General features: G+C 61.2%; 48 protein-coding genes (1 of these 48 running past the window's edge). 13 read left to right on the top strand and 35 right to left on the bottom strand.

What is annotated here, in order from left to right:
- The 3 genes in view from LOL23_RS17695 to LOL23_RS17685 are tightly spaced (at most 50 nt apart) and all read right to left on the bottom strand, a layout consistent with a single transcriptional unit that may run on beyond the window.
- Nucleotides 1-298, bottom strand: partial view of a TrbM/KikA/MpfK family conjugal transfer protein gene (locus tag LOL23_RS17695; RefSeq protein ID WP_160979428.1) — the beginning only. It extends 374 nt beyond the left edge of the window; 298 of the gene's 672 nt are visible here — the first part of the coding sequence; its start codon is at nucleotides 296-298; the stop codon falls past the left edge of the window.
- Between the two features lie 50 nt (nucleotides 299-348).
- The gene (locus LOL23_RS17690) at nucleotides 349-639 is read right to left on the bottom strand and encodes a plasmid mobilization protein (RefSeq protein ID WP_160979430.1); all 291 of its coding nucleotides are present in this window, start codon (nucleotides 637-639) and stop codon (nucleotides 349-351) included.
- 13 nt (nucleotides 640-652) lie between these two features.
- Nucleotides 653-1654, bottom strand: a complete 1002-nt coding sequence (locus LOL23_RS17685) for a virulence RhuM family protein/type II toxin-antitoxin system death-on-curing family toxin (protein ID WP_160979432.1) — start codon at nucleotides 1652-1654, stop codon at nucleotides 653-655.
- A 670-nt stretch (nucleotides 1655-2324) separates the two neighbouring features.
- Here LOL23_RS17685 and LOL23_RS17680 point away from each other — a divergent pair.
- From LOL23_RS17680 to LOL23_RS17655, 6 genes are all read left to right on the top strand, one after another.
- Nucleotides 2325-3248 (top strand): LysR family transcriptional regulator, encoded by a 924-nt coding sequence (locus tag LOL23_RS17680; protein WP_237174006.1) that lies wholly within the window; start codon nucleotides 2325-2327, stop codon nucleotides 3246-3248.
- Nucleotides 3249-3643: 395 nt separating this feature from the next.
- On the top strand, nucleotides 3644-4834 hold the full coding sequence (locus LOL23_RS17675; protein WP_160979436.1) for a CaiB/BaiF CoA transferase family protein: 1191 nt from the start codon (nucleotides 3644-3646) through the stop codon (nucleotides 4832-4834).
- Complete coding sequence (locus LOL23_RS17670) at nucleotides 4834-5838, top strand: hydroxymethylglutaryl-CoA lyase (protein ID WP_237174005.1); 1005 nt, start codon at nucleotides 4834-4836, stop codon at nucleotides 5836-5838. The genes LOL23_RS17675 and LOL23_RS17670 overlap by 1 nt, the downstream gene beginning before the upstream one ends.
- Nucleotides 5839-5926: 88 nt before the next feature.
- Nucleotides 5927-6892, top strand: coding sequence for a Bug family tripartite tricarboxylate transporter substrate binding protein (locus tag LOL23_RS17665; protein WP_160979440.1), 966 nt, complete (start codon nucleotides 5927-5929; stop codon nucleotides 6890-6892).
- 35 nt (nucleotides 6893-6927) lie between these two features.
- Nucleotides 6928-7578, top strand: a complete 651-nt coding sequence (locus LOL23_RS17660) for a class I SAM-dependent methyltransferase (protein ID WP_160979442.1) — start codon at nucleotides 6928-6930, stop codon at nucleotides 7576-7578.
- A 132-nt stretch (nucleotides 7579-7710) separates the two neighbouring features.
- On the top strand, nucleotides 7711-8598 hold the full coding sequence (locus tag LOL23_RS17655) for a DMT family transporter (RefSeq protein ID WP_160979444.1): 888 nt from the start codon (nucleotides 7711-7713) through the stop codon (nucleotides 8596-8598).
- 156 nt (nucleotides 8599-8754) lie between these two features.
- Here the strand turns inward: LOL23_RS17655 and LOL23_RS17650 are convergent, their stop codons facing one another.
- Both LOL23_RS17650 and LOL23_RS17645 read right to left on the bottom strand, forming a co-directional pair.
- A complete protein-coding gene (locus tag LOL23_RS17650; protein ID WP_160979446.1) occupies nucleotides 8755-9735 on the bottom strand; it encodes a Bug family tripartite tricarboxylate transporter substrate binding protein in 981 nt (326 codons plus the stop codon).
- Nucleotides 9736-9766: 31 nt separating this feature from the next.
- Nucleotides 9767-10876, bottom strand: coding sequence for a 4-oxalomesaconate tautomerase (locus LOL23_RS17645; RefSeq protein ID WP_160979448.1), 1110 nt, complete (start codon nucleotides 10874-10876; stop codon nucleotides 9767-9769).
- Nucleotides 10877-10936: 60 nt separating this feature from the next.
- Between LOL23_RS17645 and LOL23_RS17640 the strand changes: the two genes are divergently transcribed.
- Complete coding sequence (locus tag LOL23_RS17640; RefSeq protein ID WP_237174004.1) at nucleotides 10937-11839, top strand: LysR family transcriptional regulator; 903 nt, start codon at nucleotides 10937-10939, stop codon at nucleotides 11837-11839.
- A 307-nt stretch (nucleotides 11840-12146) separates the two neighbouring features.
- Here LOL23_RS17640 and LOL23_RS17635 read toward each other — a convergent pair whose 3' ends face one another.
- Nucleotides 12147-13112, bottom strand: a complete 966-nt coding sequence (locus tag LOL23_RS17635) for a Smr/MutS family protein (protein ID WP_237174003.1) — start codon at nucleotides 13110-13112, stop codon at nucleotides 12147-12149.
- Nucleotides 13099-14058, bottom strand: a complete 960-nt coding sequence (gene trxB / locus LOL23_RS17630) for a thioredoxin-disulfide reductase (RefSeq protein WP_160979452.1) — start codon at nucleotides 14056-14058, stop codon at nucleotides 13099-13101. Before trxB ends, LOL23_RS17635 begins: the two co-directional genes overlap by 14 nt.
- A 45-nt stretch (nucleotides 14059-14103) precedes the next feature.
- Here trxB and LOL23_RS17625 point away from each other — a divergent pair, with 45 nt between their 5' ends.
- The 4 genes from LOL23_RS17625 to serS all read left to right on the top strand — a co-directional run bounded on the left by LOL23_RS17625 (nucleotide 14104) and on the right by serS (nucleotide 20041).
- Nucleotides 14104-16458, top strand: a complete 2355-nt coding sequence (locus LOL23_RS17625; RefSeq protein ID WP_160979454.1) for a DNA translocase FtsK — start codon at nucleotides 14104-14106, stop codon at nucleotides 16456-16458.
- Nucleotides 16448-17074 (top strand): outer membrane lipoprotein chaperone LolA, encoded by a 627-nt coding sequence (gene lolA, locus LOL23_RS17620; protein ID WP_160979456.1) that lies wholly within the window; start codon nucleotides 16448-16450, stop codon nucleotides 17072-17074. The genes LOL23_RS17625 and lolA overlap by 11 nt, the downstream gene beginning before the upstream one ends.
- A 6-nt stretch (nucleotides 17075-17080) precedes the next feature.
- Complete coding sequence (locus LOL23_RS17615; protein ID WP_237174002.1) at nucleotides 17081-18637, top strand: replication-associated recombination protein A; 1557 nt, start codon at nucleotides 17081-17083, stop codon at nucleotides 18635-18637.
- Nucleotides 18638-18703: 66 nt separating this feature from the next.
- Complete coding sequence (serS, locus tag LOL23_RS17610) at nucleotides 18704-20041, top strand: serine--tRNA ligase (protein ID WP_237174001.1); 1338 nt, start codon at nucleotides 18704-18706, stop codon at nucleotides 20039-20041.
- Nucleotides 20042-20140: 99 nt separating this feature from the next.
- Here serS and LOL23_RS17605 read toward each other — a convergent pair whose 3' ends face one another.
- The 28 genes from LOL23_RS17605 to LOL23_RS17470 all read right to left on the bottom strand — a co-directional run bounded on the left by LOL23_RS17605 (nucleotide 20141) and on the right by LOL23_RS17470 (nucleotide 55206).
- Nucleotides 20141-20620, bottom strand: coding sequence for a hypothetical protein (locus tag LOL23_RS17605; protein WP_160979460.1), 480 nt, complete (start codon nucleotides 20618-20620; stop codon nucleotides 20141-20143).
- Nucleotides 20621-20783: 163 nt separating this feature from the next.
- Nucleotides 20784-22163, bottom strand: coding sequence for an MFS transporter (locus LOL23_RS17600; RefSeq protein ID WP_202411716.1), 1380 nt, complete (start codon nucleotides 22161-22163; stop codon nucleotides 20784-20786).
- A gap of 35 nt (nucleotides 22164-22198) precedes the next feature.
- The gene (locus tag LOL23_RS17595; RefSeq protein ID WP_160979462.1) at nucleotides 22199-23077 is read right to left on the bottom strand and encodes a hypothetical protein; all 879 of its coding nucleotides are present in this window, start codon (nucleotides 23075-23077) and stop codon (nucleotides 22199-22201) included.
- 83 nt (nucleotides 23078-23160) lie between these two features.
- The gene (locus tag LOL23_RS17590) at nucleotides 23161-24579 is read right to left on the bottom strand and encodes an aminopeptidase P family protein (RefSeq protein ID WP_237174000.1); all 1419 of its coding nucleotides are present in this window, start codon (nucleotides 24577-24579) and stop codon (nucleotides 23161-23163) included.
- A complete protein-coding gene (locus tag LOL23_RS17585; RefSeq protein ID WP_160979466.1) occupies nucleotides 24576-26330 on the bottom strand; it encodes a hydantoinase B/oxoprolinase family protein in 1755 nt (584 codons plus the stop codon). Before LOL23_RS17585 ends, LOL23_RS17590 begins: the two co-directional genes overlap by 4 nt.
- A complete protein-coding gene (locus LOL23_RS17580) occupies nucleotides 26327-28423 on the bottom strand; it encodes a hydantoinase/oxoprolinase family protein (RefSeq protein ID WP_160979468.1) in 2097 nt (698 codons plus the stop codon). Before LOL23_RS17580 ends, LOL23_RS17585 begins: the two co-directional genes overlap by 4 nt.
- Nucleotides 28424-28425: 2 nt before the next feature.
- A complete protein-coding gene (locus LOL23_RS17575) occupies nucleotides 28426-28872 on the bottom strand; it encodes a hypothetical protein (RefSeq protein ID WP_160979470.1) in 447 nt (148 codons plus the stop codon).
- A gap of 423 nt (nucleotides 28873-29295) precedes the next feature.
- A complete protein-coding gene (locus tag LOL23_RS17570; RefSeq protein ID WP_237173999.1) occupies nucleotides 29296-29817 on the bottom strand; it encodes a hypothetical protein in 522 nt (173 codons plus the stop codon).
- Between the two features lie 97 nt (nucleotides 29818-29914).
- The gene (locus LOL23_RS17565) at nucleotides 29915-31972 is read right to left on the bottom strand and encodes a polysaccharide biosynthesis protein (RefSeq protein ID WP_160979474.1); all 2058 of its coding nucleotides are present in this window, start codon (nucleotides 31970-31972) and stop codon (nucleotides 29915-29917) included.
- Nucleotide 31973: 1 nt separating this feature from the next.
- A complete protein-coding gene (locus tag LOL23_RS17560; protein WP_160979476.1) occupies nucleotides 31974-32714 on the bottom strand; it encodes an acetyltransferase in 741 nt (246 codons plus the stop codon).
- Nucleotides 32715-32724: 10 nt separating this feature from the next.
- Nucleotides 32725-33978 (bottom strand): DegT/DnrJ/EryC1/StrS family aminotransferase, encoded by a 1254-nt coding sequence (locus tag LOL23_RS17555; protein ID WP_237173998.1) that lies wholly within the window; start codon nucleotides 33976-33978, stop codon nucleotides 32725-32727.
- 96 nt (nucleotides 33979-34074) lie between these two features.
- Nucleotides 34075-34824 (bottom strand): sugar transferase, encoded by a 750-nt coding sequence (locus LOL23_RS17550; protein ID WP_160979480.1) that lies wholly within the window; start codon nucleotides 34822-34824, stop codon nucleotides 34075-34077.
- Nucleotides 34821-36026, bottom strand: coding sequence for a glycosyltransferase family 4 protein (locus tag LOL23_RS17545; RefSeq protein ID WP_160979482.1), 1206 nt, complete (start codon nucleotides 36024-36026; stop codon nucleotides 34821-34823). The genes LOL23_RS17550 and LOL23_RS17545 overlap by 4 nt, the downstream gene beginning before the upstream one ends.
- The gene (locus LOL23_RS17540; RefSeq protein ID WP_160979484.1) at nucleotides 36023-37189 is read right to left on the bottom strand and encodes a hypothetical protein; all 1167 of its coding nucleotides are present in this window, start codon (nucleotides 37187-37189) and stop codon (nucleotides 36023-36025) included. The genes LOL23_RS17545 and LOL23_RS17540 overlap by 4 nt, the downstream gene beginning before the upstream one ends.
- Before the next feature lie 10 nt (nucleotides 37190-37199).
- Nucleotides 37200-38363 carry a glycosyltransferase family 4 protein gene (locus tag LOL23_RS17535; protein ID WP_160979486.1) on the bottom strand — a complete coding sequence of 388 codons (1164 nt, stop codon included), beginning with the start codon at nucleotides 38361-38363 and terminating at the stop codon, nucleotides 37200-37202.
- A complete protein-coding gene (gene asnB / locus LOL23_RS17530) occupies nucleotides 38360-40342 on the bottom strand; it encodes an asparagine synthase (glutamine-hydrolyzing) (protein ID WP_160979488.1) in 1983 nt (660 codons plus the stop codon). The genes LOL23_RS17535 and asnB overlap by 4 nt, the downstream gene beginning before the upstream one ends.
- Before the next feature lie 23 nt (nucleotides 40343-40365).
- Nucleotides 40366-41427: a glycosyltransferase family 4 protein gene (locus LOL23_RS17525; protein WP_160979490.1), complete on the bottom strand. Its 1062-nt coding sequence runs from the start codon at nucleotides 41425-41427 to the stop codon at nucleotides 40366-40368.
- Nucleotides 41428-41579: 152 nt separating this feature from the next.
- Nucleotides 41580-43055 (bottom strand): polysaccharide deacetylase family protein, encoded by a 1476-nt coding sequence (locus LOL23_RS17520; protein WP_237173997.1) that lies wholly within the window; start codon nucleotides 43053-43055, stop codon nucleotides 41580-41582.
- A 4-nt stretch (nucleotides 43056-43059) separates the two neighbouring features.
- A complete protein-coding gene (locus LOL23_RS17515; protein ID WP_160979492.1) occupies nucleotides 43060-44151 on the bottom strand; it encodes a GNAT family N-acetyltransferase in 1092 nt (363 codons plus the stop codon).
- 18 nt (nucleotides 44152-44169) lie between these two features.
- Nucleotides 44170-45615, bottom strand: a complete 1446-nt coding sequence (locus tag LOL23_RS17510) for a lipopolysaccharide biosynthesis protein (protein WP_237173996.1) — start codon at nucleotides 45613-45615, stop codon at nucleotides 44170-44172.
- Nucleotides 45612-46703: a DegT/DnrJ/EryC1/StrS family aminotransferase gene (locus LOL23_RS17505; protein ID WP_160979496.1), complete on the bottom strand. Its 1092-nt coding sequence runs from the start codon at nucleotides 46701-46703 to the stop codon at nucleotides 45612-45614. The genes LOL23_RS17510 and LOL23_RS17505 overlap by 4 nt, the downstream gene beginning before the upstream one ends.
- On the bottom strand, nucleotides 46700-47299 hold the full coding sequence (locus LOL23_RS17500; RefSeq protein ID WP_237173995.1) for an acyltransferase: 600 nt from the start codon (nucleotides 47297-47299) through the stop codon (nucleotides 46700-46702). The genes LOL23_RS17505 and LOL23_RS17500 overlap by 4 nt, the downstream gene beginning before the upstream one ends.
- On the bottom strand, nucleotides 47280-48239 hold the full coding sequence (locus LOL23_RS17495; protein ID WP_160979500.1) for a Gfo/Idh/MocA family oxidoreductase: 960 nt from the start codon (nucleotides 48237-48239) through the stop codon (nucleotides 47280-47282). Before LOL23_RS17495 ends, LOL23_RS17500 begins: the two co-directional genes overlap by 20 nt.
- A gap of 27 nt (nucleotides 48240-48266) precedes the next feature.
- Nucleotides 48267-50519: a GNVR domain-containing protein gene (locus LOL23_RS17490; protein ID WP_237173994.1), complete on the bottom strand. Its 2253-nt coding sequence runs from the start codon at nucleotides 50517-50519 to the stop codon at nucleotides 48267-48269.
- Nucleotides 50520-50527: 8 nt separating this feature from the next.
- Complete coding sequence (locus LOL23_RS17485) at nucleotides 50528-51685, bottom strand: polysaccharide biosynthesis/export family protein (RefSeq protein WP_160979504.1); 1158 nt, start codon at nucleotides 51683-51685, stop codon at nucleotides 50528-50530.
- Nucleotides 51686-51990: 305 nt separating this feature from the next.
- Nucleotides 51991-52575 (bottom strand): transcription termination/antitermination protein NusG, encoded by a 585-nt coding sequence (gene nusG, locus LOL23_RS17480; RefSeq protein WP_160979506.1) that lies wholly within the window; start codon nucleotides 52573-52575, stop codon nucleotides 51991-51993.
- Between the two features lie 479 nt (nucleotides 52576-53054).
- Nucleotides 53055-54167, bottom strand: coding sequence for a PLP-dependent cysteine synthase family protein (locus LOL23_RS17475; protein WP_160979508.1), 1113 nt, complete (start codon nucleotides 54165-54167; stop codon nucleotides 53055-53057).
- Nucleotides 54168-54300: 133 nt separating this feature from the next.
- A complete protein-coding gene (locus LOL23_RS17470; protein WP_160979510.1) occupies nucleotides 54301-55206 on the bottom strand; it encodes a LysR family transcriptional regulator in 906 nt (301 codons plus the stop codon).
- Between the two features lie 154 nt (nucleotides 55207-55360).
- On the opposite strand from LOL23_RS17470, the gene LOL23_RS17465 reads away from it, so the two are divergent.
- On the top strand, nucleotides 55361-56371 hold the full coding sequence (locus tag LOL23_RS17465) for a uroporphyrinogen decarboxylase family protein (RefSeq protein WP_160979512.1): 1011 nt from the start codon (nucleotides 55361-55363) through the stop codon (nucleotides 56369-56371).
- Nucleotides 56372-56433: 62 nt separating this feature from the next.
- A complete protein-coding gene (locus LOL23_RS17460; RefSeq protein ID WP_202411718.1) occupies nucleotides 56434-57420 on the top strand; it encodes a Bug family tripartite tricarboxylate transporter substrate binding protein in 987 nt (328 codons plus the stop codon).
- Nucleotides 57421-57497: the final 77 nt, after the last annotated feature.

The following is a 57497-nucleotide window of genomic DNA, read 5'->3' as shown; positions in this document are numbered from 1 at the left end:
TGCGCTGCGCCATGCCATTTTCACGGGAAGCCGGACACTCTGACAGGAAAGCCCGTCTGGCCGCTACCGTCGCAGACCAGTCCAGGCCGCGCTTGTTGTACTTCTTTATGTCGAAATAATGATTCAGCGACGGGCTGCATTCGCCAGGGCGCAGGCTGGATGACAGGCATAGCGTCGCTTCGCAGGCTAGGCGGGGAATGCCTGTCAGCAGCTCAATGGTGCCGTTCGCGTGGGCAACAGGAGCCAGGACGCAGGCAAGCGCCAGCGCCCCAGCCCTCAGGGCGGGAAGGGTGTGCATGGGGAGTCTCCGGGAGTAGGGTGGAGCGTGCGGCCAGTTGGCCTGGGTTATCAGCGCTGCTGCAGCGTCTGTTGTGCGATGGCGAGATGTTCAGGCTTGGCCATGGCCCGCAGTAGGTGGGCGCTTTCAATAGCAGCCAGGCGGGTATCGCGCAGCTGGCCCAGATCGGCGACGACCTTGCGTAGTAGCGTAAGTTCTTCTTGCAGCGTGTCGTCGGCGGAAAGCCGTCGCCTTATATAGTTAGAGAGGGATAGCCCGGACAGGGCGGCGGCTTCGCCTAGGCGCGCAGCATGGGACGAGGTCACCCGGATACGGATGACCTCGGAAAGAGGTTCGTTCATGGGTGCTCCCTTGCTATGGGTTTGTTCTGATCTGGGTGGGTGCCAGCATGTTTTCAATCAGGCGGATCATCACTTCTTTTGACTTCGGATCGGACTCCGCCACCAGCAAGGCCAGAGCAGCCAGGCCGACATCATTGATGACGGGTTCGCCGTCCCGCAGCAGACGGTCGTTGCGGGCCAGGAAGTCCACGAACAGATAGGAGCCGATGCGTTTGTTGCCGTCTGAGAATGGGTGATTCTTGATGACAAAGTACAGCAGGTGGGCGGCCTTGGATTCCACGGTGGGGTAGGCAGGTTCGCCGAACACGGATTGATCAAGGTTACCCAGGACGGCAGCCAAGCCACCTTCGCGTTCGTTGCCGAACAGGGCCGTGGCTTCCTTGCGGGCCATGAGATCGGCCTTCAGCCGCGCAATGCCGTTGCGGGCCTCGTCAGTAGATGGAAGCGTCCCGCCAGGGCTGCCCAGTGGCTCGGCCAGCAGACCTTCGTCATAGCGCTGCAGCCACAGAAAGGTGTGGGTGTAGCGGGCAATGACATCCAGCAGGCCGCGTCCTTGGTCGGTGGTTAGGGCGTCGCCGGCTGCGGCTTTCTTCACCAGAGTCAGGGCGGCTTCCAGTTCGGCGGCGTTCTGTTCGAAGCGCTGGCGATTCAGGGTGTAGCCTTGGGTCAGGTGTTCTCGTAGAACGGTGGTAGCCCATTGGCGGAACCGGGTGGCGCGGGTGGAGTTGACCCGATAGCCTACGGAAATGATGGCGTCCAGACTATAGTGCTTCAGGCTGCGTTTAACCTGGCGCTTGCCTTCCGTTCGAACTACTAAGAAATCCTTAGTAGTTGCCGGTTCGGAGAGTTCTTCAGCATCGTAAATGTTCTTCAGGTGCATCAGCACGTTTTCTGGAGAGGTGTCGAATAGCTCGGACATCTGTCTTTGGGTCAGCCAGATAGTCTCACCTTCCAGCCGCACTTCCACCTGTCCGGCTTCTCCTTCAAAAATGACCAATTGCTGTGTGTCGTCCATTCGTGTTCCGATGTGCGATGTGTAGGTTCATTATCGTCCAGGGTGGTACATTTGCTATGATTTCAATCTATCTGGGTCAAGCATTTTTCACCATTTCGAATGGGGCCATATTTGGGGCCATGTGAACTCTGTGTATTAAGAACAGAGTTGATTTGTAAAGATAAAAATCAAAAATACATGTTTTGATCGACAACATGTAATCAGTGCTGAACTGATACAATAGCGTTCTGAAAAGCCCCGTCCTCATAATAGAGGATGGGGCTTTTTGCTGTCAGAGGTCTGTAGCCACACTCGGTTTATGGGGACGGGCGTACGCGCCCACCCTGAATATTAGTTAATCTGAGGAGATAATCGATTATGAAGAGACTCGTTACGGCCTTTGGACTTTCGCTGGCCTACGCCGCGTCCACGCGTTGCAATCCGATCCATCATCTATGCCAAAAGTTTCCGCATCCTCTCCGCGATAAATACCTGAAGTAAACTCAAGCGACCGTTCTTCGCTTCAACCGATCGTTCACTGTGATGGCCGTTCTTTACGCCACATGAAGGCGCTGGCGGTGCCTGGCCGCGACGTGTTCAATGAATGGCGTAGCAGTCCAGCAAAAAGCACCCAGCAAGGAGCGCCAGAACGCACTGCAGGGAAATTGCAATCGCAAAGCAGCCCGGCGCAATGAAATACGACATTCAGACACTCAAGATATTTGTCAGTGTGGCCCAGGAAGGGTCGATTGCCGCGGCGGCGGAGAAGGCGCATACCGTGGCGTCGGCGGTCAGCAAGCGGGTGTCGGATCTGGAGCGCGCCATTGGTGCAGAGCTGTTCTTCCGGCACCGGCGCGGTGTAACGCTGACGCAGGCAGGTGCGGAGCTGCTTCAGCATGCCGGCAAGGTGCTCGCCGAATTGGCAGCGTTGGACGGAGCGATGAGCAACTATGCCAACGGTGTCAAAGGGCAGGTGCGTCTGGTGGCCAACACGTCGGCCATCGTGCAGTTTTTGCCCGAGGATCTGTCCGCCTTTCTTCTTATGCATCCTACGGTCAAGATCGATCTGGAGGAGCACGTGAGCGAGGATGTACACAAGCTGGTGGCAAGCGGTGCGGCGGACCTGGGGATATTGGTGCCGCAGCGGCCACTCGATGGCCTGGACGGCTGGCTGTATCGCACAGATGAGTTGATGCTGATGATGCCGCCGGGGCATCCGCTGGCTGCGCGGGAAAGCGTGCGTTTTGTCGATACGCTGCAATATGACTATGTTGGCCTGCCTCGAGGCACTTCGCTGTGCGACATGCTGGTGGCGGCAGCGGCTGGCTTGGGGATGCCGCTCAGGCTGCGTATGCAAGCCACCAGTTTCGACGGTTTGCGTCGCATGGTGGCGCACAACCTCGGTATTGGTATTCTGCCCAGGGGTAGTGTGGAGTCGTTTCTGCACGCCGAGGGGCTGGTGGCGCGGCCGCTGGCCGAGCCCTGGGCACGCCGCAATCTGATGCTGATCGGTCGGCCGGCGGCTGCGCTGCCGTTGATCGCGCGCCTGCTGCGCGAGCATCTGGCGCATGGCGAGCAACTGGCCCATGGCGGGGCGGAACTCGCCGTCCGTTGATTGTTGTGCGGCTCCATATGTCTATGGCTTGCGATGGGGGAAAGGCGGCGATGCCGGTAGCCGTGCACCGCGCGGTATACGCCTGCTGTTCCTTGAGGGCACGTCAAAAACAGGGAATGGTTTCGCACTTACTAGGGAAATCCCCAATTAAAGACGTTTTTACCATCTTGATATGAGATGGCTGTGCTTCCAAATGATTGCTTCACAGGATTCGTCCTGCTTCTTATGATGCTTTTGTTGCGCGACGTTCGTGCGCAAGGTGCAAGGCCGCACCGTGTTGCGTTGCGCAGCGTCGATTTGCGCAGCGCGGGCTTGTGCTACCGCCTTCTGCGGCCACTCTGATCGCAGCACATCACACTATTTCACTTCACATCAAGCGCGTAGGAAATCGCAGCATGAATCAAAGACCTCTGGATGGCATTCGTGTCGTCGAAATGGGCAGCCTCATTGCGGGGCCCTTTGCCGGCAAAACGCTGGGCGACTTTGGCGCCGATGTCATCAAAATCGAGCCGCCAGGGCAGGGCGACCCGCTGCGTTCCTGGCGTACGGACGAGGGCACCACCTCAATGTGGTGGCATGTGCAGGCACGCAATAAAAAGTCTGTCGCACTCGATCTGCGCAAGGCGGAGGGGCAGGCCGTTGCGCGCTCGCTGATTCTGCAGGCGGACGTGGTGATCGAGAACTTTCGCCCTGGAACGATGGAGAAATGGGGCCTGGATTATGCGTCGCTTGCCAATGAAAACCCCGGCCTGATCATGCTGCGCATCTCGGGCTACGGCCAGACCGGGCCGATGCGGGATCTGACGGGTTATGGCGTGGTGGCCGAGGCGATGGGCGGCCTGCGCTACATTACGGGCGAGCCGGGCAAGGCGCCGGTGCGGCCGGGCATCAGCATTGGCGATTCGCTGTCGGCGCTGCACGGCGTTATCGGCATCATGATGGCGCTGTATCATCGCGATGCGCGGGGAGGCTCGGGGCAAGTTATTGATGTGGCGCTGTACGAGTCTGTCTTCAACATGATGGAAGGCGCGGTGCCCGAGTTCGACCGTTACGGCGTGCTGCGCGAACCCGCCGGTGGGGCGATACAGGGTATTGCACCGACCAATGCCTACCCGGCGAAAGACGGCTATTTTCTGATTGCGGGCAACGGCGACAGTATCTTCCAGCGGCTCATGTCACTGGTCGGCCGCGACGATATGGCCAACGATCCGGTGCTTGCGCGCAATCCAGGGCGGGTGGCCAATATGGCAGGCATCGACGCCGCCATCGCCGCGTGGACCAGTGAGCGCACCATCGACGAAGCCTTGGAGGCGCTGGGGAAGGCGGGTGTGCCGTCGGGGCGTATCTTTACCATCAAGGATATCATCGGCAATGCGCAATACCGGGCGCGTGAGATGATTTGCGACATCGCGCTCGAAGACGGCTCCTCGCTTAAGGTGCCAGGCGTGGTGCCTAAATTGAGCGCAACCCCGGGTGCTTTCGACGGCGGTGGGCCACGCTTGGGGCAGCATACAGAACAAGTACTGCGCGAGGCGGGGTTCGATGACGATCAGATCGCCCGGCTCAAACAGTTGGAGGTGATCTGATGGATGCCGGCAATCACACGGGCGAGGGCAGTTCATGGCTGGCGGGGGCGCCGCGCCGCGTTTACGTCAATGACGTATCGATGCGGGATGGGCTGCAGATTGAGCCAGTGTTCGTGCCCACCGACGAAAAGATCGCATTGATCAATGCATTGAGCCGTACCGGCCTGGCCAAGATCGAAGCAACGTCCTTTACCTCCCCCAAGGCGATTCCCGCCCTGCGCGACGCGGAAGCGGTGATGCGTGGTATCGAGCGCATGCCCGGTGTTGCCTATGTGGCGCTGGTGCCCAATATGCGTGGCGCTGAGCGTGCCCAGGAATGCGGGGTGGACGAAATCAACCTGGTGATGTCCGCCAGTGAAACCCATAACCTGGCCAATCTGCGCATGACGCGCAAGCAATCGGCCACGGTGCTGGGGCACATCGTTGACCGGATGGCTGGTCAGACGGCTGTGAATGTTTCTATTTCGACGGCCTTCGGCTGCCCAATGGAAGGTGATGTGCCACCCGAGGAGGTTCTTCGCCTGGGGGATTATTTCGCTGACCGCGGCGCCCAGGGTATTACCCTCTGCGATACCACCGGCATGGCCAACCCTGCGCAGGTTGACGCCCTCTGCCGAGGCTTGGCGCAACGCTGGAAGGGCCTGGCACTAACCCTGCATTTTCACAACACCCGTGGCATGGGGCTGGCCAACGTCATCGCCGGCCTGGCTGCTGGTATCGACCGTTATGATGCTTCGTTGGCAGGGCTAGGCGGTTGCCCTTATGCGCCGGGCGCGACGGGCAACATATGCACCGAAGATCTCGTACATATGCTGGCCTGCATGGCGCTGCAAACTGGCGTAGACCTAGACCGGCTGGTCGCCTGTGCGCGCCAGATGGCCGACATGGTTGGGCACGACGTGCCCGGGCAGGTCATGAAGGCGGGCAAATCTGGCAAGCGTTTCCCGCCGCCTCCCGATCTTGCGCAAATTCGCGAGCGAGCGTTGGCGAGGGAGGAAGGCTGATCCCGTGCGGTATATGCTCGTCTGGTGTCGTAAGTTTTGTTGTTCCTGTAGTACCAACTCCATGATAAAGAAAGGGAGAGTAGGAGACATGATCAAAAACAAGATTGCCATTACGCTGGCTGCTGCCATGCTGGCGACCGCCGGCGCTGCGGCGCACGCGGCCTATCCCGACAAACCGGTCACCATGATCGTGGGTTTCAGCCCCGGGGGTTTCACCGACGTTGTTGCGCGGTTGATCTCGAGGCATTTGGAAGCGCGTCTGGGCCAGACTTTCGTGGTAGAGAACAAGCCCGGCGCCGCCGGCACGATTGCGGCTGACCTGGTGGTGCGCGCCAAGCCCGACGGCTATACGCTGCTCATGGGGCACTCGAATTCCAACGCGACGGCGCCAGCCCTTTATAAGAATCTGCCTTACGATGTAAACAAAGACTTCACACCGATTGCCATGGTTGCCAGCACACCGTTGATCCTGACGGTCACGCCCAAACTGGGGGTGAAGAATATGGATGAGTTCATGGCGCTGGCCAGGAAGGGTGGTTTGCGCTATGCCTCTTCGGGTGTGGGCAGTTCCCAGCATCTGGCAGCGGCGCAATTTGCCAAGGCTGCCGATGTAAAGTTGCTGCATATCCCCTACAAGGGCAGCGCACAAGCATTGAACGACCTGCTGTCCGGCGAGGTTGACATGAATGTCGATTCACCGCCGCTTATGGTGCCCAATATCAAGGCCAGTAAACTCATTGGCATTGCTGTGGTCAGCCCCTCACGCATCCCCCTGCTGCCCGATGTGCCCACCATGAAGGAGGTTGGCTATCCGGCAGTGACCATGGGGCAGTGGTTCGGGGTTCTGGGGCCGGCTGGGATGCCCGCGGAAGTGACCACACAGTTGAACAAAGAGATCAATGAGATCCTCAAACTGCCCGAAGTTGAGAAAGTGCTGGCAGACAAGGGCGCTGCGGCGGGCGGCGGCTCGGCATCCGCCTTTGCCACGCAGATCCGCGAGGATACCGTGGCGATCCAGAAAGTCGTGGATGAGGCCGGCATCAAGATCGAGTAAGCTTGGGGAGTCGACGGCTTCCATATTGCATGCCCATGACACTCGATGAAGAAACCCTGCGCCGGATCACCGCGTTGACGATTGCGCATTACAACGACAATGCGCAATCGTTTCGCGCCGGTACGCAGGATCATGATGTCAGCCAGAATATTGCAGCGTTGCTGCGTCATATCGAAGGCCCTCCGCCCTACACACTGCTAGACCTGGGGTGTGGGCCGGGGCGCGACCTGAAAACCTTCAGTGCGCTCGGGCACCGCGCCATCGGGCTGGATGGCGCCGAGCACTTCGTTGAGATGGCGCGTGCCAGCTCCGGCTGTGAAGTTTTGCAGCAAAACCTGCTCGATCTGGCCTTGCCCGACAGCTACTTTGACGGCATATTCGCGAATGCCGTGCTGTTCCATGTACCCGTGCAGGAGCTGCCGCGCGTGCTGCGGCAATTGCGGGCGTCGCTCAAGCCGCGCGGCGTGTTGTTCAGCTCCAACCCGCATGGGCAGAATCAAGAAGGCTGGAACGGCCCGCGCTACGGGTCTTACCATGATCTGTCCTCTTGGCAGGCATTGCTCGCGGCGGCTGGCTTCGATGAGCTTGAACATTACTACCGGCCTGCCGGGCTGCCGCGCGCGCAACAGCCGTGGCTGGCCAGTGTCTGGCGCCGGCGTGAAGACGAAGGGGTTGCCCCCGCCTGATTGGCTCGGGTATCCGTGCGCCCGGTGGCGTAGCGCGGGCAAGGTGAGCTGCTAAAATCGACATCCATGGCTGATCATGCATATGTGCTCGCATGAATGTAAAACCAAAAATCGGCCACATCGGGAGACAGCATGCTGGCCAAGCAGAACGATGCAGATCAGGACGGGCGCTGTACCGCATTGAGGCTGAGCGCACTGGTTTGTGTGGCCATGCTTTGTTTTGCGGGTAATTCAATTCTCTGCAGGCTGGCGCTCAAGGGCGCGCATATCGACCCGGCCAGCTTCACCTTGCTCCGCATGAGCAGCGGGGCGGCCATGCTGTATATCCTGCTTGGTGTCACTGGCGCAGGTGCACCCGTGCGAGGCAGCTGGCGCGGTGCTTTTGCGTTAATCCTCTACGCCATCACGTTTTCCTTTGCTTATGTCCGGATGGAAGCGGGTACAGGCGCGCTGCTATTGTTTGGCGCGGTGCAGCTCAGCATGATTCTGTATGGCATGCTCAAGGGAGAACGGCTGTCGCTGGCTGGCACAGCGGGTTTGCTGCTGGGTATTTCCGGTTTAGTGTATCTACTGCTGCCAGGTGGCAGCGCACCGCCGCTGGGCAGTGCGGCGCTAATGATCGTGGCCGGGGCGAGCTGGGGGTGGTATTCGATATTGGGTAAGGGCGTCGCAGATCCGCTTGCGGAAACCACTGGTAATTTTCTGCGCGCAGTGCCGTTTGCTCTAGCCTGTGCGTTACCATTTTTGGCTGTGCTGAACACCGATCTGGAAGGCGCTATGTATGCCGTGTTGTCGGGGGCGGTGGCATCGGGTATGGGCTATGCGCTGTGGTATGGCGCCATGCGCGAACTATCGGTGTTGAAAGCCAGTACGGTGCAGTTGAGTGTGCCGGTAATCAGTGTGCTGGCCGGCATCGCTCTGCTGGATGAAATACTGACGCTGCGCATCGTCGCGGCGTGCGCCCTGGTACTGGGCGGCATTGCGATAGTGCTTGTGAGTCGGCAGCGGCGGGCCGCTTGAACGCAGCCTGCACGTTGCGCCCCTCAATGGCATTAGCCAGTTGAAGTCGGGCGCATTCGGGCAGCTGCGGGCCGGGGTGCTACTTTGTCCGTGTAGACAAAGCGCGTGAACCGGCCTGATTGGTCGGTTCACGCGCGGCCTGAACGAGGCGCTCTCTCAGTTGACCTGCATGCCCGTCTGCGCGACCACCTTCTTCCATTTGATGAGGTCGGAAGAAACCAGTTGCGCCAGCGCATCGGGCGTGCCTGGCCGCACTGTCGCCCCCTGTGCGATGAACTTGCGTTTGACTTCCGGGTCGTTCAGCGCGGTGTTCAATGCCTGATTAAGGCGTTGAACGACAGGGGCGGGCGTGCCGGCGGGCGCAAACATGGCGTACCACTGATCCACGGCTACATCCACGCCCAGTTCCTTGAGAGTGGGCAAGTCCGGAAACACGGGCGATCGTTCCTCGCCAGCTACGGCCAGTGCCCGTACTGCACCGTTCTTGATGTGGGGTTCGGCGCTGAACAGGCTGGGGAACATGACCTGCGTGGTGCCGCCTATCGTATCCATCATGGCTGGGTTGGAACCCTTGTACGGGATGTCCTGCATCTGTGTGCCGGTGGCCAGATTGAACAAGGCGCCTGCGGCATGCGGTGCGGTGCCGGTGCCCGCGGATGCATAGTTGATATTGGCGCCGGGCTTGCGTGCCAGCGCGATCAGTTCTTGAACGTTGGCAGCAGGCAGATCCTTGTTGACGATCAGCAGAGTAGGAGAGGTGGCTACTTCGCCGATCGTAGCAAAATCTTTGATCGGATCGTAACGCAGCTTTTGTATCGCCGGGTTGATGGCGTGGGTGGCGATATAGCCGAACAGAATGCTGTAGCCGTCTGGCTTCTCTCGTGCCACATATTGCGAGGCGATGGCGCCGTTGGCGCCGGGTTTGTTTTCGACGATGACGGGCTGGCCAAGATTAGCGCTCATCTTTTCGGCCAGTATGCGCGCCATAGCATCGTTGCCACCGCCTGGCGCGGTCGGCACCACAATGGTGATTGTGCGGGAGGGGTAGGTGTCGGCGCGTGCCTGGTCGGTGGGCAAAAGTGCCGCCGCAGTGGTGGTCAAGGCGAGTATTGCGCCCGCGATCAGTGTATGCCTCATGGCAGTCTCCGTAATATTTATTGCCGCGTGCTCAGGCAGCGGCGGGCTCTACGTGTTTGCTGCAAGCGGCAGCGTGGTCATCGGAAACGAATACCGTTCCCTTCATGATCTTTCTGGCGGTGCGGATCACGCCTGCGCGAGCGATACGCACATTGTCATCCTTAATGCAAATATCCAGTGCAATCTCAAGGCACCCCGCAGGATGCAGCACGGCAACGCGGCGGTCGTCGTCGTGTATGTCGCACATGCGATGTGTGACAGTGCCTGGAATGGCGAAGCTGCTTGCGACCGCGATGGCCCCGGTGACCGCATGTGCCTTGTGACAGCGGTGTGGCGTTAAATATCGCGACTGCACCGCGCGAGGGCCGGCGGGGCTGGCGATAATCAGTTTGGGGACGACGCTTTCCGAGACATCCCCAAGGCCCATGCGAAGACCCGCTTCGCGCCTCAACGCCTCCAGGCGCGCCAGTAGCGGCCGGTCGGCATCCAGCGCCTCGGGGGCTTCGTTGCCGCGCAGGCCAAAGGACGCAGCATCGACGATCGCTACAGGCATAGCCGCGTCGATGCATGTTACGGCGACACCGTCGATGACATCTATGCGGGCCCCGGTTGGAAACAGCGCGCCGGTTATGCCGCCCTGTACGTCCAGGAAGTTCAGTACGATCGCCGCGCCGGTGCCGGGCACCCCGTCGATACGTGTGTCACCTTCATAATTCACGCGGCCATGTGGCGTCGGTACGGCTGCCTCGACCAGTGTGTTAGTGTTTACATTGAAGATGCGCACGGATGTGATGCCATCGCAAGCCGGCACGAGGCCTTCTTCGATGGCATAAGGCCCCACGCCCGACAGCAGGTTGCCGCAATTGGGGCGTGTGTCCACGGTTTCCTGTTCAATGGCCACTTGGGCGAATAAATAGTCGACATCGCAGCCAGGCCTTTGCGAACGCGACACGATCGCCACTTTGCTGGTCAGCGAGTTGCCGCCACCCAGGCCGTTTACCTGGAGCACATGTGGCGATCCCATGACCTGCAGCAATATGCGATCGCGTTGCGCCGGGTCGGCGGGCAGATCTTCGGCGCGAAAGTAGGGACCCCTGGAGGTGCCGCCGCGCATCATTACACAAGGTATTTCGAGTTCCATGGGCGTATCATGCGACAGTCACACTGATCAGTGAATTGCAACTTTATTAAGGATAATTGCATGGCACGCATCAAATTTGACCTTCAGGAACTGCAGGCCTTTGTGGCTGTCGCGGAATCCCTTTCGTTTCGTGCAGCTGCCGATGCGTTGAGTATCTCGCCGCCGGCGCTTAGCCGGCGCATCGAAAAGCTGGAGGGTTTGCTGGGTGTGCGCCTCTTCGAGCGCAGCACACGTCATGTGCAGCTCACCAACGTGGGGCGTGTCTTTCTGGAACGTGCGCGAAGTGCGCTGGATGAACTGGAGAGCGCGATGCTGGGGATCGAAGATCTGGCCGCCCACCGCACAGGTGTGGTGTCGGTGGCGTGTGTGCCGTCAGCGGCCTATTACTTTCTGCCTAGCGTGATCACCACCTTTACCCGGCATTACCCCAATATCCGTGTGCGAATCCTGGACGAGGGTGCCAATACGGTGCTCAACGATGTGCTGAATCGACGGGCGGATTTCGGTATCAATTTTGTGGGGACACAGGAAATGGATATCCATTTCGAACCCATTTTCACCGAACGCTTTGTGCTGGCAGTGCACAGCGGCCACCGCTTGGCGCGGCGACGCAAGGTGCGCTGGGAGGAGTTGGGCGACGAGCGCTTCATTGCGGTGGGCAAGAGTAGCGGCAATCGGGTGTTGCTGGATTCCGCCTTGGCGCAGACTGCGCGTCGCCCTACCGGTTTTTACGAAGTGGCGCACGTGTCATCGTTGCTTGGCCTGGTGGAGGTCGGCCTGGGTGTTGCAGCGGTGCCCAAGCTAGCCTTGCCCGCAAATAACCACTCCACGCTTAAGGGTATTTCGCTGGTCGAGCCTGAGGTGTCCAGGACATTGGGCCTTCTGCACCGGAAGAACAACCCGCTATCGCCCGTGGCGCGTGTGCTGTACGACTTGATCAAGAAAGAGGCGTTGCGGCGTTAGGCACGCTAGATGCGTTAGGCGCGTTGCAGCGTTTGGGTGGCGGGAGGATCAGAGCAATCTAGGGCATTCCCTAATATAGTGCATACCCTAAGTGTCATAACGAACAATATCCGTCAGAATGCTGCACATGCAGGTGAGGAGACATGCCCTGCATGGGCACCGCCAGAATAAGGCGACACAATACCAAAGCTGGTCCCATAAAAAATATAAAAGCGAAAAGGTTGGCAACACGATAGCGTTGCCAACCTTTTTGTATTTTTACGGCTCTTATCCGCCAAGCGCGCCAACCGGCCGCTGCCAAGCTCGGTCAATCAAGCAGCACATGCACGGCGCCGGCGCCGCCGTCTTCTTCATTGCATTGCGCATAGGCCTGTACCGTGGCCAGCTGCGTCAGCCAGCGGCGCAGGGCTGACCGAAGAACAGGCTGCCCATCGCGCGAGCCATAGCCCTTGCCATGAATGATGCGTACGCACCGTATATTGTGCGCCAGGCAGGACGCCAGAAAGCGGTCGAGCCGTTCGCGGGCTTGCTCCAGCGTGTCGCCATGCAGGTCCAGCACGGCCTGCGGCGCCCAACGCCCGCGCTCGAGGTCTTTGATCAGCCCGGCACTGTCGGCGTTACGCAGGTATCGCGTGTCGTCGTCATGCTGCGAAGCTGGAGTGAAGGCGTCGGACACTGGCGGCATGGGGCGGTGCGGTTCGCCGGCGGCGCTTTCGCGCCGCTGGCGCAGGATGTCGGGGCTGTCTTGAGCGACATGCGGCAAGATAGCGCGGCGCGTATCTTTGATGGGTGCCACGGATGCCACAGCGCGCCGGAACAGTGCTGCGTCGGCGGGGCTGATGGCCGGGGAGGGCGCCGGTGGCGTTTGCTGGGTGCCTGCAGGCTGTACGCCCCGTTTTGGTGCGCGCTCGCTATTAGACGCTGTAGGGCTATAGGTAGTGCGGTACTCCCCACGGTTGCCAGCGTTGTCGTCCCCGCCGCCACTGCCGCCGCCAGCGTTGCGCTGGCCGCTGCGGGCATTGGGAACGCGGCCGTGCCCGATGCGGGTATCTTGCGAACGCGCTTGCGATGCTGCCTGGCCGATGGATGCAGTGACGGGCACGCGCCGCGGCGCCGTTGCGGGCGGCAGCATTTTCTGGCGTTTTTTGCTGACAGGCTTGGTTTCGGCGGCGGGAGAAGGCGCGCTGCCGCCATCGGTGCTGTTGCGCAGGCGCTTCAGGCTTTCGAGGCCGTGGCCCAGAACGCCTTTGCGCCCGCTGTTAGTCGGCGGCATTCTCCAGCCAACGCTGTGCATCAAGGGCAGCCATGCAGCCGGTGCCGGCGCTGGTGATGGCCTGGCGGTATACGTGATCTTGCACGTCGCCGGCGGCAAACACCCCCGGCACGGAGGTCATTGTCGCCAGGCCCTGCAGGCCGCTGCGGGTAACAATGTAGCCGTTTTCCATATCGAGCTGGCCTTCGAAGATGCCAGTGTTGGGTTTGTGCCCGATGGCAATGAAGACGCCGGTGACGGACAGCTCTTCGGTTTCGTTGGTCTGGTTATTGCGCAGGCGCGCCCCGGTGACGCCGGTTGGGTCGCCCAGCACTTCTTCGAGCTCGTAGAACAGCTTGAGGCGCATATTGCCGTTGCTAACCTTGTCCATCAGCTTGTCGGTAAGAATGGGCTCGGCGCGGAATTTGTCGCGCCTGTGCACCAGCGTGACGGTGCGGCAGATATTGGACAGGTACAGGGCTTCTTCGACTGCGGTATTGCCGCCCCCAACAACGATAACATCTTGATTTTTATAAAAGAAACCGTCGCAGGTGGCGCAGCCAGACACCCCGCGGCCCATGAATTCCTGCTCGGAGGGCAGGCCCAGGTACTGGGCGGAGGCGCCGGTGGCGATGATGAGCGCATCGCAGGTGTATTGGGCGCCGGTGTCTCCGGTGAGGGTGAATGGGCGCTTGGAGAGGTCGACCGATGTGATATGGTCGAAGATCATTTCTGTATTGAAGCGCTCGGCGTGCGCCTGGAAGCGCTGCATGAGATCGGGACCCTGCACCCCCTGGGCGTCTGCCGGCCAGTTGTCCACATCTGTGGTGGTCATCAGTTGACCGCCCTGTTCCAGGCCTGTGACCAGCACCGGGTTCAGGTTGGCGCGCGCAGCGTAGACCGCCGCGCTGTACCCTGCGGGGCCCGAACCAAGAATCAGTACTTTGGCGTGTTTGGGAGTTGTCATTACAGAAAATCCGAAAACAGTTGAACGGCCAATTATAATGAGTCCATGGCAAGATTACCCGCGACTTCCCCCCGCTCGTCGCGCAACGTGCGCAACGGCCCGTCTCCCCTTCAATCCCGGCTCTCAGGGCTGCTGCGCGAAGCCCGCTGGATTCTCTTCGCGGCGCTAGCAGCATGGCTGGGGTTGGTGCTCGCCACCTGGGATCCCGCCGACCCTGCTTGGTCGCATTCTGTGCAGTCCGCAGTCACGCACAACCGCGGCGGCACTGCCGGCGCCTATATCGCTGATTTTCTTCTGTTTCTGTTCGGTTACTCGGCATGGCTCTGGGTGGTGCTGCTGGCTCAGCGTGTCCTGACAGGCTTCTATCGGCTCACCAATGCGCTACGGCCTGATAAAGAGCAGCCCTTGCCCCGTGTGCACTGGGAAGTGGGGATCGGGTTTTTCCTGCTTTTTGTCGGGGTCATGGGCCTTGAGGCGCTGCAATTCAGGCAGTTCGGCGAGCATCTGCCCGCTGGCGCGGGCGGGCAACTGGGGTTGTTGCTGTCGCAGGGCATGTCGCTGGCCATGGGGTCGGCGGGTTGCACGCTGCTTCTGCTGGTATTCACCGCTGTGGGTGCCAGCCTGTTCTTTGGCTTTTCCTGGCTGCACCTGGCCGAACGCGTTGGCGCAGGCATCGAGCTTGGCATCCGCCGCGCACTGGCCTTGCGCGAAGCCCGGCTTGATCGCAAGGTGGGCCAGGTCAAAAAGGCTGAACGCAACGAAAGCGTAGTTGTGAAGCAAGAGCAACTGGTGCACGAGCAGCCAGTGCGCATCGAACCCGCCATTACGTCAGTGCCGCGCTCCGATCGGGCTGAAAAAGAAAAGCAGAAAACATTGTTCACGGCGCCGCGTGATAGCGGCGTTTCGGGCGATCTTCCGCCCATCAGCCTGCTCGACATGCCGGTCGAAAGCGCCGAAACTGTTTCACCCGAAACCATCGAGTACACCTCGCGCCTCATCGAAAAGAAGCTCTCCGATTTTGGCGTGAAGGTCGTGGTGGTGGCGGCGCAGGCCGGCCCGGTCATCACCCGCTACGAAATCGAACCCGCCACAGGCGTCAAAGGCAGCCAGATCGTCAATCTGGCCAAGGATCTCGCCCGCGCGCTCAGCCTGGTAAGCATACGCGTGGTCGAAACCATCCCCGGCAAGAACCTGATGGGGCTGGAGCTACCCAATCCCAAGCGGCAGATGGTCAAGCTGTCGGAAATCATCGGCTCGCAAACCTATCACGCCAGCAGTTCGGTGCTTACCATGGCGCTGGGCAAGGATATCGCCGGCAACCCGGTGGTGGCCGACCTGGCCAAGATGCCCCACCTGCTGGTGGCGGGCACCACGGGTTCGGGCAAGTCGGTGGGTATCAACGCCATGATCCTGTCGCTGTTGTATAAGGCAGACGCCAGTCAGGTGCGGCTTATTCTGATCGATCCAAAAATGCTCGAAATGAGCGTCTACGAGGGCATCCCCCACCTGCTGGCACCGGTAGTCACCGACATGCGCCATGCTGCCAACGCCCTGAACTGGTGCGTGGGCGAAATGGAAAAGCGCTACCGCTTGATGAGCAAGATGGGCGTGCGCAACCTAGCCGGCTTCAATAACAAGATCCGCGAGGCCGCCAAGCGCGACGAAACCATCCCCAATCCCTTTTCACTCACGCCCGATGCGCCCGAGCCGCTGGCCACGATGCCCACCATTGTGGTGGTCATCGACGAGCTGGCCGACCTGATGATGGTGGTGGGCAAGAAGATCGAGGAACTGATCGCTCGCCTGGCCCAGAAAGCGCGGGCGGCGGGCATACACCTGATCCTGGCCACTCAGCGGCCCAGCGTGGATGTCATTACCGGCTTAATCAAGGCCAATATCCCCACGCGCATCGCGTTCCAGGTATCGTCCAAGATCGATTCGCGCACCATTCTCGACCAGATGGGCGCCGAAACCCTGCTGGGCCAAGGGGATATGCTGTATCTGCCGCCGGGTAGCGGCCTGCCCGCTCGTGTCCATGGCGCGTTCGTGCACGACGACGAAGTTCACCGCGTGGTTGACTCACTCAAGGAACAAGGTGAGCCCAATTATGTCGAAGGCTTGTTGGAGGGCGCGCTGGAAGGTGAAACCGGCGATGGTGTGGGCGGCGTAACGGGTTTTGCCGACGCTGAATCCGATCCGCTGTACGATCAGGCGGTGCAGGTGGTACTCAAAAACCGTCGTGCGTCGATCTCGTCGGTGCAGCGGCACCTGCGTATCGGTTACAACCGCGCAGCCCGTCTGCTCGAACAAATGGAGCAGGCCGGCATGGTGTCCGCCATGCAGTCCAACGGTAATCGCGAAATTCTGGTTCCTGCGGGGAATGCATCGAATGAAGATTAAAACTTTGCTGATGGCGGCCGTGCTGGCTGCGGCGCCTGTAGCGGCATGGTCTGCAGATGCGGCGGCGCAACTGCGCAAGTTCATCGCCGACGTGCCGGCCGCCACTGGCCAGTTCACGCAACAACGCCTGTCCAAAGAGGGCGGGGCGGCGCAATCGCCGCAGTCGGGCGATTTCGCCTTCCGACGGCCAGGCAAGTTCCGCTGGGCGGTTTCCAAACCGTACGAACAGCTGGTTGTCTCCGATGGCAAGCGGGTATATCAGTACGACCCCGACTTGCAGCAGGTCACCGAGCGCAATGTAGACAAATCCATCGGTGCGTCTCCGGCGGCGATTCTGTTCGGTTCGGGCTCTCTCGACGACAGCTTCACGCTGCAGAACCTTTCCGCGCGCGGTGGCCTTGATTGGCTGCGCGCCACCCCGCGCTCGGCCGACGCGGGCTTTACTCACGTCGACATCGGTTTTCGCCGCGGCATGCCGGCGCGTCTCGAGCTGCTGGATTCTTTCGGCCAGACGACGCGCATCGAACTGAACAACATCGCAGTCAATCCCAAGCTCGACGCCGGCGTCTTCTCCTTTAGTCCGCCAGCAGGGGTTGATGTCGTGAAGATGCAGTAGGGCAGCATGGCAAGTTCGGGCGATCTCTTCGCCGGTGCTTCCGGCCGGTCCCCCCACGCGCCGCTGGCTGAGCGCATGCGGCCGCGCACGCTGGGCGATGTCGTGGGCCAGTCTCATCTTTTGGGGCCGGGTAAGCCTTTGCGGGTGGCATTCGAGTCTGGTCGCCCGCACTCCATGATCTTCTGGGGGCCGCCCGGCGTTGGCAAAACAACCCTGGCGCGCCTGATGGCCGATGGTTTCGATGCGCAGTTCATCGCCATCTCCGCCGTACTCGGTGGCGTGAAGGATATTCGTGACGCGGTCGCCGCCGCCCAGGTTGCGCAGGGGCAGGGCCGGCGCACCATTTTATTCGTCGACGAGGTGCATCGTTTCAACAAGGCGCAACAGGATGCTTTCCTGCCTTATGTCGAAAGCGGGCTGTTCACCTTTATCGGCGCTACCACCGAAAACCCTTCGTTCGAAGTCAATTCGGCGCTGCTTTCTCGTGCACGCGTGTATGTGCTGCACTCGCTCACGGTCGAAGAGCTGCAGCAATTGATCGATCGCGCGCTTGTGCTCCTTAACGGCGATATCCAGGGGGATGCGGTGGCGCATCGTTCGGGGGCTGGCGCGGATGTGGTATTGCGCAGCATGCCTGCCGCGAGCGCTGCCGCGGCGCCGGAAGGCGAGCGCGGCGATGCAGGGGAAGGCGACGAGGGCGAAGGTGGAGGCGACAAAGGCGAAGGTGAAGGCGACAAAGGCAACGAGGGCGAACCTGGAGGCGGCGAAGGCGATGAGCGGCTGGCCCAGCCTCAGCTGTGTTTCGACGCCGCCGCCCGTGAGCAGCTTGCTCGCTGGGCCGACGGCGATGCGCGGCGGCTGATCAATGCCATCGAGGTGGTGGCCGAATCGGCGCTGGGTGCGGGCCGTCATCTGGTCGACAGCGCGTGGTTGGAAACCTCCCTGTCGCAGAGCTTGCGGCGCTTCGACAAGGGGGGCGATGCATTCTACGACCAGATCAGCGCATTGCATAAAGCCGTGCGTGGGTCGGATCCGGATGCTTCTTTGTACTGGTTTGCCCGCATGCTCGATGGCGGGGCCGACCCGCGCTACCTGGCGCGACGCATTGTGCGCATGGCAATCGAAGATATCGGCCTGGCTGATCCGCGCGCGACCGAGCTTGCCCTGCAGGGGGCCGATATCTTCGAGCGCCTGGGCTCGCCCGAAGGGGAGCTGGCACTGGCGCAAGCAGTGGTGTACATGGCCTGTGCCGCCAAGTCCAACGCCGTGTATATGGCGTATAAACAGGCACGCCGCTTTGCCGAAGAACACGGCAGTGCACCGGTCCCTATGCATCTGCGCAACGCGCCCACCAAACTCATGAAAGCGTTGGGCCACGGCAAGGCCTACCGCTATGCCCACGACGAGCCGCATGGCTACGCCGCCGGCGAGCAGTACTTCCCCGACGGCCTGGGCGCACGCTTCTATCAGCCGACCGACCGCGGGCTTGAAGGTAAAATTTCCGAAAAGCTCGCCTTCCTGCGCCAGCTCGACAGGCAAAGCAAGGGGCAGGGCAAATCCTGATCCATTTCGAGGCCGGCACCATGCCGGCACGTTCAACCCATTCTTCACTGTCCGGTTAATACACTTATGCTAGACCCCAATCAGTTGCGCAAAGACCTGCCCACCGTCACCCAGGCGCTGGCCTTGCGTGGCATCGGCTTCGACACTGAGCGCTTCAATCAGCTTGAAGCCCGCCGAAAGGCGGTGCAGATCGAGACCGAAGCCTTGCAGGCGCGCCGCAATGCTGTATCCAAGCTTATCGGGCAGCTGAAGTCCAAAGGGGAAGACGCCAGCAAAGAGATGGCCGAATCGCAGCAAATCCCCGCACGGCTCAAAGAGCTGGAGCAGGACTTGGCCCAGGTGCAGGGTGAGCTGAATGCCTGGTTGATGACGCTGCCCAACCTGCCGCATGCCAGCGTACCCGCCGGCAAAGACAGTGATGACAATGTCGAGCAGCGCCGCTGGATGCCCGAAGGCATGAAGGCCGATGCGCAGGGCAACCCGCAGGTGCTGGCCTTCGAGCCGCGCGATCACGTTGCCGTGGGCGAGCCGCTGGGGCTCGATTTCGATACCGCCCGCAAATTGTCGGGTGCGCGCTTCATGATGCTGCGCGGCCAAATCGCACGGCTGCATCGCGCGCTGGCGCAATTTATGCTCGATACACAAACCAGCGAGCATGGCTACACCGAATGCTATACGCCTTACATCGTGAATAGCTCCACCCTGTTCGGCACAGGCCAACTGCCCAAGTTCAAGGACGATATGTTCTGGGTGACCAAGGGCGGCGAGGGCCAGGATCCTGAAGATGAAGCGGGCGCCGAAGACCTTTACCTGATCTCCACGTCCGAAATCACGCTGGCCGGCTCGGTGCGCGACACCATCGTGCCACAGGCGGAGCTGCCGCTCAAGCTCACGGCGCATACGCCGTGTTTTCGCTCCGAGGCTGGCAGCGGCGGGCGGGATGTGCGCGGTATGATACGCCAGCACCAGTTCGACAAGGTCGAGATGGTGCAGGTGGTGCACCCCGATGCCTCTTACGACGCGCTTGAAGAAATGGTGGGACATGCCGAGCACGTGCTGCAGCGCCTGGGCCTGCCTTACCGCGTGGTGCTGCTGTGCGGTGGTGACATGGGTTTCGGCGCCGCCAAAACCTATGACCTTGAAGTCTGGCTGCCGGCGCAGGGCACATACCGGGAGATTTCGTCCGTATCCAACTGCGAAGCGTTCCAGGCTCGCCGCATGCAGGCGCGCTACCGGCCCGAGAAAGGCAAGCCTGAGTATCTGCACACCTTGAACGGTTCAGGCTTGGCTGTGGGGCGCACCCTGGTGGCGGTACTGGAAAACTGCCAGCAAGAAGACGGCAGCGTAGTGATTCCCGAGGTGCTACGGCCTTATATGGGAGGCCAGGCGCGCCTTGCGCCTTGAAGCGCGCCATGTTTTTTGGGGCCGTGTGATTGCCGCATCGGCCCGCTTGCTATTGGTGAGCCGTGTGCGCTCGGTGTTGTGGCGGCCAGAGCCCGCCGTTTATCGCGACCGGCGGCCGCTGTCTCCGGGATGGTGATGGCGCCGCCGCTTGGCGGTGGTATTGTGGGCCGCATATGCGGGCCGGCTGACGGGCAGGAAGGTATGCTGCTTTGGCGTTCGCCCCCAAGCCGAAGGCTGCGACGCGAAAGTAGGGCCGAGACGGCCCCAGCGTTTGCCTTTTTGGCCTTGCACTGGTGCGGCTTCTTCGGATGAAGAGATTGTCATCAGCGCGAACAGCAACCCCGCCCAGAACAACAGGGACAGCACCAATGCGAGCAGGCCGTTGAAGCTGCCGTAGCCGGTGGCGGGGGATGCGTTGATGCCCAGCCACCCTGACACATAGGGGATGTGCCCCAGGCCTTCCACCACCAAGTTGCCAGGAACCCGCACGATCTGCCGGAGCAGATCCCAGATTTCCCACAGGCTGTACGAACCATCGCCGTTGATATCGGCAACTAAATTCAAAGACTTGATATACATGGCGGCTCCTGTTGCGGCCGGCCGGCGACGGATGCTGCATGCGCAGGCCGGAAACCGGGGTATCCCAAATCAACGTACCTGACATCTGTTATTACTATATCGCCAAGCTGCTTGCGGGGCAATGCCGCTCAGTGCGTTGCCCCGCAAGCGATCCCAGGCGGGGTCAGGCCAGTTGCTTGCCTTCGGTTTCGGGCAGCAGCAATGCCAGCAACACCGTGGCAACCAGGAACATATTGATCAATGTCGTCGTCAGGTTGAACGACCAATTCAGCGCAACGAGCAGGCCGATGGTGCTGGGGGCGATGATATTAGCAAGGCGCTGCGACAGTACCGCCCATCCATAGCCGTCGGTGCGCACCTCGCTGGGGTAGAGCTCGGCAATCCATGCATCCCACACGCCCCAAGCACCCAGGGTGAAAAAGACGAGTATGAAATTGCTGATGTACAGCGAAGGCATGTCCCATGCATTGGCGAAGGCGTAACCTGCTATTGCGCCGCATGCCACAAAACCGACCACCACTTTCTTGCGGCCCAGCCGGCCCGTCAGGATGGATGACGCCACATATCCGGGGATCATGGCCAGCGTTGACAGGGCGATGAACCCGAATGACTGCGGCAGGCTCAGCCCTTTTTGCTGAAGCAGTGTGGGAAGCCAAGTCTGTAAGCCCCAGTACCCCCATGCGAATGTGAAGTTGATCAGGATCTGCAGTATCGAGATGGGCAGAAGTGGGCCGCGAAACAAGGAGACGACTGCCCCGGTGCCGCTGCTTTCCATGCGCAATTGCGTGCTGGCGGGGATTTGCACGGTGCCACGGCTCAAGGTGCTGATGATGCCGCGGGCGTCAGACTGCCGATTTTTGCTGACCAGCCAGTAGGGGGATTCGGGAACCCAGGCGGCGACGGCGAACAGAAAGAGCGCCGGCAATGAGCTGACGCCAATAATCCAGCGCCAGCCATAGGGGGCGAGCAGCACCGTGACGCCGACCGCAAGCAGCATGCCGATGGGCCACCCCGCAGCAAGGTAGACCGTCAGCCTGCCGCGGTCCCGCACCGGCAGCATCTCTTCGAAGAGCGGAAAGCAGATCACGAACATACCTGCTGCAGGAATGCCCGACAGCAGCCGCAAGGCATACAGCCACGTGTAATCGGGCGCGAAAGCGCTGGCGCCCGAAAGCACGCCATAGAGGGCAAGGCTGGCGATGATGCTGGTTTTCCTGCCTATGTGGTTGGCCACACGCCCCCAGAACAGCGAGCCGATGGCCATGCCCACGAAGATTGCGCCGATAAGATGGCCCATATTGGCTGGATTAATGGACATCTCGGCGGATATATAAGGTGCTGTGTAGACAATGATCATCATGGCCCAGGCATCTATCGCGAACACCAGGAACAGTACGATGCACGCTTTGAGATGCTCGCGCGTCAGCGGCATATTGGCGAAGGCGGCGCCCACGGTCATTGAGGCGAAGTTGGCGGCAGGCGAGCCCTGCTCCCCAGATGCCGGCACGTTGCCGGCCTGGTCGGCTGCGGATGAAATACTCATACAAATTTCCTATAGATAAATGAAGCATCAGGGAACTAGAAGCTCTTGGTGATGACCGCGGCCAGCGAGGTGGAGCGGGGCGTGCCCTGCGTGGCGTAATAGGTGAAGTTGAGATTGGCAGCGAAGAAAATGCCGTGGCGCAGCCAGCCCGTGTAGGAAAAGGCGGGCCCCAGCTTGCCCTCTCGCACCGTGGGCGTGCTGGCGTGGCGCGCGCCGTAGATGTGATAGCTATGGTGCAGCCCGACGAACAGGTCGGGCCGAGCCTGATAGCCGGCAGCCATATCCATCAGGGTGAGGCTCAGGCCGCTGCGATGGCGCGACGTTACCCCCGCAGCGTCGGTCACGTGATGCCGCTCGGGGCTAGCGTAGTACACGAAAAGCGGGTTGACCGTCATGCCCAGCCGGCCAACTTGCAGGTAGTTGGCGACTGTCAGACCAAGGCCATAGTGGTTGCTGCCAGCGCCATATCCGCTGGCCTGGGTGCGGCCATTGGGGAAGTTCACCAGTGCCATGGGGCTGAACCAGTAGCTGAGATAGCCATCGGCGCCCGGCTCGGATTCGCTGCGTACGGCATGGTGGTAATACATGAGGCCCAGTTGAGGGGCGGCAACGCCCCAGCCGCCGCGCCCATGCTGGCTGGCGTGCCCCGCGGACAGGCCGGCCCATACTTCGAATTGGTCGCCTTGGGTACCGGGCAGGCCTTTCTCACTGAACCAGGCCAGCACATTGTGCGCGCCAGCGGAGCGATACCCCGCCTGGTTCCGGGAAAAATAGGGGTAGGTCTGGAAGGCCCAGCCTGGCTGGCCCGCTTGGGCGAAGCCGATGAACTGATCGGCGTTGGCACCGCCCGACGCACCCAGCAGCAACAGCAAGAGCGGGATGCGAGACATGTAGTGCCGGATTGCTGACATCATGATGCTTCTCCTGTGATTGCCGGGGCAGGCAAACCCCGGCGTGGTGACAAGGAAGATGCGGGGCGGCGTGGCGACCCGCGGACTTAGCCGGTGCGCATGATCTCGAGTACCTCGTTGGGGTGCTTGGGGATGGCTGGGCCGAGTACACAGGCACTGCTGTCGGTGACCAGCACGACATCCTCCAGCCGGATGCCGCCCAATCCCACAAAGGATTGCAGGCGCTGATAGTCGATGAGCTGGCTGTGGCGCTGTTCGGCCTGCCACTGCCGGATCAGGTGCTCGGGGAAATACACCCCCGGCTCGACGGTGACCACCATATTGCGCTGCAAGGGCTTGCCCAGCCGCAGACGGGTAGCGCCGGGCTGTTGGCTCCGTATATGTCGAGCGTCGTAGCCCACGCGGTCTTCGCCCAGAGATTCCATGTCGTGCACGTCCAGGCCGAGCTGATGCCCCACGCCATGCGGAAAGCAGATTGCATACGCGCCGGTCTCGACGATCTCGTCGGCATTGCCGCGGAAAATGCCGAGGCTGGCCAGGCCGGTGGCGATGCGGTGTGCCGCAAGGCGGTGGATGTTTGCATAGACCACGCCGGGTGCCATGGCTTGTATGCAGGCTGCCTGGGCATCCAGGACGATGTCGTAGAGCTCCCGCTGGCGCGTGTCGAAGCGGCCGCTTGCTGGAAAGCAGCGCGTGACGTCGCTGGCATAACCCATTGCTGTAGCGGCGCCGGCATCATTGAGCACAATGTCGCCGGCTTTGAGCTGGCCGCCGTAATCGTTGTTGTGCAGAATGTCGCCCCGCCGCGTGGTGATGCATGCGTAGGCTTCGTGCATGCCCGCCCGGCACAGGACGCGCCGCATCTCGGCAACCAGATCGGCTTCGCGTATGCCTGGCCGGGCAGCCTGCATTGCAGCAATGTGCATTTTGCGGGCGACAGAGAGGGCGTCGCAAATCTGGTTGATCTCGGAATCTTCTTTAATTTCGCGCAGGGCCACCACAGCCTGAATAAGCGGTTCGGAGGCATGATGGGCGATCTGGTGTGCCGGCAGATCCAGAAGCCCGGCAAGCAGCAGCGCGGTATGCGCCCGGCAGGGCGGCACGAAATGGACGGTATGGCCTTGCGTTTGCCGGGACGCAAGGTAGTCAGCCAGCGTGCTGAAGGCGCGCACACCCTCGCAGCCCGCTTGTTGCGCCAGCTCGGCAATGGGCGGCGCCTCGCCGTGCCAGAGCTTTTGCTCGGGTGTGTCGTCTTCGCCGAACAGGAGGGTATGGCCGGTTTCGGTGTCGATGACGGCAGCCAGGCCTGCGCCCGCAGGGCGATTGATGCCTATGAAATACAGGAAGGTGGAGTCTTGACGGAAGGGATAGGGGTTGGCTGTGAAATTCATGGGCGAATCGGCGTGCCCAGGCAAGAGAATCAAGCCTGTGCGCACGCGTTCGCACAGGGCGCACCGGCGGGCGCTGTAGACATGCGGTGCGAACATGCGCAGCGCCGCATTCATGACGTGGCACCGGCTGCAGGGTTGGCACCACTGCGCGCACCTCTCGGCACAGTGCACAGTGTGGCGCCCGAGCCCTCGCTCGACGTATCGTCGATAACTGTGCAGCCATATATATCGGATGCCTCGGCGGCGCTGATATAGCCATTGCGCACGTCGCTGCGTACAGCATCAGGGGTGCGCAGTGCAGGGTCGCCATATCCGCCGCCGGTGCCCGTGCGCACGCGCACGACGTCGCCTGGCGCAAGGCGCAGGCCGCTGGCCATGGCATGTCGTTCATGCCTTCCGTCGGCGCGCAGGATTTCGACATAGTTCAGCGTGCCGTCCGCACCGCCGTTCAACCCCCAAGGAGGAATGCGCGCGCGGGTGTAGCCGCAAGTGAGAAAGGCATCGGTGGCGCGGATGCGATAGTCGACGCGGATGCCGCGCCCGCCCCGGAACTGGCCATGCCCGCCTGCTTCGTCGTTCAGCGCCATGCTGTCAACATCGATGCCATAGCGCGTTTCGCTGATCTCGGCGGGGCAGTTGAAGGTTTCACCGTGCATGGATGAGAACACTGCGCTATTGCCGTCATAGCCTTGGCCCGCGCCCCAGCCGCCGATCTCGGGCTCGATCAGCATGAAGCCTCGCCCAGTGTCTGGATGCGTGCCCCCGATGACCGTTGCGCAGATCGATGAAAAATTGCCGGCCGGCAGGCGGTTGGGCATGTGCGGCGCGATGCATTGCAAAATGAGGTCATGCACGCGTACCAGGTTCTCGAAGTAGAAGCCCTGCGCGGCGGGTGCCAGAGGGTCGAAAACAGAACCTGGACGCGTCAGTACGGTGAGAGGCCGAAAGGTGCCCGCGTTGGCGCTGCGCTGCACGTCAGTCATGGATTTGAAGGCCATCTGTGCGGCCACTTCTGTGCCATCGCGGCTGAGGTTGTGCGGGCCCGGGCTTTGGTCGGGGTTGTCGCGCAAGTCGATGGTGACCCCGTTCGTGCCAATGTGTACGGTAACGTTGAAGATGCGGCCATCGTCTTGCGCCGCGGCAAGGCTGAAGCTGCCCATGGGTAGTGCCCGCAGCGCATGCCGCGACTTGGCTTCGCCCAGCTCCATGAAATCATTGACCGCCTGCAAAAAGGTGGCGCGGCCGAACTTGGCGCATAGCCCTTCGATGCGCTGGGCGCCTTCGCGCACTGCGGCGACGCCTGCCCAGAGGTCTCCGGCCATGAAATCGGGCATGCGTGTGTTGAGCCCCAGTATCCGCATGACCGGCTCCAGAGGCTCGCCGCGTGCGATCAACTTGACGGGCGGCAGCCGCAGCCCCTCTTGGTAGATGCTGGAGGCGTCGGTGGACATAGAGCCCGGTGTCCCGCCGCTGACGTCGTTCCAGTGCGCGATGTTGGCTGTCCAGGCGGTCAGCTCGTCGTCAACGAATACTGGCATGGCCAATACGATGTCGTTCAGGTGCGTGACGCCGCCGTGGTAAGGGTCGTTGACGATGAAGATATCGCCGGGCTCGAGATCTCCGGGCTGCGGATACTGGCGCAGCAGTTGCCGAATGCTTTTGTCGAGCACGCCGACAAAGGCCGGCATGCCGGCCCCTGAGCTTGCCAGGTTGCCGTACGCATCGGTGATGCCGGTGCCCATGTCCAGCACCTCATAGATGATGGGGCTCATGGCAGTGTCGCGCATGGCGGCGAACATTTCGTTGGCGATGGCCTGCAGGGCGTTTTGGATGATATCGAGCGTGAAAATGTCTGGCTTGCTCATGCCTGCTCCTTGCCGGCCGGGGAAATGCGCACATTGCCGTAGTGGTCTATGTGTACGTGGTTGCCTGGGTGAACGACGATGGTGGTGCCCGCGTCTTCGATGATGGCTGGGCCTATCAGGCACATATCGGGTTCGAGGAGCGCCAGGTTGTAGACCATGGCGGGGTGTATGCCCTGCAGGTCGTAGTCCACATCGCGCTGGCCTTTCAAGGCGACCTGCACGGGGGCGCCCGTGCGCGGCAACTCGGCCACCTCGAGCTTGCCGATGTCGGCGTTGGCAACAACATGGAAACCGACGACCTCTGTGGGTGCGGGCAGGCGGTAGGTGTAGCGGCTCGCGTAGGCATCGCGGAAGCGTTCATCGATGGCGGGCCAGTGCGTATACACGTCTTCGCCGGGAAGCAGCGGCACTTCGACGGCGTGCTCCTGGTTTTGGTAGCGGATGCGCGCAAAGGTTTGGATGCGGACTTGGTCGGCGGAGATGCCTTCCTGGCCATATTGGGCGATGGCGCGGCTGATAATGTCTGCGGCCAATGCCTGAGCCCGGCGGCCACCGGTGCTGTCGTGCATTTCACAAAGCTGGTTTGCGAAGAAGTCGCGGCGCAGCCCCGACATGGACATACCCCAGGCCGAGAATACCGGTGCGGCCCGCGGGATGATGATCTTGCGCATGCCGAGTTCCTGGGCCAGGGCCACCGCGTGCATGGCGCCACCGCCGCCGAAGGCCACCAGGGCGAAGTCGCGTGGATCGTGGCCGCAGCTCAGCGACACCAGCTTGAGCGCATTGACCATGTTGTCGTTGGCAATGCGGATGATGCCGCGTGCGACTTCCTGCGGCGGGAGCTGCAGACGGGCAGACAAGGGGGCGAGCGCGGCATCGACGGCGTCGGTGTCGGCGTTGATTTCGCCACCGCAAAAATAGTGTTTGTTGATGCGGCCCAGCACCAGGTTGGCATCTGTGGTTGTCATGTTGACGCCACCTCGCCCATATGCGGCGGGCCCCGGCACAGCGCCAGCGGACTGCGGCCCCACGTGCATCTTCCCGTAGTCGTCGATCCAGGCGATGGAGCCGCCGCCATTGCCGATCTCGACGATGTCGACCACCGGCACCATGACGGGGTAGCCCGCATTGGCGTGGTCGCGCTCGATCCAGTAGTCTGTCTTGATTGACACCTGGCCGCCACGGATCAGGGAGCATTTGGCTGTCGTGCCGCCGATGTCCAGCGCGAGTATGTCTGGTTCGCCGATCAGGCGGCCCAGTTCGGCTGCCCCCCAGAAGCCGCTCGCAGGGCCCGACTCGACCATGGCGATCGGGGTTTGCCGCGCATGGGCAACGGTATCGACGCCGCAGTTCGACTGCATGACATACAGCGGCGCGCGGTAGCCGCGTTGGCGCAAGCCTTGATCAAGCGCGCCCAGATAGTGCGCGGCGATGGGCTGGACATAGGCGCAAAGCACGGCGGTGCTGGTGCGTTCGTACTCGCGCCACTCGCGGGTGATGTGATGCGACGCCGCCACCGACACGCCGGGCCACAGTTTATGTATGGCTTTTTCCACGGCTTCTTCGTGTGCGGGGTTGGCGTAGGCATGTATCAGGCAGATGGCAATGGCTTGCACCTCCGCTTGGCGGAAGTCGTCCAGAATGCCGGGCAGCGTTGACAGGTCAAGCGGTTGGCGTTCCGTGCCATCGTGGTTCAGGCGCCCGGGCAGTTCGCGGCGCAGGTGCCGGGGCACGAAGGGCGCAGGTTTGCGCCATGCCAGGTTGAAGAAATCGGGGCGATTGGCACGTGCGATTTCCAGCACGTCGCGAAAGCCCTGTGTGGTGATCAGACCAGTGCGCACGCCGCGCCGTTCTGTCAGGGCGTTGATAATGACGGTGGAGCCGTGTGCAAGGAACCCAACTTCGTCCAGGGTGACATCCGCTTTGCTCAAGACATTGAGTACGCCCTGGGCGTAGTCGGGCGGGGTGGTGTCTACTTTGGCGGTGCGCACCGACTGGCGGCCCGTGGCCATGTCTGTTTCGAAGTACACCAGGTCGGTGAACGTGCCGCCCACATCGGTGGCAACGCGCACAGTATGGTTACGGCGGTTCATGGCTAAGCCCCTTGCCGCACCAGTACGGGATAGCGAGCCATCAACATGGGCGCCAGCGCGAGCGTGCTCAGTGCCTGGGCGCCGACGATGCGCGCTTGGGCGAACCAGTGCTGTTCATGCAAGAGGTTGATGGTGCCCAGCAGCGTGCCAGCCAGGGATACCGGTATGCTCAAAGCCGCGCCGCAGCCCAGCGCGAAGATCACCTCGTGATCGGATATGTTTTTCTTGAGGGCTGGCTTGTCAGGGCAATGAAAATAATGGTGTTGGCCAAAGATGCTGGCATGCCAGGCGGAATCCGTGGCTGCCAGCTCGGCGTCTAGCGGATAGCTTTCGGGCGCGCTGCTCCAGATGCGGCGCAGGGTGCGGTTTTCTTCGTTGCTGACGACAAGGACAGTCAGGACGCGATACCCGATTTCTGTGTGATAAGCCGCGGCTATTGAGGATATCATGTGTGATATTTGTGTGGATGGACCTCTATGCCACCGATTTGAATCAGACAACGCAAGAAGCGCGGTTTTAAATGTTTGTTCTGGGTGATTATCTGCAAATTGCTCCAAGATGGCCTCCTGGGTTATGAAACTTCCGATGACGGCATGCCATTTCGGCCTGCCCTGTATATCACAATTGTGATATACAAGGCCGAAAAAAATGGGCTTGATGCCTCATCTTAAAAAACAGTGCGTTGTTCTTGCCGAGCCTGCCGCTTGCTGTTCGCCTAAGCGATAACCGCACGAAAAAACCTAGGGGTGAATCTTATCCCCGCAGTGAAAAAAACAGCCATGGGGAATTACCCGAATGGCATGCCCCTGGGGGCGCGGCACGCGAGCTTTGAGCGTAGCGCCCGTCGCTGTTCGCCTATATCGCAACAGCGTTCAGTCTGAAACTGTCAACTGTACTGTTCCGGAGCACAGTGTAAGGCCCAGCTTGAGCGTGCCGTCGTCGCGCACGACCAAATGGCAGCAATCGGCCTCATTGCTGACTGACATGCGTACGCCTGTTTCGCTGCCAGGCGCCGGCGGCCCCGAAAAAGTGATGTGCTCGTGCCAGGTTACCTTTACGGTGGCGGCGTCGGCGCCATGCGTGACGACATCGTGGATGTTGACCTCAAGCGAGTAGTCGCTGATGTTATCCCGGTTTGCCATGCTGCCGAAAATGCCACCCATCTGCAAAAGATCCTCTTTTTCGAGCGTGAGTGTGGTGGTGCCGACGTGCGAGCCATTCTTGGCGATGCGCAGGTCGGCTTGCACCGCTGTGCCGTCGAGCAGGTTGGTTTCCATCCATTCCGTTATCAGCGCCGGATCGAATGTCCGCATCATGTCCTCGGCTTCGCGGCAGATGCGCTGCAGGTATTTGCGTACGTCGTCGGTGGACAAGCCTTCGGATTCTGATGTCATGGTGACCTCCTTGCCGTGTGGAACCGCAACCCGGATCCTTGTCCTTGTTGCAGCAAGGGGCGTGCCGCATGGCGTCTGCGGGCATACGCCCTGGGGACTACCCGATCACGGCGGACGAATGTGGCCGCGGGGCGCCTTGGCTCATATGCATCCAATCGACCATCCCCGCGTCAGGTGTATAGCCGTCCACCAGTTGCAGGAATAATTGGCGTACGGCGAGGCAGTCCCCCGCCTGGATGCTGAGATCGAGCTGGCGTAGGGCTTCGCACAGTGCCTCCCACGAAAGGTGTGATTCATTGGCTCGCATGATCATGGGATGCTCGGTGGGGGTGACGTTCTCGCCGATCAATAATTCCTCGTATAGTTTTTCTCCCGGACGCAGGCCGACGAACATGATGGGTATATCGCCGTGTGGGTTCTGGGGGCTGCGGACGGTAAGGCCCGAGAGCCTGATCATGTTCACCGCCAGGTCCACGATCCGGACCGGGTCGCCCATGTCCAGCACGAAGACATCCCCGCCTGTGCCCATGGCGCCAGCCTGGATCACCAATTGGGAGGCTTCGGGAATGGTCATGAAGTAGCGCGTCATTTCAGGGTGGGTAACCGTGACCGGCCCACCGCTGCGGATCTGCTCTCGGAACAATGGGATGACGGAGCCGGATGAGCCGAGTACGTTGCCGAAGCGCACCATCGTGAAGCAGGTGCGGTTCTTTACGGCGTTGGTGCCTGGAGCGTCATACAGATGCGGCGCCGTTTCGGCGGCGAGCGCCTGGAGTACCAGTTCGGCCATGCGCTTCGAGCTGCCCATGGTGCTGGTAGGGCGAACCGCCTTGTCGGTGGAAATCAGCACAAAGTGGCGTACGCCGGACCGCAATGCGGCTTGGGCGGCGTAGAGCGTGCCGAACACGTTGTTGCGGATGCCTTCTGTCATGTTCTGCTCGACCATGGGCACATGTTTATATGCCGCAGCGTGGTATACCGTATGGACCTGCCATACGGACATCACATCAAACAGTCGGGCCTCGTCGCGCACCGAAGCGAGGATGGCGACAATCTCGATGTCCAGTTTTTGCTGCATGATGCGGGCGTCCAGTTCTTTCTGGATGCTGTACAGGTTGAATTCGGCATGCTCGTACAGAATCAGCACCCGAGGCCTGCAGCCCAGGATCTGCCGGCAGAGCTCAGCGCCGATTGAGCCGCCTGCACCTGTGACGAGCACGGTCCGGTCACGAATGCAGCGCTCGAAGAGCTCAGGGCGCGGCTGCACCGGATCGCGTCCCAGCAGATCGGAGATATCCACCTCCCGAAGCTCGTCGACTTTGACACGTCCGTTGGCTACGTCCAGCAAGCCCGGGATGGTGCGCACGCTGATGCCCAACGGCGTTAACTGGCTGGCGATCTCGGCGCGACGAAAGCGCGATGCCGAGGGGATGGCCAGTAGCACCTCATCAAGTGCTTTGTTCAGGAATAGTGTTGGAATTTCTTCGGGGCCATATACCGGTACCCCGGCGATGACACGTCCTGTCAGATCGGGGTTGTCGTCGATGAAGCAGACGGGGTGTCGATCGCCGCCCTGGCGCAGGGCCCCCAGCAGTTGATTGCCCGCCGCGCCCGCGCCGTAGATCGCAACGCGCAGGCGTTGTGGGCGACGGGGCAACAGCACGCTTGCGGTGCGCGCTTCGCTCGGGCGCGCGCCGTGCTGGAAATACTGGCGCATCAGCAGCCGTGCACCACCTACCAATGGCGTGCACAGCAGCCAATACAGTATGGCAATGGAGCGAGGTGTAATGATGGCCGGCGGCTTGAACAGCAACGTGGCGCCGATCAGTGCGGATGCGATGGCGACGGCCCCTGCTGTGAGCAGTATGGTCTCGTGGCCTGCATAGCGAGTGACGGTACGGTATAAGCCGAAGCGCGCGAGTATGGGCAGTGTGACAGCGGGTGCCATGGCAAAAAGCCAGGCATGCCCGCCCAGGGGTTGTACAAATGAGGCATCGTCCATGCGCAGGTAGAACGCCAGCCACAATGCCAGCCAGATCAGCATGGCGTCCAATGAGATCAGCAACAGCCGCTTCTGGTTGCGCGGCAGGGCCAGCAGCCGCTCGCTCAGGGTCGGTGCTTGCGCGGACGAAGCCAGTTGCTTGCGTGTCGTCATGCTAGTGTTCATGGCTGGCCTTTGATGCTTGATGCGGGAGGGGGCGATCGTCGGTTCCCGCCTGGCTGTGCGGTTGTGCGTGGGTGCCGCAGTGGCGGGTATGTGGTCGTGCGGGGTTGCCGACGACGGTTGTATAGGGAGACACGCTGCGCGTGACCACGGCGCCCATGCCGACGACTGCACCTTCTCCGATGACAATGCGTTGGCCCGGCCTGCTTTGCCGGATAATGGCGCCTGTGCCGATATAGGCGTGGTCTTCGACGACGATGCCGCCATTGCAGCAGGCATGCGGCCCAAGCGTGACGAAGTCGCCGATGATGCAATCATGGGCAACGTAGGCATACATATTGGCGTGAAACCCTTGGCCGATGCGTACATTCGCCGTCACCAGTGAGAACGGGCTCAAAATGGCGCCGGGGCCGATCTCGCTATGCGCCAGGGTGCAGCTGTTGGGCGCCGCAATGGTGAAGGGAGAGGCCCCTCCCGCACACAGTAATCCCGTCAGACGCTGGCGGCAGCGGCTGTCGGCGATGGCGATGTTAAAGCGCAGGCAGCCCGCTTGCGCAAGAAACTGTTCGGGGCGCAGCACATCGTGTCCGTTGCAGTCGCCCGCCCTCTGCTGCTCATCCACGAACAACAGCCGATAGCTGCCCGGCACCGCACTTGCCGCGAGCATCAGTTCAGCAACAGCCATGGTTTCTCGACCATGCCCACCGGTGCCGACGATTGCATACACATCCATGGCGCGCTCCTCAGGCGTGGTTGGCAGCGGGTGTGGCGATATGGCGGGACAAGACTGGATTGGGCATGACAGCTTGGACTGCGGCCTCGGCTGTGGCCGCCTCGTGCATGACATGGGCAAGGGTGTCGCAGGTCAGCGCGATCTCTGCTTGCGTGAGCGTGGGGTGCACCAGAAACATGAGGGCAGTGTCGCCCAGTTCGCGCGCCACGGGCAGGCGGGTGCGTGGACGAAAGCTCGTGCCATCGAAGGCCTTTTCCAGATAGATTTCGGAGCATGATCCGGTATAGCAGGGCACGCCGCGTGCGACTATGGCTTCGACGATCATGTCGCGTGTCCAGCCTGTGCGCAGACTGCCGGGCTCGACGAAGACATAGCATTTGTAGGCGGCATGGGCGATGTGGCTGGGCGTGCTGGGCACGCGAAGGCCGGGCAGCTTTGCAGCGGCATCCCAGATTCGCTGAGCGTGTGTGCGGCGCGCGGCGTGCCAGGCGGGCATACGGCTCAACTGCAGGCGGCCGATCACCGCCTGGGCTTCCAGCATGCGCCAGTTGTGGCCAAATTGCTCATGCAGCCAGCGGAAACCGGGCGGATGATTGGAGGCGTGCACCGCAGCCCACGATTTTCCATGATCTTTAAGCGACCAGACGCGTGACCACAGATCGCGACGGTTGGTGGTAACCATGCCACCTTCTCCGCCCGTGGTCATGATTTTGTCCTGACAGAAAGACCATGCGGCAATGTCGCCCAGGCTGCCCACCGGGCGCCCTTTGTAACGAGCGCCGTGTGCCTGGGCACAGTCCTCGATGACAGCAAGGTTATGTTCGCGCGCCAGATCCACGATGGGGTCCATATCGCAGGGCCAGCCTGCCAAGTGAACGCAAATGATTGCGCGCGTGCGAGGGCTGAGCACTGCGCGAATCGTGTCGGCAGTGATGTTCTGGCTGTCGCGGTCAACATCCGCGAATACGGGGGTGGCGCCTGTATTGACGATGCTGGACGCAGACGCCAGGAATGTACGCGGCGTCACGATGACTTCGTCGCCGGGTTGGATGTCGAGTGCCCGGAGTGCGGCGTCCAGCGCCAGTGTTCCATTGGCCAGGGCGACGCCGTAGTCGCAGCCGACCCAGGCGGAAAACTCGCGCTCGAACTGGCGGCCCTGCTCGCCGGTCCAGTAGTTGACCCGGTTGGACATGATGACGCTGTGCACGGCGTCGGCCTCTTCCTTCGTGAAGGACGGCCATGGCGAGAAAGGAGTATTCAGCATGGTGGACGAGCCCTTGGAAATGGTGAGAGAAAGGGGGGGCGAAGCGTATTGAATCGTTGGTGGTGATGGCAATCGACGGGTGGTATCAAGACTGCGCTAATGCACTGTTTGCCCACCCTTGTCGAGATTGGGGGCCGTAGCCGTGCCGCCTGTGGCGTGGGTGGTGGCTATGGCTTGGGTGGGGAGGCTGTCGAGGGAGGACGCGGCGTTATCAGTGCTGTCGGGCCGATCCGCCGTGTCGTCGTCGTAGCGCCTGACGGTGGCCATGCCCGGCATGCTGACTCCCTTTCGGCCCAGCACCACCGGGATAGTCTTGAAGAAAATATATAAATCCAGCCCTGCACTCAGCCGGTGTACGTACTCGTCATCCAAGGCAAGCCGCGTTTCCCAGGGTAGGGCGTTGCGCCCGCTGACGGCTGCCAGGCCTGTAATGCCGGGCAGCACGTCGAAGCGCCGCGGGTGGCGCGCCTGCAGCCGTTCTCGGTATTCGGGCAGTAGCGCGCGTGGGCCTATGAGGCTCATTTCGCCGCGCAGCACATTGAGAGTCTGTGGCAGTTCGTCCAGGCTGCTGGCGCGCAGCCATTTGCCAAAACGCGTCAGGCGCTGCTCATCAGGCAGCAGAATGCCTTGGGCGTCGCGTGCGTCCGTCATGGAACGGAACTTGTACAGGTGGAATTCGGCTGCATGCTGGCCCAGGCGCCGCTGGGTGAACAGGACGGGGCCGCCGAGCATAATCCGCACCATTAAGGCCACCGCCAGGAACAGCGGCCATAACAGCAGCAGAATGAGCAGCGTGATTGACAGGTCGAACCAGCGCTTGCCTCGCCGTTTCCAGAAGTGTGTCATGGCGTCGTTTCCGTATGGGGACGCCAGTGGCGAGAGTCGGACAGGCCGGCCGCCAATTGCCGGTAGAAGGCCAGCATATTCTGCCAATGCGTGTCGCGTTCGTAGCGCTGCTGTATCCGGATGCGGGCCTGAATGCCCATCTCGCGGCGCTGCTCGGATGTGAGGTTGGCGGCAGCCTCCATGGCAATCCGCAGCGCCGGTGTATCATGCGGCGGCACCAGCCAGCCATTGTGGTTGGGTGTGATGACTTCATTGCAGCCATTGATATCGGTGGCGATTACCGGCAGGGCCATGGCCCCCGCCTGCAGAACGACATTAGGAAAGCCTTCGCGGTAGCTTGGCAGAACCAGCACATCGGACATGGTCATCAATGGCCGTACATCCTGCATGAATCCCAGCGCATGAATGCGCGGATGCGATGCAATGAGGTTCTGCTCATACGGAGAGATGGGGGCGGTGATATCCAGCGCTCCCGCCAGGGCAAGGTGGGCAGTGGGCGGCAGCGCGTCGAAGGCAGCCAGCAGCTCGTGCAGGCCCTTGTCCCGATTGAGGCGGCCGACATAGCAGTAGACCAGGGCATCAGTTGGGATGGTCAGTTGTGTCCGCAGCGCGGCGGCAGCCTCGGACAGGCCCGGTGCATCGCGATCGTACAGTCGTGTGTCCACCCCGGCGATGTTTCCATGGCCGATCACCTGCAGTGGCTTGCCGGTGATATGGTGATCGCGAAGGTCTGCCAAGACGCCCAGGCCTTCTGGGACGACACGTGTGGCGGCCGCACAGACCAGCCTGTCGACAGCAATGAGAATACTGCGCTTGAAGCCACGTTCGGTTGGGAATACCAGACCGGTAAAGGTGTGCACACGCACCGGTACGCGGCAGAGCCATCCGGCGATCATGGCAATCAGACCCGCTTTGGCGGTGTATGAGTGAATGATGTCGGGCCTCTCGCGACGCAGCAGATGCATCATGCGGACGATGGCGTATATGTCTTTGAGCGGGGCGATGCCGCGGGCCATAGGTACGCCATGCACCATCACACCCTCCGCGTCGGCGACGCATTGGGCGTCAGGGCCGGGAGAAGTTGCCAGTTCGACGATGATTGAGCCCCCGAGCGCTTGTGCGAGGAAGCGGGGCTGGTCTTGCAGAATCGTGAGCAGCGTTTCGGGCACAGTAGTGACGACAAGTAGCTTGTGGTGGGTCATACGGGCAACCTCTGTACCGGCACATAGACAACCCGCGCTTTGCGGCTGTGCGCCATGGACAGCACAAGCACGATAAGCAGGGGAGCGAACATCCACTTTTGCCGCAGCGCAATGCCCAGGTTGGCTGTGGTGAGAGCAAGCAGAATCCAGGCAGAGATGGCGTACAGCCACATATAGGCGCGGTTGCCGAAGAATGTTGCGCGGCGGCGGATCAGTGCCCACAGAATGCCCGCGATGAACAGAATGAGCAGCAACACGTTTTCCGTTGCGGCTACCAGGCCGAACATGCTGCCCGCTTCATTTGGAAGCGGCCTGAACATGTAGGTGGCGAGCTGTTCGGGCAGGCTCATGCCGGCGATGTCCACGCTGGCCGTGCCGTCCAGGTTGCCCTGTTGGCGCTGCTCGATATAGTTCATGACGTCGGCGGCTGAAGCGTTTTCGCTGACGCCCGCGTACTTCAGCCCGAAAGGCACCATTGCGGATGCGGCGGCCAGTGCTGCCACGCCCATCACAATGCGCGCGCTCAGCGGCAGCCCGCGCTGAATGACTTGTGACCCGGCCAGCGCCATGACCATGAGGCCGGCCATATGGGGGCGTACCGCCAGCATGATAGGAATTGCCAGGATGAACAGGCCGGCCCGTTTGCGGAAATCCAGCGCCGCCCACATGCTGAGCGTGGCTGCCAGGAAAGCGGGTGCGTCCTTGCCGATGGCTGACGACCAGAAACTGACGGACGGCAACAGCACGACTGCCAGTGCCGTCAGGCGGATCAAGCGGGATTTGTCCGCGCTGACGCTGCGCAGGCTGGCATCGAAGGCAATCAGGCCGACGCTGCCGAAAAGGTTGTAGAACAAGAAACAGCCAAGATAAGACAGGCCTAGCACGTGTATGCAGAACCAGGTCAAGTACTCGATCGCGGCCGACCCTGCACTGAAACCGGCGGGACCCTGCAGCGCCGTCAGATAATACCCGCGCGCATCGCTGACATTGCTTTGCGTATAGACGAGATACACCATGCACAGGGCTGTGTGCCAGGCATAAAGGAACAGCGCCCGCCTGCGCGAACATTGGAAGCGGCGTGCGATGGCGAGCATGATCAGCAGCCCCGCGAGAAAGACGAGCGTGGCGGAAATAACATGCCAGGAGGTGGAAGCGAGCGTCATGGCGTGGTTCTCATGGGCGTACCGAGGCAGCCTGCGGGTTTTGTGCCAGCACTTCCTGCCAAAGGCTGTGGTAACGGGCCAGCATGCGCTGGATGTCAAAATTTGCCGCGATGCGCGCGCGGCATGCGATCCGCCTCACCCGCCATGTTTCGGGCTCGGCCAGTGCGGCAATCGCCGCCTGCATTGCATCGGCCAGGCTTGTGGCGTCGCGCCGTGGGGCAAGCCATCCGGTATCGCCGATGATCAGTGCCGCATCGCCCACGTCGGTGCTTACGCAAGGTGTGCCACAGGCCATGGCTTCTGCCAGTACGTTGGGGAAAGCCTCTCCACGGCTGGACAGTACATGGATGTCCAGGGCGTTCATGAGGTCGGGTACGTCGGACCGTGGGCCGAGCAGCATAAGGCGATCCGATATGCCTGCTGTGTCGGCCATGCGGGCGAGCGCAGCGTTGTTCGCTGTCATTTCCGCACCGGCGAGCAAACAGCTGAAATCTACCCCGCGCTCCCGCAACTGACCCAATGCGGCAAGCAGGTTGCCATGGTCTTTCTGCGGATCGAAGCGAGCCACCATGCCCAGTAACGGCCGGTCGGCGGGCAAGCTAAGCTCGGCGCGCAGGCGCGCGCCCGCTTCTGGGCAGGGTGCCAGAGTGTCCAGGACGTAGCCATTGGGGATGACGGAGATCCGGGTATCGGGATAGCCGATGCTTACGTGCAGCGCGCGCGCTTTTTCTGAGCAGCACGCGATGCGATCGGGCACGATGCGCGACAGTAGGCTGCACAGCCGGATAACGAGCAGCGAGCGCCGCGCATTGCTGTCTATGTCGAAGTTGGCGTGGCGGATACCCCATACAACAGCTGGCGCACTGGTCAGCCGCGCGGCTGTTCCGCCGATCAGATCGGCATGGTAGAGCCAGGTCTGCACCACGTCGGGTTTGACTCTGCGCAGTGTCCGCACCAAGCGCATCAGGCCATGCACAGTGAGGCGGCCGCGCGGCATGCCCAGGCAGGTCACGGGTATGCCGGCACGTTCGAGCCGTTCGCCGTATACGCCCATGTCCATCATGGAGATGACCTCGTGCTGGTACAGACCGGGGTCGTCCGACGAGCAGAGCCGGAACAGCGCGCCTTCCGCGCCGCCGTTATTCAGACCGGTGATGATGTGCAGCACCTTCATGACACCCTGGCCATCACATTGGATTCTTCGTTTTCCAGCCAAGCCTGGAACATCAGGATGCACCAGAGCCGGTTGGCATAGTCGCACTTGCCGCTCAGATGGGCTTCCCACGCGGCTTGCACGCTCTTGTAATCGAAATAGCCCTCTGCCAGCAGGCGATAGGGTGCAAGCAGAGATTGGGCCCAGTCGCGCAGCGGGCCGCGCAGCCACTGGGCCAGTGGTACTGAAAAACCCATCTTCGGACGGTCGATCAGTGTCGCAGGCACATAGCGCTGCAAGACTTGGCGCAGCATCCACTTTCCTTGGCCGCTATGAATCTTGTAGTGCAGCGGCATGCGCCAGGCCAGTTCCACCACCCGGTGATCGAGCATGGGTACACGCACTTCCAGACTGGCGGCCATGGAGGCCCGATCGACCTTTACCAGAATGTCATCGGTCATATAAGTCTGGGCGCTCATGGCCATCATCCAGTGCTCATAGCAGTCCACGTCGGGCCACGACTTAGGCGTGGCCAGCAAGCAAGGCGGTTCGGTAGCGCCTTGAACCAGGCGTTCGGGTTTGTTCCAGTGGCTGCTGAGCTGCAGGAAGAAATCCTGCGCGCTGTGCGCGGGCAGCAGGCTGGCCAGCTTGTGCATGCGCTCGCCGCTGACAGATCGCAGGCTGCCAGGCACCAAGGGGCGCAGTTGGCCAAGTGCGGTGTTCCACGCCGGAATGGACATGGCTGCCAGGCTGTTCGCTACAACTTGTCGCACGGGTGCTGGCAGACGGCTGATACGTCGCCACATGTCCGGCGCGTAGCGATAGGTGTCATACCCCCCGAAAAGCTCGTCACCGGCATCACCGCTGAGCGCGACAGTGACATGCTGGCGCGCCAATCTGCTCACGAGAATCGTTGGAATCTGCGAGCTGTCGGCAAACGGCTCGTCATAGATACCCGGCAGCTCTTGTACGATCGCCAGTGCGTCGCGCGGTTGGGCGACGATCTCCGTGTGATCGGTACCCAGGTGGGCCGCCACCGCGCGTGCATGTTCGGCCTCGTCGAACCGCTTGTCGTCGAAGCCGATGGTGAAGGTGCGCACAGCGTTATGGCTCTGCGCCTGCATGAGCGCTACGATGGTGCTGCTATCCACGCCGCCACTCAGGAAGGCCCCCAACGGCACATCGGATTCCATTTGCAGGGCTACGCTTTCGGCCAGCTGCTTCTCCAATGCCTGCACGGCCTCATCGGCCGAGCCCGTAAAGGGATCTGCCCTACCTGCCTGTATGGCATCGTTCAGTGTCCAGTATGGCTGCGGCTGGGTGTCGCGGGCGGCATCGGGATTCGACAACGACAGGCCCACGTAGTGACCGGGTCGCAGTTTCTGGATGCCTTCGTAGATAGAGTATGGCGTGGGGATGCTGGCATGGCGCATCAGCAGCGTGAGCGCAGCACGATCCACCTGGCCGGTGAAGCCTGGGGCGGCGCGCAGGGCCTTTAGCTCCGAACCAAATACAAACATGTCCTGGTTCCATCCCCAGTACAAGGGTTTTTCGCCCATGCGGTCGCGGGCCAGTGTGAGATGCAGCGTCAGACGGTCCCACAGACCCAACGCGAACATGCCCACCGTGGCCCGCAGTGTCGCTTCCACGCCCCATGCCGCAAAGCAGGCCAGCAGCGTCTCGGTGTCTGAATGTCCGCGCCAATGGGCGGGTGCGCCGCCTTCCTTCTCCAACTGAGCACGCAGCGTGCGGTGGTTGTAGATTTCGCCGTTAAAGACCAGGACATAGCGGCCGCAGGCAGATTGCATGGGCTGTCTGCCTGCGGCGCTCAAGTCGATGATCGACAGCCTCCGGTGCCCGAGCGCCAGACCGGCGCGATGGTCGACCCACGTATCCGCACCGTCAGGGCCGCGATGTGCGATCGCGTGTGCCATACGCGCTGCGGTATGTTGGAGCGTCGCGGTGTCGCGCGGTGCAAAGATGCCGGCAATGCCACACATAAGCAAGATTCCTTCTTTGTGGATCAGGCGAGTTCTTCGTACATCTTGGCCATCCGGGCGGACCATACGTCCAGGTTGAACCGGGTTTCTATGGTGTCTACAGCAGCGTGCGACATTGCACGCCATATGTCGTCGGGCATGCGGGCGGCCCGTATCACTGCGTCGCGGAATGCCGGCTCATCGCGGGCGCACACAATGCCGTTGACGCCATTGGTGACGAGCTTGTCGATGCCGGGAGATTCTGTGACGATGGGGACGACGCCGTGGGCCATGGCTTCGAGCAGGGCGTTGTTTCCGAATACAAGGCGTGCAGGAAGTACAAAGAAGCGAGCGCGCGGATACCAGGTCGCGGTGTCCACAAAACCATGCAGCGAGAGGTTGGCATCTTCGTATTGCCGTACTTCATTCTGCAGGGCGCGGTCGGTAGGAGTCAGGTAACCGTTGTCCTGCAGACCCAGCATTACAAATTTCTTGTCGGCAAGCGCCTCACTGCGTGCGGCGCGCGCCACCCAGTCGGGATGGCGCACGTGTACGAAGCGGTTGGCCCACAGGAAGTCCACGTTGCGCGCGGCTTCCGTGCTGGCGGGTGCCGGTATGCTGGCGGCATTAGGGATGAAATACAGCTTGCGGCTGCCCGCCTTGGCCAGCAACGGTAGCATGTACGGTTCCTTGTACCAGACAGCATTGGCAGCCTTGTAAGCGCGCCCGATCAGCAGTCGGGTACTGAAAGAATAGGTATCGATGGAGCCTATATCACCTCGTTCTACGACGATCCAGTCGGCCTTGTAGTAACGCAGCAGCGGTAGGTAGAACGCCGTGAACCGGCCGCCAGCATACAGTTCAACATGGTTGTAGGGGCCGTCCCGAAGCAATGCAGCGACTTCGCGTAGCCGTCGCACGGGATTGGCGCCGAGCAGCATGAGGCGGTGCTGGGAAGCATCCAGGCTGGCAAAGTGCCGTGCCGAGTCCCCCCGGACATCGCAGGTCGCAATCGTGAATGCGTAGCCTCTGCGGCCGAGCATTTCAATCTGCGGCACATTCTTGGCTGCGAAGGTGTCGATGCCCAGTATCAGGACCTTCTTCATGTATCCCCATCCCCTTGCGCCGCGCAGCCTTTCTCAGCGTAGCCGCTTGCAGCTTGCTCATCCGTGCCGCGCGGTTCGCAGGCGGCTTCTGTCCTACCTTGGCCTTTCCCGCAGCGCACGTTTGCTGCCTGTGGCACCGGCGGGGCTGACGTTCAATGCAGCAGGGCGGCGTAAAGCCTGCGCTTATCTTCTGTCTCGAACTCAGAGTTGTGCCACAGCAAGGTGAAGCAGCCAGCCACTGACCGGCAGGCGTCCTTGAGCTGTCGAAACTTTTCGTGTGCTGCGTCGCCGGTGCCCAGGCCCAGGTAGCGTGGCGCCATGATCGTGCATTCCATGGCGATGAGCGGACGGATGCGCAGATTCAACGCAGCCTGCTCCACCGGGTCGAAGGCAGGGTATTCAAAACATGTCCCACAGCGGAAACCGGGACGGTCGGCATAGCTGAGGGTGCTGTCATAGTGCATGCCCACACTCTCCCAGTTGCGCAGCGTGGTCGGGGTTTCCCAGCGCAAGATATGCATACGTCCGCCCCATTCGAGTTGAGAGATGCCTTCTTCAGCACATATTTGGCGCAGATACGACGCTTCGCGCGCAAAAGCGTGGGGGTCGCGATAGGTGTGGTAGCTGGGGTGCAGGCCGATCTCATGCCCGCGTGCATGGATGCGTCGAAGCAGGGCGCGGATAGCCGGATGCCCGAGTTCATATGTGGCATCCATGCCCGGGTTAGTGCGGCCGCAAATAAAATAGAACGCACTGGTCAGGCCGTGTCGGTCGGACAGGTCCATAATCCAGTCGAACGTATTGTTGGGATCGCCCGCCAGCAACTGATGGCGGGTGGCCATGCGGATAAAGGGAGCACGCAGCACTTCACGCATGCTTCGACCGTTGATGAGGTCGCTGAGCATCATGCGCATTAAGTGGGGAGGACCGCTGAAGCCGTAGCGGCTTGGCCAGTCGACATCGTGTGAGATGCGCATTGAGAAGGTTGACCGCTGGCGCGGAAACTGCGGCCACACGCGATTGATGGCTTGCCCAAGTATGGCTAACCATTCGTCCACCACCGGGCGCTCCAGGTAGCCGTGCCGCAGGGCGTGCGAGGCTGCGGCAGGGAACCGCTGGTGCTCGTCCCGTTCGGGGCGGCCCACTTCTTCCTGGCGGCTCAGCATCCAGTAAGTGAGGCCAAGGATGTCGTAGTTGACAGAGATGCCCTGTGCATCGGGCTGAAAAATCGGCGTATACAGGTTGGCGCCGCCTGGCGCGGGTAGCTTCCCGGGTAGCGCGGGCGCCCAGCCTTCGGCGGCCGCATCCCAGCGTGCACATGGCAAATCGGAATCGGCTCGGGTGAATGTGGAAGCGTCTGTCTGCAGCAGCAAGCGTCGATTGCTGCCGTGCAGGCCGAGGCGTACGCGCCGATCGTCCTCGACTGTCAGGGTGAGCGGCGCGCCAAAACGCTCGATCAACACAGCCTCCAGCCATTGCAGGGCAGCGGCGCTATAGCCGACATCGCTGCCACGGGCCGCTCCGGGTCCGCGCACGCCCATAAAAGCATTGCGCCGTGCGCCGCTGTTCGCTGCATCCGACCTCGTTCCCGAAGCCGCCATGCGCGCGGTTGTGACTATGCTTGTCATCGCGTCAGCCCTGTTGCTTGAGTGACTTCAGGAAACGCATGAATGCGTAGAGCCGCGAGGGACATTTCCAGACCGCGAAGTACGGCGTCTGCGTGCTGTTGAACTGGCGTACCGACGCCTCCACAGCAGGGTTCATGCTGCCCTCGAAATCGAAGCGGCGCGTGCGTCCGGACAAATACCGTATTACCTCGCGCACGAGCAGCGTTGCCGCGCCGCTGGTCTTGTATTGTTGGTCGAGTGTGTTGATCAACCCGTAGGCGCTGCTCTCATCCCAGACAATGAATAGTGCGGCGTGCATGCGATTATGGCTGTCGAACGCACCCAATGCACAGGAGGCCTGGCGGGCGTGGCCCTGTTCGTAGATGCGCAGGAAGACATCCCACGAATACAGGATCCGGGTATTGCGTTGACGCAGCGACATGACATGGTGGTCATAGAAAGTTCGCGCCGGAATGCCAAACTCTACACGCAGATTCTTCTCGGCCTTGCGCAGGTCTTGCCGCTTGCCGTGCTGAAACTGGGCACAGACGAAATCTGGATCGGAGATGTCATTCAGGATATAGGTATAGCGAGTCGTTTGCTGGTAGCCGGCCCAGTAGAAAGGCAGCCAATTGGTCTGGGAGTAATGCCAGCGCTGCTCAAAATAATCGTGTGCGGGCAACTGCTCCATCAGTGCGTTCATCAGTTTCTTTTGCTCGCTTAGGCGCTTCATGCCGCACGCCGGAAGGTGCCGGAACCACGGCCCCATGGTTTGCGTGAGCGGCGGATGCACGATGAGCCGCATCCCCAGATGGCGTTTCATGTAATAAGGCATGGCCGCAACGATCTCACCTTCGTCCCACACGACGCTGACATCCCAATTGTCCGGCCCCGCCGCCGCATCCAGCCACCAGCCGCGGCTGAAGAGAGGTATCGACGGCTCGATTTCGCACAGCGCCTGATAGGCTTCCTTGCCGCTGATAGCGGTGCGAACCGTGGAGGCAGGCGGGTTATTCGGCGTGGTGGTCGCCCGGGGCGTCCGCGCGTCGGGCGCCTGGACTCGGCGCCTATCGGTCTTGCGCAGCACGGAGGTACCGAGTGAAACGAGGTTTGTCATGCGGAGAGTCTCGTTGATTCAATATGCTCGTCGGAGCAGATAAAGGAAGCGCGCCGCTACGAAGAGCAGGCTGACTGCAAGCGCCGGCAGCCATAGGTCATACGGCTCGGTGAAGAAGGTTTTTGCGGTGATGAGCGGTGTCATGCAGAGCGCCCCCCAGATCAGGGCGCTCAAAGAGGGCCTCAGTAATGCGGAGGGCGAGTTGCCCACGCGGAGAGTGATCCATATCAGGTAGCCGACCCAGCAAAGCATGCTGCCGATCGAGAACAGCGCCACAGTCAATACGAGATCGCCCAAGAGGCCGCCGGCAAGGATGGCGGTGACGCGCACCGCGAAGACAATCATATAGAACACCAGACCTTCCCGTTGCACTTCGAGTACCGGGATTAGGGTGCTGAGCGGGGAGGCTATGAACCGCACATACAGCCAAGGCGCCATCCACTGCACCAATACACCCGCTTCACGCCATGCTTTGCCGAACACGAAGGCAAAGAGATCCGGTGCGGTGAAAACCAGCACCATGACGATGGGCATGGCGATCTGCGCTAGTTTCTCGTAGACCGTACGAACCAGCGCCCCTAGTCGGGCATCGCGGTGCGCCTGGGAGGCATTGACCAGCAGCACTTGAGCGATCGCACTGCCCAGCACGGTCATTGGCAGCCCCAGCACGCGATTGGCCAACGCATACAGACCTGCTGCGCCAGCACCGAACAGATAGGCGAGCAGGATTGTTGGGAGTTCGCGTCCCGCGGCATCCATCAGATTCGACCAAGTTGAGAACATCGGGAAATTGCGATAGCGCATCGCTGCCAAACGCATACCCGTCCAGCTTACGTGCTGAAACACCCCGCTGGCTGCGGCACTGCGCCCCAAGGCAATGCAACCCGCGCCTTGGCCCAGGGCATGTCCAAGCAGCAGCGCCAGCGGACCCAGGGACACACCACCCAGCTGCATTGCCAGGGTGGCTCCAGTCTGTTTGAAGCGAGTACGAGCAACCAGCCCGTATGACTTGCGGCGCAGCGCCCAGAATCCCAACACTTGGCTCAGGCTGCCCAGCAGCAGGCCAAGTGGCAGGACCCACATGTAGGGGGTGAGCGCCTCGCCGTCCATGATCCACGCCAGCCTGTCTCCCCAAGCGTGGATCACCACCGCGCTCAAAGCCGTCATGCCCACTGCAACCAACATGCTGAGTACGGCGATGTTTGCGCCGTCTTCTTCCGCTGCCGGCAGGGGAATCGCCTCGTCGTAACACAGGGTGCATACACTCAAGAGCATTATCAGCATGGCGGTGTAGATGGCCAACAGCCCGAACTCGTCCGGCGTATACAGACGCGTGAGCAGAGGCGCGGCGATGATCAGCAGCAGCTGTGAACCTGCCGTGCCTCCGACCAGTAGCGCCACACCCCGCGCAAACGGATTGTTCGGCAGCCGCAGAAGACTCCACGGCATGGGTCTCTGAGTCATGCAACGATCTCTTGCAGAAGGTCGGCAATGCGTTGCTGTGTTTCTTCATTCAAGTAAGGGTGCATGGGCAGGCTCAGTACTTCCCGCGCTGCGGCATTGCCGCGTGGAAGGTGTGCATGGGGATTTTCCACGGCTGGCTGCTTATTCAACGGCACTGGATAGTGGATAGCGGTAGGGATGCCCGCTTCGCGCAGTTTCTCCTGCACCGTTTCACGATCCGCCACGCGCACTGTGTACTGGGCGTACACGCTGACATTGTGCGCCTCTATGCGCGGAGGGATTGCCGCGCCCGAGCCAGTCAGCATGCGCTGATAGCCTTGGGCCACGTGTTGACGTTGCGCGATCTCGTCGGGAAATATCTCCAGCTTGGCCAGCAGGACGGCGGCCTGCAGCGTGTCCAGGCGGCTGTTTACGCCTACGCGCACATGATGATAGCGTCGGCTCTGGCCATGGCGGGCGATCTGACGCATGGCCAGCGCCAGATCGTCATCGTTGGTGAACATAGCGCCGCCGTCGCCGTAGCAGCCCAGTGGTTTGCTCGGGAAGAAGCTGGTGCAGGCAATGGTGCTCAGATTGCACGACATGCCATTCTTATAGCGGGCTCCGAAACTTTGCGCGGCGTCTTCGATGACAGGCAGCCGATGGCGTGCGGCCACGGCGTTAATCGCGTCCATATCGGCGCACTGGCCATACAGCGACACGGGGATAATAGCTCGCGTGCGCGGCGTGATGGCTGCTTCGAGCAGGCGCGGGTTGAGTGTATAGGTGTGCGGATCGATGTCGACATACACGGGTTTCGCACCCAGCAGCGCAATGGTCTCGGCGGTGGCGATATAGCTGAAGCCAGGCGTGATCACCTCGTCGCCGGGGTGTATTCCCAGTGCCATCTGTGCGATCTGCAGAGCATCGGTGCCATTGGCGCAGGTGATGCAGTGTTTCGCACCGACGAAATTCGCCAGTTTGTCTTCCAGTTCGTCCACCTCGGGGCCCAGTATGTATTGGCCGTGAGCCAGCACGCGCGAAATGCGGATGTCGATCTGGACGCGGATCCTGCGCTGCTGCGTCTGCAAGTCTATGAATTCGATCATGGCTGCACCGTGGCGGTTGTCTCTATTTTTGTGAGTGTCTGTCCATCCAGGACATAGTGGTCGCCGGTGTGGGGACACAAAGCCTGCGCATGGCCCGTGGGCGGCAGGGGTAGGCGTTCTCCGTATTCGCTCATCCAGCCCACCTGGCGGGCGGGCACACCCACCACCAGCGCGTAAGCAGGTACGTCCGCATTGACGACCGCGCCAGCGCCTACGAAGGCGTACTCGCCTATCGTTACGCCGCACACAATGGTGCAGTTCGCGCCCAGCGTCGCGCCTCGCTTGACGTGTGTGGGGCGGTATTCGTGCCTGCGCACCACATGCGCTCGCGGGTTGTAGACGTTGGTAAACACCATGCTGGGCCCGCAGAATACGTCTTGCTCCAGAATGACGTCGTCATATATCGACACGTTGTTCTGGATCTTGCAGCCGTCGCCGATACGCGCGCTGCTGCCCACGTATACGTTCTGCCCCAGCGACACCGCCTGACCTATATGGGCGCCTGCGCTTACATGCACAAAGTGCCAGATGCGCGAACCCTCGCCGATCACCGCGCCTTCGTCGACGATGGCCGATTCATGCTGGAAGTAGTTCATGTTTCAGGAACGGGTGGTAGTCGCCCTGCAGGGATGCCAGCGGGGCTGTGCGGATATGGGAGACGGTGTCGATGGCACAGCGGTTGTCATCCAGGCCAAAGCCACGTCCTGCGAGGATCTGCTCATAGCTGCGGATATGCAGATCGGTAAAACCTTCGGAGAATTCAATCTCTTCGCCGTCCACCGTAATAGAGCGATAGGTGCGCTGGCCGGCCTGCCGCAACCGCTCGGGCACATTGTCGATATCGACAGACAGGAACCAACGCACGCGCGCGCGCTCATATTCAAGGAAGCCAGCAGCTTTAGTGGGCGAGTTGTAGTGCACAACGTTCTGCCGCAGGGCGCCAAACACGAAATGCAGCATGTCGAAAAAGTGCACGCCAATGTTGGTGGCGATACCGCCGGATTTGCGCAGGTCTCCCTTCCACGAACGCAGGTACCAGTGCCCGCGCGAAGTCACATAAGTCAGGTCCACATCGTATTTTGTATCTCGGCGCTTGCTTGCCACGCGGTCGCGCAGGGCGAGGATGGCCGGGTGCAGCCGTAGTTGCAGGATGGTATTGATGCGCCGTCCAGTGTCGCTCTCGATCTCTTTCAGGCCGTCGATATTCCATGGGTTCAGCACCAGCGGTTTCTCGCAGATCGCATCGGCGCCTGAACGCAGGGCGAAGCGCATGTGCGAATCATGCAGATAGTTGGGCGAGCAGATCGATATGAAGTCGATGGCATGTTCATCGTGCGCACGACGCAACTTGTCGATATGTCGGTCGAAGCGTTCAAACTCGGTGAAGAAGTCTGCATCCGGAAAGTGGCTGTCGATGATGCCGACGGAGTCATTGGGGTCGAGCGCGGCTACCAGGGAATTCCCGGTGGCTTTGATGGCCTGCATGTGGCGAGGCGCGATATAGCCAGCGGCGCCGATGAGTGCAAAATTTTTCATAGAGAAGGATTTCCGTGGGATGGCTCGTCAGGGGCGGTGAGTGGTGTAGTGCAGTCTGTCCTGGCTATAGCCGCTGCCGTAGCGGCTGCTGAAGCGATGGTTGGCCGGGTTGAAGTCATTCAGGATGACGCCGTTGACATGTGAGCCCACTTGGCGCAGACGCTTGGCGGATTCGCCGAGGTCTTCAAGCGTGGTCTGGTCAGCGCGCGCGAGCATAAAGAGCGTGCCAGCCAAGGGAGCCAGTGCAAGCGCATCCGACACTGGAAGCAGCGGCGCCGTATCGAACACCACTACGTCATAGTGGCTCGCCAGTGTTTTAATCAGCTTGGCGGTGCGTTCGGAGAGCAAGATCTCAGCGGGGTTCACCGGTAGTCGTCCGGTTGTGATCAGGTCGACGTTGGGCAGGACCGATGCGTGCAGGCAGGTGTCCAGGGCCTCGCCGCGCAGTATGTCCACCAAGCCCAGTTCGCGCTTCAGGCCGAAATGTGTATGCAGGGCGCCGCCACGCAGATCCGTATCGATCAGCAACACCTTTTTATCGGCCGCGCCGAGGACGGCGGCAAGATTCAGGCTGGTAAATGTTTTGCCCACATCCGCGGTTGGGCCGGCAATCATGACGATGTTGTTGGGTGCGGCCTCGAGGATGGTGTGCAGTGAAGTGCGCAGGCTGCGCAGACTTTCCACGGCGGGGTCGTCGGGCGCCACGCGCGCAAGCACGCGGGGTTCTCCGTGGCGCCGGACGGGCCGGCGCAGTTGGCGGTTGGCGCGCGGCTGCATTTTTGGCACGGTAGCGTACACATGCATGCCCGTACGCATTTCGATATCCCCAGCCCCACGTACGCCGCTGCCCAGCATGCCGCGCAGCAGCGCCAGTGCAATACCGGCGAAAAGCCCTGCTACACCTGCTATGGCCAGGGCCAGCGGCGGATCTGGTCTGACAGGATTCTCGGGGATGATGGCGGGATCGACCACGCGCACGTTGCCGACCTTGCCTTCCTTGATCAGGCGAAGTTGCTGCGTGCTGTTGAGCAGCGTGGCATACAGTTCGCTGGTCACGCGCGAATCGCGCTGCAGGTTCAACAACTGCTGCTCCAGCTCGGGCAAGCCGCGGATATGTTGATTGAGTTCGGCAACTCGGCCTTCGGCGGCGTTGATCTGTGCCGCCAGTGCCCGCATGGTAGGGTGATCCGGTCCGAATTGTGTGCTGTTTTGCCTGCGGCTCTGCTGCAGTTCGAACAATTGCGTCTGTAGCGTGACCAGGGCGTTCAGGGACAGCGAGCCTTCGGTGCCCAGGTCAAATGTGCCGTGCTTGTCGCGGAACGCGGTGTAGCGACTGTCCGCATCGTCCATCTGATTGCGTAGCTGCGGCAGGAAGGAGTCCAGGAAGGAAAGGGATTTCTCTGCCTCGGCGGCTTTGCGCCGGGTATTCTGCTCCACATACATGTCGCCCACTGTATTGAGAATGGTAGCGACACGCGCAGGGTCGCTCCCTTGCAGCGATACCGCCAGCACGCCGGACGGCTTGTTCTTCTCTTGGATGGTCAGTTCTTTCTGGAGCGCCTCCACAACGTGTTGTTGCGAATGACGAACCAGGCGAAACTCGGTTCCGGGCGCTGCGGAGAGTGTGGCCAAATCCAGTGAGCCTGGCCCGGCCGAGGTATTGAACTGCAGAGGTTTTCCCACTGCGCCTTGCGCCAGCGTGACGCCGTCCTGGTCGTGCAGCGCGTAGCCAGTGGCTGTTGCCACCACCGTCATGGGTTTGTTGTAAAGCGCTTCGGGAAGCTCGAACTGGCGCACCTGTATATGGGCCGGCCCCCAGGCGTAATGAGACAGCCACGGCAGGCTGGCGTAGGGCAGGCCGGGTGCATGCTGGGCAAACCAGCGGCCGACCAATGGAAAGTACTTAGGTTCGGCCGTCACATGGAGCCCTAAGTGGTCGCTGGCGCGGCCCACCACCAGGCGCGATTTGAGAATCTCCATCTCGGCGGTGGCGGGCGACTGGATGTTGAACGCGGTCGCAAGCGCCCCCATCACATTGTTGTCGCCCTGATCTTTGTTCTGCTCGACCTGTATCAGGAGATCCGCCTGGTATACGGGTTTGCTGAGTACGACGTAGCCAGCGCCGGTCAGCAACGCGATGAGGATGCTGGCGGCGATGAGCCCGCGAGAATTGAACAAGGTGTCGAGAACGCCAAGCACATCGACGTCATCCTTGCTGTCCGCCGTTGCGACCGCGACTAACTGCTGCGGATCGGCAGGGGTCAGTGGGTAGGCTTGCATGGTAGGCCTCATCGAGTCATGTCGCGGGTGGCGGCGACTGCGCCGTAGCTTGGAAGAATGTTGCTGATCACACGCTGCCACCGGACCACCGGCGCCGGGTCGACAAAGACCATGTCCCGACCCCGCAGCTGGAAGTCTGACGCCAGCACCATGGCAGTCGGTTTGCTGGCATCCAGGTGGTAGATCTGTGCATTACCGTCTTCGCCTTTGCGGATCACATACACCTGGCGGGGATTGCCCGACAGCGGATTGACGCCGCCGGCTTCACCCAGGGCCTGCGCCAGAGTCAGCCGTCCGTCATGCATGGGCTGTGCGCGTGGTACGTAGACGTCGCCCAGCACGAAAACCTTGTTTTCCTGCTGGTTGATGACCTGGAGCAGGTCACCATTGCGCAGCATGATCCGTGAAGGATTGACGCCCGCGTCGGCCAACCGCATCAGATTGATGACGGTGCGCTTCCCATCGCGCGTCAGGACCACGGAAGACCGGTCTGCTTCCTCTGTGAAACCACCTGCGCGACTGATGGCTTCGGGCAGTGTCATGGGCACGTCATTGATGGTCTGCAGGCCGGGGGTGCGCACCTCCCCGTCGACATACACGCGCCCGTTGCGGTACGCCTGTATGCGCACCGTGATCTGGGGCTCGCTGATGTGGCCGACCAGGCGGCGCACGAGCATTGCGCGGATCTGGTATTCGTTCATCCCGGACACGCGGACAGGGCCCAGGAACGGGAACTGGATCATGCCGTCGGGGCTCACGTTGTAGCCATTGCCAACGTCGGGCGCGCCCGGCACTGCCGTGGTAGACGCTGTGCCCGCTCCGCTGAGCGCGAGCTCTGGATGGTTCCAGACGACGATGTTGAGGATGTCTCCAGGGCCCACGAGATAGCGCTCGGGGGGGGTGAACAGTTGCTCGACATCCGGCGCAACGTTCGTCCGTGCGGCATTGGCTTCGCGTGCCAGCAAGTCCGTGGAGATGGGAATAAGCGCGCCCGGAGGTGCGCCAGGCTCATTCAGTTCTTGTTCGACCTTCTTCGGGTCGCCCATATAGACGCCGGGAGAAATGCTGCAGGCAGCCAGAAACAAGGGGAGGGCGGCCAGCGACAATGACGCGGCGGTCCGCTTCGCCAGATGCAGGCGGCGGAAAGCAGGGTGCGTGGTATTCATAGTGGCGAGTTTCCGGGTGCGGGATTCCAGTGTTGAGGGTCTCCCCAGGCGGCGCGTCCGGTGGCATCCCATCACCGCGCATGGCCCGAAACCGGGCAGGCTACCGCAGTGTCCGGTTGCGGAACCGGGCACGTTGCGGCGCGTTGCCTGGGGAGGAGGCGCTGTCCGCGTCGTTGACGACGCTGTTTTCCGATTCGCCCCCAGGCCTCATTCCGGATGTTTCCGGTATTATTTTTGGGGCGCCGGCCACCTCACTGTCCGTGAGGCGATCTTTGCAATCAATGCTTGTCGGGACCTTGCCGCCTTCAGGCGACCTGCACCATATGTGGGCTGAGCTTCACACGGGTCTGTCGACCCAATAGCGACATCAGGACAATCACGCGTTGCGCCGAAGAAACCTGCACCAGGCCCTCCAGCCCTTCCAAGCCTGCGGCGTCGTAATGGCTGATGCGCACCCGGGTGCCCGGAGCTGGCAGGTGTGCCGAATTCGGAAGCGTTTTGAGCTGGGTTTCGCGTGCGCGGATCGCATCGATCAGTACCGACTGAACCTGTGCGTAATTGCCGCCAAAGCTCAGGATGGACAGCACGCCCCGGGTGGAATGCACGGGGCGGATGGATTGTCGGGGCGACGCGGGCCTGAAGAACAGGTAACGCGAGAACATCGGTTCATACGCATGTGTGGCGGGCGCGATACCTCGGCGCGGTATCATCGGATACAGCGGCAGATAGGCCTCATAGCCTTGGCGTTCAAGGTTTGCCAGCGCTACCGATTCTTGACGGGCGTGGGTGTATGCAACAAACCAGTCTCCGGGCGTGGTAGTCGGCAGATCCACTGACCTGTTCTGCGGCGTCTGTGCGGCAGCTTGCCCGATCAATGTCAAATTTCGCATGGATCCCCTCCGTCCCTTCCGCTTCGCCCATCGGTTCATCGTGTCGAACGACTGATCTGGCGAGGGATAACAGTTGTTTTCAAGATGTGTAATTGATAACCGGGACGGGCCTGGCTCTGCCATCAGCCAAAGTGCATAAACCGCAATGCTTACCGTATTTACGCTTACGCCATTCTCTGGAGGCGGGTTATGGGCACGTGATGGGAAATTGCCAGGCGGATTCATACCTGGCGGGTGGACAGCCACGTGCACACCGAAACTGGATTAATCCGAACAGCCAATGAAGGTGGATGCCAACCCGCGGTTTGTTATGCCCGTCGCATGGGCGATAGGCGAGCGGCCAGCGTGAAACGGGTTGCTACAAGAGATGAAATAAAAACGGCGCCCGACCGGGGAAGGTCGGGCGCCGTCCGGGTCAGGGCGGACCAGCGGGCACCAATGCAGATTCCGCGTGTGTTTGCGGAAAGCGGAACCGGCGTTCAGGGCGCCATAGCGGGTTCCGCGCCGCACGGCGCCGCTACCTTGACCGGCCAGCAGCAGGTGGCAAACGCTGTCTCGATCTGCTCGGCATAAGGTGCCAGATTGAACTTATTCTCAGCGACCCAGCGGTCATCGTAATACGTGTCCAGATACCGGTCTCCGTCATCGCAGGCGAGCAAAACGATGGAGCCTTCTCTTTTCTCGTGCTTCATTTCGCATGTCAGTTGCAGGGCGCCGTAGAAACCGGTGCCTGTGGAGCCGCCATAGCGACGCCCAAGCAGCCTGTGGAGAAACCGTATTGCGGCCAGTGAAGCCGCATCAGGCACCTGGATCATGTGGTCAATTACGCTGCGGATGAAGGACGGTTCTACACGAGGGCGGCCGATACCTTCTATCCTGGAGCCTGCGGCGCTTGTAACATCCGCGTCCCCACACGCGAAGTACGTCTGGAAGACCGAGTTTTCCGGATCTACGACGCACAGGCGGGTTGTCAGCTTGCGGTAGCGGATATAGCGTCCGATGGTCGCCGATGTACCTCCTGTGCCGGCGCCCACGACGATCCAATCCGGTATTGCATGTTCTTCTTCCTGCATCTGGTCGTAGATGGATTCCGCGATATTGTTGTTGCCGCGCCAGTCGGTCGCGCGTTCGGCATACGTGAACTGATCCATATAATGCCCGCCGCACGCATCGGCCAGTCGCTGCGCTTCGGCGTACACGTCGCCCGGCCGGTCGACAAAATGGCAGCGGCCGCCGTAGAACGCGATCTGCTCCACTTTCGCCCGGGCGGTGGATCGCGGCATGACGGCGACGAAAGGCAGGCCCAGCATCCGCGCGAAATAAGCCTCCGAGACCGCTGTGCTGCCCGATGACGCTTCGATGATTGTCGTGTCTTCGTTCACCCAGCCATTGCACAGCGCATAGAGGAACAGCGAGCGCGCAAGACGGTGCTTCAGGCTTCCGGTTGGATGTGTCGATTCATCCTTGATGTACAGCTTGATGCCAGGCGCGTCCGGAAGCGGCAAGGGAAGCAGATGGGTATCGGCGGATCGTCTGTAGTCGCGCTCGATAATCTCGATGGCATTGATGGTCCAGTTGCTGCGTTTTGTCATGGCGGTCTCCGTTGGCAGACAGGCGCGGCCGCCTGTGTCGGGCCGCGCTCGATATGGCCGGGAGTGTGCCAGCGGGGCGCGGGTAGCGACAGCGGTATTTCACAAAACGCGTCTTCGTATTTGGCGAATCGTCCTAGCCGTCCATGGGGTGATCGCCCTGCTTGCGCAAGTGCTCGATGAGCCTTGCCACATAGGGCAGGCGTGCCTCTCCGTCGTTGCGCACGCATACGCGAAGCGAGCGCCGGGCCCATGATTCATCCAGAGGCAGGATGCGCACGTTGTCGCAGTTGGCGCTTTGAAGTGCCGAAAACGGCACGATGCTCAGGCCGGCACCTGCGCCAACCATGGCTACCACGGAACTGAAGCTGCTGACCTGTATGCGGATATCCAGTGCATGCCCGAGCGATGCGGCCCGGCGCGTTAGAAATGTGTAGATGGCACTGCCGGCTTGCAGGGTGACGATTGGGTGTTCAAGACATTGAAGGAATGTCACCTGCTCATGCGAAGCCATAGCGTGATCGGCGGCAACCGCTACCATCAGGTGGTCTTCGTGATAGGGGTAAAACGTCAGGCCAGGATGATCCCCCGCCCAGGTGACCACACCGACGTCCGCACTTCCTTCGGCCAGCGCTTCAATAATCTGGTGGCTTACCCTTTCGTGCATCACGATGCGCACTTCGGGTTGTTCGCGCAGAAACCGTTGCAGGTCGCTGGGTAGAAAGGACGCAACTGCGCTGCTGTTTGCCAGCAGCCGAACCTGTGCCTTGACGCCGTGCGCATAAGGCGCCAGCTCGGCATGCATTTCTTCGAGCGCCGTCAGGCAGCCGCGCACGTGTTTGACGATGACTTTACCGGCCGGTGTGAGTGCGACGCCTCGGGCCTGGCGCAGCAGAAGCTGGGCGCCCAACGACTCCTCGAGCCGTTTGATTCGCATGCTCGCCGATGAGGGCGCCAGGAAACAGGCCGCCGCGCCGCCGGTGACACTGCCGCTGTCGGCAATGGCGACGAGAAGCTTGAGATCGGTGAGACTGTAGTGCATGTGGGTTCGCGTTATACGAAAGCTGGTTTCTGAAAAGCCCGTTTGTAGCGGGGGAGCGAATGTCACAGAATTGAAACTATACCGCCAACATACGGTAACAGCCGGGCAAGGCCGCCGGGCTTTCTTACCGCAGACTCAGCAGGGGGAATAGCACATGAAATCCATGGATCATTGGGGCCGCATACAGGCCGCAATCAATGGCGACGAGGTAGATCATCCGCCCATCGCATTCTGGAAGCACTTTCCGGAAGACGATATGCATGTCATGAAATTGGTGCGGCATACCGTGGAGTGGCAGCGCAAATGGGCGTTTGATCTGGTTAAGTTCATGCCGCCAGGAACGTTCAGCGCGGAAGCTTGGGGGGCGGTGTCTGCGTTCGAATCGGCGCAAAATGGCGCCCGCGTCATTATCGAGCCTGCCGTGCGTCAGTATGCCGACTGGGCGCAGATCAAGCCGGTTTCGGCCACGCGTGGCGCATTCGGGCGCCAGAATGAGGCGCTGGCCTATGCCGCGCGCTTTCTGCGGGGAAGCGTGCCTATCCTCCAAACCGTATTCAGCCCTCTGGCTACCGCGCGGAAGATGTCGTCGGACAGGCTGTACGCCGACCTGCGATGCGCCCCCGATGCGGTGGAGCAGGCACTGGAGGCCATTACCGAAACCACCATCGAGTTTGCACTCGCCGCGCTTGATGCCGGCGCGCATGGTGTGTTCTTTGCAACGCAACAAGCGTCAAGCCGGATACTGACTGAAGCGGAATATGAGCGCTTCGGGAAGAAATACGACCTGATGGTGCTGGATGCGATACGGGACAAAACACGCTTCAATATGCTCCACGCCCACGGCGAGGACATCATGGTGCCGCTGCTGTCAGCATATCCGGTGCACATGGTCAATTGGCACGACCGGTTGACCTATCCTTCGCTCGCACAGGCTGTGGCCACACTACCCGGCCTGCTGGTAGGCGGCGTTGATGAATCGCGTACACTCCTGTACGGATCGGATGAAGACATCGCACTCGAGATCCGGGATGCGCTTGAACAGACCGGCGGCAGGCGCCTTATGCTGGCGCCCGGCTGCGTCCTGCACACGGCAACGCCTGATCGCGCCATTGCCGCAGCGATCGCTGCCGTGCGCAGCCCCGAGCACCAAGCATTGTGCGCGTGACCATGCTGTAGCGCAGCAGTTGCGTTACGCGAGTCGTATACGAAAACATACAAGGAGACACTATGCGTTCACGCATCCTCAAAACCCTGTTCAGCCTGTCCCTGGCGTCGTCTTGCCTGGTGTCGGCCAATGCATTGGCTGCATGGCCGGAGGCAGATAAGCCCATCCACCTTATTGTGCCTGCGCCAGGCGGCGCCGGCACAGCCGATACCATCGCGCGGCTGCTTGCCGACAAGCTAGGTGGCAAGCTGGGGGCGAATGTCATTGTCGAAAACCGGGGTGGCGCCAATGGCAATATCGGCGCAGCCATGGCCGCCAAAGCCAAGCCCGACGGATACAGCATTCTGTTTTCGTGGGCAGGCACCTTGGCGGTGAGCCCGCATATCTATAAAGAGCCTGGATTCAATCCGACCAAGGATTTCGAGCCCATTGGGCTGGTCGCCGAGGTGCCTAACATCCTCGTGGTGAACAACACACTGCCCGTCAAGACATTGGGGGAGTTCATCGATTACGCGAAGAAAAACCCCAACGAGCTGAACTTTGGTTCGAGCGGCGTTGGCAGCTCCATGCACATCGCGGGCGAGTTTTTCATGCGTGAAACCGGCACGAAGCTGATGCATGTGCCCTATTCCGCGCCGGGGCAGGCCACCACCAACCTCATCGCCAATGATATCCAGGCGATGTTCCAGTTGGTGCCGGGCATCATCGGCCAGATCAAGAGTCAGCAGGTACGCCCGTTGGCCCTGTTGGCCAAGCAGCCGTCGCCCAGTCTGCCCGGTGTGCCAACAACAGCATCGTTGGGCCATCCTGAGTTATTGTCCTCCACCTGGTTTGCCCTCCTGGCACCGCGCTCGACGCCCGCATCCATCACCGATCGGGTAAACGGCGCCTTGAACGAAATCCTGAAAGATCCCGCCGTCATCGACAAGCTCGGCGCCATGGGCGCCACGACAATCGGCGGCACCCGTCAGGAACTCGCAGCCTATATGGGTGACGAACTGAAGAAGTGGGGCACTGTGCTAAACACTGCGGGAATCACGGCCAAGTAAGGGCTCTACATCATGAACGGGGGACAAGCGGTATTCATTAGACTTGTTTTTGCGAAGAACATTTCTAATGGAAGCAA

It is taken from the genome of Paracandidimonas lactea (assembly GCF_021653995.1).
Taxonomy (GTDB): domain Bacteria; phylum Pseudomonadota; class Gammaproteobacteria; order Burkholderiales; family Burkholderiaceae_B; genus Allopusillimonas; species Allopusillimonas lactea.
The sequence above is the reverse complement of the archived record's forward strand: the minus strand, read 5'-3'. Positions and strand labels throughout refer to the sequence as shown.

Bases quoted from the DNA above. Each gene is read 5' to 3' on its own strand.
- LOL23_RS17690 (WP_160979430.1), bottom strand. From the start codon at position 639: ATGAACGAACCTCTTTCCGAGGTCATCCGTATCCGGGTGACCTCGTCC.
- LOL23_RS17685 (WP_160979432.1), bottom strand. From the start codon at position 1,654: ATGGACGACACACAGCAATTGGTCATTTTTGAAGGAGAAGCCGGACAG.
- LOL23_RS17680 (WP_237174006.1), top strand. From the start codon at position 2,325: ATGAAATACGACATTCAGACACTCAAGATATTTGTCAGTGTGGCCCAG.
- LOL23_RS17675 (WP_160979436.1), top strand. From the start codon at position 3,644: ATGAATCAAAGACCTCTGGATGGCATTCGTGTCGTCGAAATGGGCAGC.
- LOL23_RS17670 (WP_237174005.1), top strand. From the start codon at position 4,834: ATGGATGCCGGCAATCACACGGGCGAGGGCAGTTCATGGCTGGCGGGG.
- LOL23_RS17665 (WP_160979440.1), top strand. From the start codon at position 5,927: ATGATCAAAAACAAGATTGCCATTACGCTGGCTGCTGCCATGCTGGCG.
- LOL23_RS17660 (WP_160979442.1), top strand. From the start codon at position 6,928: ATGACACTCGATGAAGAAACCCTGCGCCGGATCACCGCGTTGACGATT.
- LOL23_RS17655 (WP_160979444.1), top strand. From the start codon at position 7,711: ATGCTGGCCAAGCAGAACGATGCAGATCAGGACGGGCGCTGTACCGCA.
- LOL23_RS17650 (WP_160979446.1), bottom strand. From the start codon at position 9,735: ATGAGGCATACACTGATCGCGGGCGCAATACTCGCCTTGACCACCACT.
- LOL23_RS17645 (WP_160979448.1), bottom strand. From the start codon at position 10,876: ATGGAACTCGAAATACCTTGTGTAATGATGCGCGGCGGCACCTCCAGG.
- LOL23_RS17640 (WP_237174004.1), top strand. From the start codon at position 10,937: ATGGCACGCATCAAATTTGACCTTCAGGAACTGCAGGCCTTTGTGGCT.
- LOL23_RS17635 (WP_237174003.1), bottom strand. From the start codon at position 13,112: ATGCCGCCGACTAACAGCGGGCGCAAAGGCGTTCTGGGCCACGGCCTC.
- trxB (WP_160979452.1), bottom strand. From the start codon at position 14,058: ATGACAACTCCCAAACACGCCAAAGTACTGATTCTTGGTTCGGGCCCC.
- LOL23_RS17625 (WP_160979454.1), top strand. From the start codon at position 14,104: ATGGCAAGATTACCCGCGACTTCCCCCCGCTCGTCGCGCAACGTGCGC.
- lolA (WP_160979456.1), top strand. From the start codon at position 16,448: ATGAAGATTAAAACTTTGCTGATGGCGGCCGTGCTGGCTGCGGCGCCT.
- LOL23_RS17615 (WP_237174002.1), top strand. From the start codon at position 17,081: ATGGCAAGTTCGGGCGATCTCTTCGCCGGTGCTTCCGGCCGGTCCCCC.
- serS (WP_237174001.1), top strand. From the start codon at position 18,704: ATGCTAGACCCCAATCAGTTGCGCAAAGACCTGCCCACCGTCACCCAG.
- LOL23_RS17605 (WP_160979460.1), bottom strand. From the start codon at position 20,620: ATGTATATCAAGTCTTTGAATTTAGTTGCCGATATCAACGGCGATGGT.
- LOL23_RS17600 (WP_202411716.1), bottom strand. From the start codon at position 22,163: ATGAGTATTTCATCCGCAGCCGACCAGGCCGGCAACGTGCCGGCATCT.
- LOL23_RS17595 (WP_160979462.1), bottom strand. From the start codon at position 23,077: ATGATGTCAGCAATCCGGCACTACATGTCTCGCATCCCGCTCTTGCTG.
- LOL23_RS17590 (WP_237174000.1), bottom strand. From the start codon at position 24,579: ATGAATGCGGCGCTGCGCATGTTCGCACCGCATGTCTACAGCGCCCGC.
- LOL23_RS17585 (WP_160979466.1), bottom strand. From the start codon at position 26,330: ATGAGCAAGCCAGACATTTTCACGCTCGATATCATCCAAAACGCCCTG.
- LOL23_RS17580 (WP_160979468.1), bottom strand. From the start codon at position 28,423: ATGAACCGCCGTAACCATACTGTGCGCGTTGCCACCGATGTGGGCGGC.
- LOL23_RS17575 (WP_160979470.1), bottom strand. From the start codon at position 28,872: ATGATATCCTCAATAGCCGCGGCTTATCACACAGAAATCGGGTATCGC.
- LOL23_RS17570 (WP_237173999.1), bottom strand. From the start codon at position 29,817: ATGACATCAGAATCCGAAGGCTTGTCCACCGACGACGTACGCAAATAC.
- LOL23_RS17565 (WP_160979474.1), bottom strand. From the start codon at position 31,972: ATGACGACACGCAAGCAACTGGCTTCGTCCGCGCAAGCACCGACCCTG.
- LOL23_RS17560 (WP_160979476.1), bottom strand. From the start codon at position 32,714: ATGGATGTGTATGCAATCGTCGGCACCGGTGGGCATGGTCGAGAAACC.
- LOL23_RS17555 (WP_237173998.1), bottom strand. From the start codon at position 33,978: ATGCTGAATACTCCTTTCTCGCCATGGCCGTCCTTCACGAAGGAAGAG.
- LOL23_RS17550 (WP_160979480.1), bottom strand. From the start codon at position 34,824: ATGACACACTTCTGGAAACGGCGAGGCAAGCGCTGGTTCGACCTGTCA.
- LOL23_RS17545 (WP_160979482.1), bottom strand. From the start codon at position 36,026: ATGACCCACCACAAGCTACTTGTCGTCACTACTGTGCCCGAAACGCTG.
- LOL23_RS17540 (WP_160979484.1), bottom strand. From the start codon at position 37,189: ATGACGCTCGCTTCCACCTCCTGGCATGTTATTTCCGCCACGCTCGTC.
- LOL23_RS17535 (WP_160979486.1), bottom strand. From the start codon at position 38,363: ATGAAGGTGCTGCACATCATCACCGGTCTGAATAACGGCGGCGCGGAA.
- asnB (WP_160979488.1), bottom strand. From the start codon at position 40,342: ATGTGTGGCATTGCCGGCATCTTTGCACCGCGCGACACCGCGACGCTC.
- LOL23_RS17525 (WP_160979490.1), bottom strand. From the start codon at position 41,427: ATGAAGAAGGTCCTGATACTGGGCATCGACACCTTCGCAGCCAAGAAT.
- LOL23_RS17520 (WP_237173997.1), bottom strand. From the start codon at position 43,055: ATGACAAGCATAGTCACAACCGCGCGCATGGCGGCTTCGGGAACGAGG.
- LOL23_RS17515 (WP_160979492.1), bottom strand. From the start codon at position 44,151: ATGACAAACCTCGTTTCACTCGGTACCTCCGTGCTGCGCAAGACCGAT.
- LOL23_RS17510 (WP_237173996.1), bottom strand. From the start codon at position 45,615: ATGACTCAGAGACCCATGCCGTGGAGTCTTCTGCGGCTGCCGAACAAT.
- LOL23_RS17505 (WP_160979496.1), bottom strand. From the start codon at position 46,703: ATGATCGAATTCATAGACTTGCAGACGCAGCAGCGCAGGATCCGCGTC.
- LOL23_RS17500 (WP_237173995.1), bottom strand. From the start codon at position 47,299: ATGAACTACTTCCAGCATGAATCGGCCATCGTCGACGAAGGCGCGGTG.
- LOL23_RS17495 (WP_160979500.1), bottom strand. From the start codon at position 48,239: ATGAAAAATTTTGCACTCATCGGCGCCGCTGGCTATATCGCGCCTCGC.
- LOL23_RS17490 (WP_237173994.1), bottom strand. From the start codon at position 50,519: ATGCAAGCCTACCCACTGACCCCTGCCGATCCGCAGCAGTTAGTCGCG.
- LOL23_RS17485 (WP_160979504.1), bottom strand. From the start codon at position 51,685: ATGAATACCACGCACCCTGCTTTCCGCCGCCTGCATCTGGCGAAGCGG.
- nusG (WP_160979506.1), bottom strand. From the start codon at position 52,575: ATGCGAAATTTGACATTGATCGGGCAAGCTGCCGCACAGACGCCGCAG.
- LOL23_RS17475 (WP_160979508.1), bottom strand. From the start codon at position 54,167: ATGACAAAACGCAGCAACTGGACCATCAATGCCATCGAGATTATCGAG.
- LOL23_RS17470 (WP_160979510.1), bottom strand. From the start codon at position 55,206: ATGCACTACAGTCTCACCGATCTCAAGCTTCTCGTCGCCATTGCCGAC.
- LOL23_RS17465 (WP_160979512.1), top strand. From the start codon at position 55,361: ATGAAATCCATGGATCATTGGGGCCGCATACAGGCCGCAATCAATGGC.
- LOL23_RS17460 (WP_202411718.1), top strand. From the start codon at position 56,434: ATGCGTTCACGCATCCTCAAAACCCTGTTCAGCCTGTCCCTGGCGTCG.